General features: G+C 64.9%; 46 protein-coding genes, 2 tRNA genes and 1 pseudogene (1 of these 49 running past the window's edge). 28 read left to right on the top strand and 21 right to left on the bottom strand.

Annotation, left to right across the window (positions count from 1 at the left end; genetic code table 11):
- The 4 genes from nusA to truB form a co-directional block, all read left to right on the top strand.
- On the top strand, positions 1–1,103 hold the 3' portion of the coding sequence (gene nusA / locus WT24_RS01420) for a transcription termination factor NusA (RefSeq protein WP_059499058.1). The gene continues 373 nt to the left of window position 1, outside the view; 1,103 of the gene's 1,476 nt are visible here — the last part of the coding sequence; the start codon falls outside the window, past its left edge; its stop codon occupies positions 1,101–1,103.
- Between the two features lie 91 nt (positions 1,104–1,194).
- Positions 1,195–4,116, top strand: coding sequence for a translation initiation factor IF-2 (gene infB / locus WT24_RS01415; protein WP_059499057.1), 2,922 nt, complete (start codon positions 1,195–1,197; stop codon positions 4,114–4,116).
- Positions 4,117–4,230: 114 nt separating this feature from the next.
- Entirely contained in the window at positions 4,231–4,629 is a 399-nt protein-coding gene (rbfA, locus tag WT24_RS01410; protein ID WP_053525271.1) for a 30S ribosome-binding factor RbfA, read from the top strand.
- A gap of 13 nt (positions 4,630–4,642) precedes the next feature.
- A complete protein-coding gene (truB, locus tag WT24_RS01405) occupies positions 4,643–5,575 on the top strand; it encodes a tRNA pseudouridine(55) synthase TruB (RefSeq protein ID WP_059789764.1) in 933 nt (310 codons plus the stop codon).
- 108 nt (positions 5,576–5,683) lie between these two features.
- Here truB and WT24_RS01400 read toward each other — a convergent pair whose 3' ends face one another.
- The 4 genes from WT24_RS01400 to WT24_RS01385 form a co-directional block, all read right to left on the bottom strand.
- Positions 5,684–7,243, bottom strand: coding sequence for a DHA2 family efflux MFS transporter permease subunit (locus WT24_RS01400; protein WP_060030632.1), 1,560 nt, complete (start codon positions 7,241–7,243; stop codon positions 5,684–5,686).
- 28 nt (positions 7,244–7,271) lie between these two features.
- Entirely contained in the window at positions 7,272–8,486 is a 1,215-nt protein-coding gene (locus WT24_RS01395; protein WP_059789765.1) for an HlyD family secretion protein, read from the bottom strand.
- A gap of 52 nt (positions 8,487–8,538) precedes the next feature.
- Positions 8,539–10,035, bottom strand: coding sequence for an efflux transporter outer membrane subunit (locus WT24_RS01390; RefSeq protein ID WP_060030629.1), 1,497 nt, complete (start codon positions 10,033–10,035; stop codon positions 8,539–8,541).
- Positions 10,036–10,122: 87 nt separating this feature from the next.
- Positions 10,123–10,614 (bottom strand): MarR family winged helix-turn-helix transcriptional regulator, encoded by a 492-nt coding sequence (locus tag WT24_RS01385; RefSeq protein WP_059499052.1) that lies wholly within the window; start codon positions 10,612–10,614, stop codon positions 10,123–10,125.
- Between the two features lie 329 nt (positions 10,615–10,943).
- Between WT24_RS01385 and typA the strand changes: the two genes are divergently transcribed.
- The 6 genes from typA (at position 10,944) to WT24_RS01355 (ending at position 20,631) form a co-directional block, all read left to right on the top strand.
- A complete protein-coding gene (gene typA, locus WT24_RS01380) occupies positions 10,944–12,770 on the top strand; it encodes a translational GTPase TypA (RefSeq protein WP_059499051.1) in 1,827 nt (608 codons plus the stop codon).
- Between the two features lie 315 nt (positions 12,771–13,085).
- A complete protein-coding gene (locus WT24_RS01375; RefSeq protein ID WP_059499050.1) occupies positions 13,086–15,950 on the top strand; it encodes a 2-oxoglutarate dehydrogenase E1 component in 2,865 nt (954 codons plus the stop codon).
- A gap of 136 nt (positions 15,951–16,086) precedes the next feature.
- Positions 16,087–17,364: a 2-oxoglutarate dehydrogenase complex dihydrolipoyllysine-residue succinyltransferase gene (odhB, locus tag WT24_RS01370; protein ID WP_059785457.1), complete on the top strand. Its 1,278-nt coding sequence runs from the start codon at positions 16,087–16,089 to the stop codon at positions 17,362–17,364.
- A gap of 80 nt (positions 17,365–17,444) precedes the next feature.
- Positions 17,445–18,875, top strand: coding sequence for a dihydrolipoyl dehydrogenase (gene lpdA, locus WT24_RS01365; protein WP_059499048.1), 1,431 nt, complete (start codon positions 17,445–17,447; stop codon positions 18,873–18,875).
- 98 nt (positions 18,876–18,973) lie between these two features.
- Positions 18,974–20,071: a cell division protein ZapE gene (zapE, locus tag WT24_RS01360; protein WP_059499047.1), complete on the top strand. Its 1,098-nt coding sequence runs from the start codon at positions 18,974–18,976 to the stop codon at positions 20,069–20,071.
- A 149-nt stretch (positions 20,072–20,220) separates the two neighbouring features.
- Positions 20,221–20,631: a transposase gene (locus WT24_RS01355; RefSeq protein WP_034207126.1), complete on the top strand. Its 411-nt coding sequence runs from the start codon at positions 20,221–20,223 to the stop codon at positions 20,629–20,631.
- Positions 20,632–20,733: 102 nt separating this feature from the next.
- On the opposite strand, the gene WT24_RS01350 is transcribed toward WT24_RS01355, so the two are convergent.
- The 4 genes from WT24_RS01350 to WT24_RS01335 all read right to left on the bottom strand — a co-directional run bounded on the left by WT24_RS01350 (position 20,734) and on the right by WT24_RS01335 (position 26,193).
- Positions 20,734–21,195: a DUF2147 domain-containing protein gene (locus WT24_RS01350; protein WP_060030626.1), complete on the bottom strand. Its 462-nt coding sequence runs from the start codon at positions 21,193–21,195 to the stop codon at positions 20,734–20,736.
- Positions 21,196–21,368: 173 nt separating this feature from the next.
- Positions 21,369–23,054 carry a ShlB/FhaC/HecB family hemolysin secretion/activation protein gene (locus tag WT24_RS01345; RefSeq protein ID WP_059499044.1) on the bottom strand — a complete coding sequence of 562 codons (1,686 nt, stop codon included), beginning with the start codon at positions 23,052–23,054 and terminating at the stop codon, positions 21,369–21,371.
- 144 nt (positions 23,055–23,198) lie between these two features.
- A complete protein-coding gene (locus WT24_RS01340; RefSeq protein ID WP_059499043.1) occupies positions 23,199–24,548 on the bottom strand; it encodes a collagen-like triple helix repeat-containing protein in 1,350 nt (449 codons plus the stop codon).
- 40 nt (positions 24,549–24,588) lie between these two features.
- Positions 24,589–26,193 carry a collagen-like triple helix repeat-containing protein gene (locus WT24_RS01335; RefSeq protein ID WP_060030623.1) on the bottom strand — a complete coding sequence of 535 codons (1,605 nt, stop codon included), beginning with the start codon at positions 26,191–26,193 and terminating at the stop codon, positions 24,589–24,591.
- A 677-nt stretch (positions 26,194–26,870) separates the two neighbouring features.
- Here WT24_RS01335 and WT24_RS31865 point away from each other — a divergent pair.
- The 14 genes from WT24_RS31865 to WT24_RS01270 all read left to right on the top strand — a co-directional run bounded on the left by WT24_RS31865 (position 26,871) and on the right by WT24_RS01270 (position 40,757).
- Complete coding sequence (locus tag WT24_RS31865) at positions 26,871–27,089, top strand: Flp family type IVb pilin (protein WP_082742047.1); 219 nt, start codon at positions 26,871–26,873, stop codon at positions 27,087–27,089.
- A gap of 97 nt (positions 27,090–27,186) precedes the next feature.
- Positions 27,187–27,687, top strand: coding sequence for a prepilin peptidase (locus WT24_RS01330; protein ID WP_060030620.1), 501 nt, complete (start codon positions 27,187–27,189; stop codon positions 27,685–27,687).
- The gene (locus WT24_RS01325; protein ID WP_060030615.1) at positions 27,684–28,130 is read left to right on the top strand and encodes a TadE/TadG family type IV pilus assembly protein; all 447 of its coding nucleotides are present in this window, start codon (positions 27,684–27,686) and stop codon (positions 28,128–28,130) included. Before WT24_RS01330 ends, WT24_RS01325 begins: the two co-directional genes overlap by 4 nt.
- Before the next feature lie 94 nt (positions 28,131–28,224).
- A complete protein-coding gene (gene cpaB, locus WT24_RS01320) occupies positions 28,225–29,148 on the top strand; it encodes a Flp pilus assembly protein CpaB (RefSeq protein WP_060030614.1) in 924 nt (307 codons plus the stop codon).
- Positions 29,149–29,213: 65 nt separating this feature from the next.
- Entirely contained in the window at positions 29,214–30,545 is a 1,332-nt protein-coding gene (locus tag WT24_RS01315) for a type II and III secretion system protein family protein (RefSeq protein WP_060030681.1), read from the top strand.
- Between the two features lie 60 nt (positions 30,546–30,605).
- Complete coding sequence (locus WT24_RS01310; RefSeq protein WP_060030677.1) at positions 30,606–31,880, top strand: fimbrial protein; 1,275 nt, start codon at positions 30,606–30,608, stop codon at positions 31,878–31,880.
- Between the two features lie 3 nt (positions 31,881–31,883).
- The gene (locus tag WT24_RS01305) at positions 31,884–33,242 is read left to right on the top strand and encodes a CpaF family protein (protein ID WP_060030611.1); all 1,359 of its coding nucleotides are present in this window, start codon (positions 31,884–31,886) and stop codon (positions 33,240–33,242) included.
- Positions 33,235–34,227: a type II secretion system F family protein gene (locus WT24_RS01300; protein WP_060030608.1), complete on the top strand. Its 993-nt coding sequence runs from the start codon at positions 33,235–33,237 to the stop codon at positions 34,225–34,227. Before WT24_RS01305 ends, WT24_RS01300 begins: the two co-directional genes overlap by 8 nt.
- A gap of 4 nt (positions 34,228–34,231) precedes the next feature.
- Entirely contained in the window at positions 34,232–35,224 is a 993-nt protein-coding gene (locus tag WT24_RS01295; RefSeq protein ID WP_060030605.1) for a type II secretion system F family protein, read from the top strand.
- A gap of 18 nt (positions 35,225–35,242) precedes the next feature.
- Entirely contained in the window at positions 35,243–36,085 is an 843-nt protein-coding gene (locus tag WT24_RS01290) for a tetratricopeptide repeat protein (protein WP_060030670.1), read from the top strand.
- Between the two features lie 20 nt (positions 36,086–36,105).
- Positions 36,106–36,435 (top strand): DUF3613 domain-containing protein, encoded by a 330-nt coding sequence (locus WT24_RS01285; protein WP_060030674.1) that lies wholly within the window; start codon positions 36,106–36,108, stop codon positions 36,433–36,435.
- Between the two features lie 5 nt (positions 36,436–36,440).
- Positions 36,441–38,477 (top strand): pilus assembly protein TadG-related protein, encoded by a 2,037-nt coding sequence (locus tag WT24_RS31860; RefSeq protein WP_306453328.1) that lies wholly within the window; start codon positions 36,441–36,443, stop codon positions 38,475–38,477.
- A gap of 108 nt (positions 38,478–38,585) precedes the next feature.
- Positions 38,586–39,977 carry a sigma 54-interacting transcriptional regulator gene (locus WT24_RS01275; RefSeq protein ID WP_059499032.1) on the top strand — a complete coding sequence of 464 codons (1,392 nt, stop codon included), beginning with the start codon at positions 38,586–38,588 and terminating at the stop codon, positions 39,975–39,977.
- 54 nt (positions 39,978–40,031) lie between these two features.
- Positions 40,032–40,757 (top strand): DUF2968 domain-containing protein, encoded by a 726-nt coding sequence (locus WT24_RS01270; RefSeq protein WP_059499031.1) that lies wholly within the window; start codon positions 40,032–40,034, stop codon positions 40,755–40,757.
- Positions 40,758–40,838: 81 nt separating this feature from the next.
- On the opposite strand, the gene hfq is transcribed toward WT24_RS01270, so the two are convergent.
- Entirely contained in the window at positions 40,839–41,378 is a 540-nt protein-coding gene (gene hfq, locus WT24_RS01265; protein ID WP_060030596.1) for an RNA chaperone Hfq, read from the bottom strand.
- Between the two features lie 295 nt (positions 41,379–41,673).
- Here hfq and WT24_RS01260 point away from each other — a divergent pair, with 295 nt between their 5' ends.
- Positions 41,674–41,958 (top strand): PXPV repeat protein, encoded by a 285-nt coding sequence (locus WT24_RS01260; RefSeq protein WP_060030594.1) that lies wholly within the window; start codon positions 41,674–41,676, stop codon positions 41,956–41,958.
- A 26-nt stretch (positions 41,959–41,984) separates the two neighbouring features.
- Here the strand turns inward: WT24_RS01260 and WT24_RS01255 are convergent, their stop codons facing one another.
- The 4 genes from WT24_RS01255 to WT24_RS01240 all read right to left on the bottom strand — a co-directional run bounded on the left by WT24_RS01255 (position 41,985) and on the right by WT24_RS01240 (position 47,101).
- On the bottom strand, positions 41,985–42,902 hold the full coding sequence (locus WT24_RS01255; RefSeq protein WP_060030591.1) for a DUF1571 domain-containing protein: 918 nt from the start codon (positions 42,900–42,902) through the stop codon (positions 41,985–41,987).
- Positions 42,903–42,931: 29 nt separating this feature from the next.
- A complete protein-coding gene (locus WT24_RS01250) occupies positions 42,932–44,686 on the bottom strand; it encodes an AMP-binding protein (RefSeq protein WP_059789778.1) in 1,755 nt (584 codons plus the stop codon).
- A 157-nt stretch (positions 44,687–44,843) separates the two neighbouring features.
- On the bottom strand, positions 44,844–45,665 hold the full coding sequence (locus WT24_RS01245) for a TetR/AcrR family transcriptional regulator (protein WP_059499026.1): 822 nt from the start codon (positions 45,663–45,665) through the stop codon (positions 44,844–44,846).
- 215 nt (positions 45,666–45,880) lie between these two features.
- Positions 45,881–47,101, bottom strand: a complete 1,221-nt coding sequence (locus tag WT24_RS01240) for an MFS transporter (RefSeq protein WP_060030588.1) — start codon at positions 47,099–47,101, stop codon at positions 45,881–45,883.
- A gap of 281 nt (positions 47,102–47,382) precedes the next feature.
- On the opposite strand from WT24_RS01240, the gene WT24_RS01235 reads away from it, so the two are divergent.
- The 3 genes from WT24_RS01235 to WT24_RS01225 all read left to right on the top strand — a co-directional run bounded on the left by WT24_RS01235 (position 47,383) and on the right by WT24_RS01225 (position 50,437).
- On the top strand, positions 47,383–47,925 hold the full coding sequence (locus WT24_RS01235) for a GNAT family N-acetyltransferase (protein WP_060030664.1): 543 nt from the start codon (positions 47,383–47,385) through the stop codon (positions 47,923–47,925).
- A gap of 137 nt (positions 47,926–48,062) precedes the next feature.
- The gene (locus WT24_RS01230; RefSeq protein WP_059499023.1) at positions 48,063–48,689 is read left to right on the top strand and encodes a ParB-like protein; all 627 of its coding nucleotides are present in this window, start codon (positions 48,063–48,065) and stop codon (positions 48,687–48,689) included.
- A gap of 17 nt (positions 48,690–48,706) precedes the next feature.
- Positions 48,707–50,437 (top strand): SulP family inorganic anion transporter, encoded by a 1,731-nt coding sequence (locus tag WT24_RS01225; RefSeq protein WP_060030584.1) that lies wholly within the window; start codon positions 48,707–48,709, stop codon positions 50,435–50,437.
- Positions 50,438–50,459: 22 nt separating this feature from the next.
- Here WT24_RS01225 and WT24_RS01220 read toward each other — a convergent pair whose 3' ends face one another.
- The 8 genes and pseudogenes from WT24_RS01220 to WT24_RS01185 all read right to left on the bottom strand — a co-directional run.
- A complete protein-coding gene (locus WT24_RS01220; protein ID WP_060030581.1) occupies positions 50,460–51,398 on the bottom strand; it encodes a carbohydrate kinase in 939 nt (312 codons plus the stop codon).
- A 133-nt stretch (positions 51,399–51,531) separates the two neighbouring features.
- Complete coding sequence (locus WT24_RS01215) at positions 51,532–52,476, bottom strand: ABC transporter substrate-binding protein (protein ID WP_059499020.1); 945 nt, start codon at positions 52,474–52,476, stop codon at positions 51,532–51,534.
- 87 nt (positions 52,477–52,563) lie between these two features.
- The gene (locus WT24_RS01210; protein ID WP_034207155.1) at positions 52,564–53,601 is read right to left on the bottom strand and encodes a ribose ABC transporter permease; all 1,038 of its coding nucleotides are present in this window, start codon (positions 53,599–53,601) and stop codon (positions 52,564–52,566) included.
- Between the two features lie 40 nt (positions 53,602–53,641).
- On the bottom strand, positions 53,642–55,195 hold the full coding sequence (locus WT24_RS01205; protein WP_059499019.1) for a sugar ABC transporter ATP-binding protein: 1,554 nt from the start codon (positions 55,193–55,195) through the stop codon (positions 53,642–53,644).
- Positions 55,182–56,429, bottom strand: coding sequence for an ROK family protein (locus WT24_RS01200; RefSeq protein WP_034207157.1), 1,248 nt, complete (start codon positions 56,427–56,429; stop codon positions 55,182–55,184). The genes WT24_RS01205 and WT24_RS01200 overlap by 14 nt, the downstream gene beginning before the upstream one ends.
- Positions 56,430–56,666: 237 nt before the next feature.
- A tRNA-Leu gene (locus tag WT24_RS01195) sits at positions 56,667–56,753 on the bottom strand.
- 189 nt (positions 56,754–56,942) lie between these two features.
- Positions 56,943–57,029: transfer RNA gene (locus tag WT24_RS01190), tRNA-Leu, on the bottom strand.
- Between the two features lie 117 nt (positions 57,030–57,146).
- Positions 57,147–57,671 (bottom strand): annotated as a pseudogene (locus tag WT24_RS01185) (aliphatic sulfonate ABC transporter substrate-binding protein); the annotation flags it as partial.

Genomic DNA, 57,671 nt, shown 5'->3' with positions numbered 1-57,671 from the left:
AGCGCGAGCAGATCCTGAACGACTACCTCGAGCGTGGCGAAAAGATCATGACGGGTACGGTGAAACGCCTCGACAAGGGCAACTTCATCGTCGAATCGGGCCGTGTCGAGGCGCTGCTGCGCCGCGATCAACTGATCCCGAAGGAAAACCTGCGCGTGGGCGACCGCGTGCGCGCCTACATCGCGAAGGTCGACCGCACCGCGCGCGGCCCGCAGATCGAGCTGTCGCGCACGGCGCCCGAATTTCTGATGAAGCTGTTCGAGATGGAAGTGCCGGAAATCGAGCAGGGCCTGCTCGAGATCAAGGCGGCTGCCCGCGACCCGGGCGTGCGCGCGAAGATCGGCGTCATCGCATACGACAAGCGGATCGATCCGATCGGCACCTGCGTCGGCATCCGCGGCTCGCGCGTGCAGGCCGTGCGCAACGAGCTCGGTGGCGAAAACATCGACATCGTGCTATGGTCGGAAGATCCCGCCCAGTTCGTGATCGGCGCGCTCGCGCCGGCTGCCGTCCAGTCGATCGTCGTCGATGAAGAAAAGCATTCGATGGACGTCGTCGTCGACGAAAACGAACTGGCTGTCGCGATCGGCCGCAGCGGTCAGAACGTTCGCCTTGCCGGCGAGCTGACCGGCTGGCAGATCAACATCATGACGCCGGACGAATCCGCCCTGAAGCAGGGCGAAGAGCGCGACCGGCTGCGTGCACTGTTCATGGCGCGTCTCGACGTCGACGAGGAAGTTGCCGACATCCTGATCGACGAAGGCTTCACGAGCCTCGAAGAAATCGCGTACGTGCCGCTCAACGAAATGCTCGAAATCGAAGCGTTCGACGAGGACACCGTGCACGAACTGCGCAACCGCGCACGCGACGCGCTGTTGACGATGGCCATCGCGAACGAAGAAAAGGTCGAGAACGCAGCGCTGGATCTCAAGAGCCTCGACGGCATCACGCCGGAGCTGCTCGCGAAGCTGGCCGAACACGGCGTGCAGACGCGCGACGATCTCGCCGAGCTGGCTGTAGATGAACTGGTCGACATGACCGGGATGGAAGAGGATGCCGCTAAGGCGTTGATCATGAAAGCACGTGAACATTGGTTCCAGTGAGAAATGACCATGGCGCACTGATTTGATGGCGGCCGTATGGCCTGACCCGATGCTAACCGCAAGGAATCGGTCCTTGCACTAAGAGGAATGAATGGCGAGTAACAACGTAGCCCAATTTGCCGCGGAACTGAAAATGCCTGCTGGTGTGCTGCTCGAACAGCTGCAGGCAGCGGGCGTCCAGAAAGCGAGTGAAGACGATGCGCTGTCCGAAACGGACAAGGCGCGTCTGCTCGATCATTTGCGCAAGTCGCACGGCGCAACCGACGGCGACAAGCGCAAGATCACGCTGACCCGCAAGCATACGTCGGAGATCAAGCAATCTGACGCGACGGGCAAGGCTCGCACCATTCAGGTCGAGGTTCGCAAGAAGCGTACGTTCGTCAAGCGCGACGACGTGAGCGAAGGTGCGGAACAGGGTCAGGCGCAGGTCGCCGAAGCGGACGACGATGCGGAACTGAAGCGTCGCGAGGAAGAAGCGCGCCGCGAGGCCGAGTTGCTCGAGAAGCAGGCGCAGGAGCTGCGCGAGCGTCAGGAGCGCCTCGAGCGCGAGGAAGCCGAACGTCGCGCCCGCGAGGAAGCGGCGGAAGCCGAGCGCCGTCGCGCCGAGGAAGAAGCGGCGGCGAAGCGTGCCGCGGCGGAAGCCGCTGCGGCACGGCAGCAGGCGGCCGCGCAACAGGCCGCCGCAGCCGAGTCGGAAGCACCGAGTGCGCAGTCCGCGCAGGACGAAGCGCGCGCGGCCGCCGAACGTGCGGCGCAGCGCGAAGCGGCGAAGAAGGCCGAGGATGCTGCCCGCGAGGCGGCCGACAAGGCGCGCGCCGAGCAGGAAGAGATCAGCAAGCGTCGCGCGGCGGCGGAAGCCGAAGCACGCGCGATTCGCGAAATGATGAACACGCCGCGCAAGGCCGTGGTCAAGGCACCCGAACCGCCGAAGCCGGTCGAGGCGCCGAAGCCGGCCGAAGCGAAGGGCACGCTGCACAAGCCGGCGAAGCCGGAGGGTGCGCAGGCGCGTCCGGCCGTGAAGAAGCCGGTCGGTGCCGCGGCACCAGCCACGACGCAGGCGCCGGCAGGCGCGGGCGACCGCAACAAGAAGCCGGGCGCAGGCAAGGGCGGCTGGCAGGATGACGCATCGAAGCGTCGCGGCATCAAGACGCGCGGCGACTCGAGCGGCGGTGTCGACCGCGGCTGGCGCGGTGGCCCGAAGGGTCGCGGCCGTCACCAGGACAGCGCATCGTCGTTCCAGGCGCCGACCGAACCGATCGTCCGTGAAGTGCACGTGCCGGAAACCGTGTCGGTTGCGGATCTCGCGCACAAGATGTCGATCAAGGCCTCCGAAGTCATCAAGGTGATGATGAAGATGGGCCAGATGGTCACGATCAACCAGGTGCTGGACCAGGAAACGGCGATGATCATCGTCGAGGAGCTGGGCCACCGCGCGGTTGCCGCGAAGCTGGACGATCCGGAAGCGCTGCTCGTCGAAGGCGAAACCGGTACCGATGCGGAGCAACTGCCGCGTCCGCCGGTCGTCACGGTGATGGGTCACGTCGACCACGGCAAGACCTCGTTGCTCGACCACATCCGCCGCGCGAAGGTTGCCGCGGGCGAAGCGGGCGGCATTACGCAGCACATCGGCGCGTATCACGTCGACACGCCGCGTGGCGTCATCACGTTCCTCGACACGCCGGGTCACGAAGCGTTCACGGCAATGCGTGCGCGCGGCGCGAAGGCGACCGACATCGTCGTGCTGGTGGTGGCGGCCGACGACGGCGTGATGCCGCAGACGAAGGAAGCCATCGCCCACGCGAAGGCGGGTGGCGTGCCGATCGTCGTCGCGATCAACAAGATCGACAAGCCGGAAGCGAACCCCGATCGCGTGAAGCAGGAACTGGTCGCGGAAGGCGTCGTGCCGGAAGAATACGGTGGCGATTCGCCGTTCGTGCCGGTGTCGGCAAAGACGGGCGCAGGTATCGACGATCTGCTCGAGAACGTGCTGCTGCAGGCCGAAGTGCTGGAACTGAAGGCACCGGTCGAAGCGCCGGCCAAAGGCATCGTGATCGAAGCGAAGCTCGACAAGGGTAAAGGCCCGGTCGCGACGATCCTCGTGCAGTCCGGTACGCTGAACCGCGGTGACATCGTGCTGGCGGGTACGGCCTACGGCCGCGTCCGTGCGATGCTCGACGAGAACGGCAAGCCGACGAAGGAAGCCGGCCCGTCGATCCCGGTCGAAATCCAGGGTCTGTCGGAAGTGCCAGGTGCGGGCGAGGAAGTGATCGTGCTGCCGGACGAGCGCAAGGCGCGTGAAATCGCGCTGTTCCGTCAGGGCAAGTTCCGCGACGTGAAGCTCGCGAAGCAGCAGGCCGCGAAGCTCGAAAGCATGCTCGAGCAGATGGGCGAAGGCGAAGTGCAGAACCTGCCGCTCATCATCAAGGCAGACGTGCAGGGTTCGCAGGAAGCGCTCGTGCAGTCGCTGCTCAAGCTGTCGACCGACGAAGTGCGCGTGCAGATCGTGCACAGCGCGGTGGGCGGCATCAGCGAAAACGACGTCAACCTCGCGACGGCATCGAAGGCGGTCATCATCGGCTTCAACACGCGTGCGGATGCTCAGGCACGCAAGCTGGCCGAGGCGAACGGCATCGATATCCGCTACTACAACATCATCTACGACGCAGTGGACGAGGTGAAGGCGGCGATGTCGGGCATGCTGGCGCCGGAGAAGCGCGAAGTCGTCACCGGCATGGTCGAGGTGCGCCAGGTCTTCAAGGTACCGAAGGTCGGCACGGTCGCAGGCTGTATGGTCACGGACGGCATCGTCAAGCGCTCGTCGTCGGTGCGCGTGCTGCGCAACAACGTCGTGATCTTCACGGGCGAACTCGAATCGCTGAAGCGCTTCAAGGACGACGTGAAGGAAGTGAAGCAAGGCTTCGAGTGCGGTATGTCGGTGAAGAACTTCAACGACATCATCGAAGGCGACCAGTTCGAAGTCTTCGAAGTGACCGAAGTCGCACGTACGCTGTAATCGTCGCGTATCGGCTCATGGGCGGGGCAGGCTTGGGCTTGCCCCGCCCATTTTCATGGTGGCGTGCCGAAAATGGCCGCCGCTTCATCCTGATAAACGGATCACGGATCGATCATGTCCAGGAAACGTACTTCCCCCAATCGCAACGTTCAGATCGCCGATCAGATTCAGCGCGATCTGTCCGAACTCATCATGCGCGAGGTCAAAGATCCGCGCATCGGCATCGTGACCATCCAGAGCGTGGAACTCACGCCGGACTATGCGCACGCGAAGGTCTACTTCACGGCGCTCACCGGCGATCCGGAGAAGACGCAGGAGGCGCTGAACCATGCGTCGGGTCACCTGCACAACCTGCTGTTCAAGCGCCTGCACATTCATACGGTGCCGACGCTGCATTTCCATTACGACCAGACGATCGAGAAGGCCGTCGAAATGTCGCGCCTGATCAAGGAAGCGAACTCCACGCGCGCGAAGGACGACGACGAGGCCGACGTGCCTGCCAAGGACGACTGAGCTCGACCGGCCTATGACGAATGCTGCACCCCAACGTCCGCGCGTGCCCCGGCGCGTGCTGGACGGCGTTCTTCTGCTCGACAAGCCGGTCGGCCTGTCGAGCAACGATGCGCTGATTCGTGCGAAGCGCCTGCTGCTCGCGAAGAAGGCCGGTCACACCGGCACGCTCGATCCGTTGGCCTCGGGCCTGCTGCCGCTGTGTTTCGGCGAAGCGACCAAGTTCTCGCAGGACTTGCTCGACGCCGACAAGACCTACGAAGCGACGATGCGTCTCGGCCAGCGCACGGCCACCGGCGACGCCGAAGGTGACGTGATCGACACACGCCCCGTCGAATGCGATCGTGCGGCGGTGGAAGCCGCGCTCGTGCGTTTCACCGGCGATATCGTGCAGGTGCCGCCGATGTATTCGGCGCTCAAGCGCGATGGCAAGCCGCTGTACGAATATGCGCGGGCCGGCCAGACCGTCGAGCGGGAAGGCCGCAACGTGACGATCCACGCGCTGGAACTGCTAGCCTGCGAGCTGCCCGACGTGACGTTTCGCGTGACCTGCAGCAAGGGCACGTATGTACGCACGCTGGCGGAGGATATCGGCGAGGCGCTGGGTTGCGGCGCGCATCTGACGATGCTGCGTCGCACGGGCGTCGGTGCGCTGACGCTCGAGCACGCGGTGACGCTCGATGCACTGTCGGACGCTGCCGAATCGGCGCGCGATGCATGGCTTCAGCCGGTCGACGCGTTGCTGTCGACGTTTCCGGCCATTCGGCTCGACGACGCGTCCGCGAAGCGGTTCTTGCACGGCCAGCGCCTGCCGCTGTCGGCGCTCGAGCCGATCGACGCGGCCGACGGCGAGCGCGTGCGGGTGTACGACGCAACCCGATTGCTCGGCGTGGCACGCAAGGCGAATGGCGTGCTCGCACCGGAACGGCTCGTCGTGACGGCGCAATGACGCAGCGACGCACGCACGTGCACGCAGCGGAATGAAAAAGGCCCGGTCATTTTCGACCGGGCCTTTTGTTTGGCGTGATCGCGCCGTGATGCTGCTGCCGGGTGGCGCTCAGTGTGCCGCTGACGCCGCCGCACCGGCATCGCCGCCGCCCGCGCGTTCGGGCTTGGTGATCCAGATCAATCCGATCAGCAGCACGAAGATCGCGGCGGAAATGTAGAACAGATCGTTCACGCCGAGCTGCGCAGCCTGCTGCGTGGCCATGTTGTTGATCAGGCCGTGTGCCTGTTCCTGCGTGAGCCCGAGATTACCCATCTGAGTGACGGCCTGATTGAACGTCGGGTTGTACGGATTCGTCTGTTCGACCAGTTGCGCATGGTGGAAGTTGTTCCGATGGTCCCACGCGGTCTGGAAGATCGACGTACCGATGCCGCCGCACATGATCCGCACGAAGTTCGACAGGCCGGACGCCGCTGGAATGCGGTGGCCGGGCAGCCCGGACAACGTGATCGACACGAGCGGGATGAAGAAGCCCGCCATCGCGATACCCTGCACGAGCGTCGGCAGCGTCAGCGACCATTCGTCGACGCCGGTCGTGTAGCGCGAACGCATCCAGAAGCACAGCGCGAACGTGAGGAATGACGCCGTCGAGATGAAGCGCGGATCGGTGCGCGGCAGGTACTTCCCGGTGAGTGGCGACAACAGGATGGCGAACAACCCGACCGGCGCCATCACGAGGCCGGCGTCGGTCGCGGTGTAGCCGATTTGCGTCTGCAGCCACAGCGGTAACAGCACGAGATTGCCGAAGTACAGGCCGTAGCCGATCGACAGCGCGACCGTGCCGCCGGTGAAGTTTCGTATGCGGAACAGCGACAGGTCGACGACCGGGTGCTCGGCGGTCAGCTCCCAGATCACGAAGAACGCGAACGCGATGACGGCGGTCAGCGCGAGCACGACGATCGTCGTCGACGCGAACCAGTCCAGATCCTTGCCCTTGTCGAGCATGATCTGCAGCGAGCCGACCCAGACGACCAGCAGCGCGAGGCCCACGCCGTCGATCGGCGCACGGCGCACGGCCGACTCCCGATTCCGGTAGATCACCCACGTCGCGGCGGCGGCGGCGATGCCAACCGGGATGTTGACGTAGAAGATCCACGGCCACGAATAGTTGTCCGAGATCCAGCCGCCGAGAATCGGGCCCGCGACGGGGGCGATCAGCGTCGTCATCGCCCATAGTGCGAGCGCCATCGGCGCTTTCGCGCGTGGATAGCTCGACAGCAGGAGCGCTTGCGACAGCGGAATCATCGGGCCCGCGACGGCACCCTGGAGCACGCGTGACGCGAGCAGGAATGGCAGGCTCGGCGCCAGCCCGCACATCCACGACGAGATGACGAACAGGATGATCGACGCGAGGAACAGGCGGACTTGCCCGAAACGGTCGGTCAGCCAGCCGGTCAGCGGCACCGAGATTGCGTTCGCGACCGCGAACGACGTGATGACCCACGTGCCCTGATCGGACGACACGCCGAGGTCGCCCGAGATGGTCGGGATCGCGACGTTCGCGATGGACGTGTCGAGCACGTTCATGAACACCGCGAGCGATACCGCGATCGTCCCGAGCAGGAGTTGTCCGCCCTGCAGGGGCGGATGGGAGACAGGAGCCTGTGCCATGTCGGTTGTCTTTCCGGAGTCGGAACGGTTACATCATTTTCGCGGCGCTGCTCTGCTTCGCCGCGACCGGCGCCGACGCGTTGCCGCCTGCGTTTTCGGCGATGATGCGCGCGATTTCGGCATCGGCTTCGTCGCCGTATTTCGCGAACACGTTGGTTTCGTAGACGGTGTTCGGTGCGTTGACGAGCTGGTCGCCGCGTTCGTCCTTGATGTCCACGTCGACCTGCATCGACAGGCCGATGCGCAGCGGGTGCTTCTCGAGATCCTTCGGGTCGAGCTCGATCCGTACGGGCAGGCGCTGCACGACCTTGATCCAGTTGCCGGTCGCGTTCTGCGCGGGCAAGAGCGAGAACGCCGAGCCCGTGCCGGCCGAGAAGCCGACGACCTTGCCGTGGTACGTGACCGACGAGCCGTAGATGTCGGCCGTCATCTCGACCGGCTGGCCGATGCGCATGTGCTTCAACTGGACTTCCTTGAAGTTCGCGTCGACCCACACGGCATTGAGCGGCACCACCGACATCAGCGGGTTGCCGGGCGACACGCGCTGGCCGACCTGCACCGAGCGCTTCGCGACGTAGCCGGTGACCGGCGCCGGCAGCACGTTACGCGCGTTCGCGAGGTACGCGTCGCGCACCTTCGCGGCGGCGGCCATCACGTTCGGGTGCGACGCGATCGTCGTGTTCGCGGTCAATGCGCGATTCGATGCGAGCTGCTGTTGTGCTGCGTCGACCGATGCCTGCGCGGCCTTCACCGCGTCGCGGGCGTGCGAGATTTCTTCCTGCGATACGGCGCCCGTCTGCGCGACGGCCAGGCGGCGACGCAGGTCGTCCTGGGCTTTCGACAGGTCCGACTGGCGCAGCGCGACTTGCGCGCGGTACTGGTCGTCGTTGACGAACAGGCCGCGCACCTGGCGCACCGTCTGCGCGAGGTTGGCTTCCGCCTGCTGCAGCGCGACCTGCGAATCGGCCGGGTCGAGCACGACGAGCGGATCGCCGGCCTTGACCGTTTGCGTGTCGTCCGCCTTCACGGCGATCACGGTGCCGGTGACCTGCGGCGTGATCTGCACGACGTTGCCGTTTACGTATGCATCGTCGGTGTCTTCATGGAAGCGGGCGACGAGGAAGTAGTACAGGCCGTATGCGATGGCCGCGATCACGATGACCGCGACGAGCAGCGTCATCATTCGTTTGCGCTTGCCGTTGTTCTGCGGCTGCGCGCTGGCGGCGTTTTGTTGGTCGCTCATGGCGATTTTCTCCGTCCTTTATTTCGAGTGTCTGCGTAGTGGTGGCGCCGGATCAGTTGGCGGCCTGTTTGGTCGGCGTGGCCGCATCGGGCGCGGCGAGCGGCGTGCCGGTCGCGTCGAACCCGCCGCCGAGCGCCTTGATCAGGGCAAGCTGCATGTCGCGCCGGCGCATTTTCAGGTTGGTCACCGTCTGCTCCGATGCGAGGCGGTTGCTGTCCGCCGTCAGCACCTGCAGTTGCGGCGACAGGCCGGCCTTGTAGCGGATGACCGCGAGATCGTACGCACGCGTCGAGGCGTCGAGCGCACGCTGGGCGTCGCCCATCTGGCGATCGATCGCGCGGATCGACGCGACTTGCGTCGCGACGTCGTTCAGCGCGCTGATCAGCGTCTGGTTGTAGTTCGCGACCGACAGGTCGAAGTCGGCGTAGCGGCCCTTGAGCTGGGCGCGCAGCGCGCCGGCATCGAAGATCGGCAGGTGGATCGCGGGGCCGAATTGGGCCTGGCGACTCGCGAAGTTCAGGAATTTGCCCCAGCCGAACGCATCGAAGCCGAACCCGGCCGCGAGGTTCACGTCCGGGAAGAACTCGGCCTTCGCTTCCTTCACGTCGTGCATCGCGGCTTCGACCTGCCAGCGCGCGGCTACGATGTCGGGGCGGCGCGACACGAGATCGGCCGGCAGGTTGCCGGGCAGCGTGACGTTGCCGCTCGGGTTCATCACGGGCGCCGCGATCTGCAGCCCGCGATCCGGGCCCTTGCCGAGCAGCGCGGCGAGCTGGTAGCGCACCGTCGTGATCTGGCCGTCGAGGTCCGACAGAGAGGCCTGGGTGGTCGCGATGTTGCCGCGGGCCGTCTGGCGTTCGACGTTGGTATCGAGGCCGGCCGATACGCGGCCGTCGGTGATCTTGCCGACCGTCTCGCGGTTGGTGATCTCGCGTTGCGCGATGTCGCGCAGCGCATAGAGCTGTGCGAGCGAGTTGTAGGTGCGTGCGACCGACGACGCGAGCGTGATGCGCGCCTGTTGCATGTCGGCTTCGGCGGCTTTTTCCTGCGACACGGCCGTGTGCAGGCGCTCGCGGTTCTTGCCCCACAGGTCGAGTTCCCACGAGGCGCTCGCCAGCGCGTTGTTTTCGCTGTACCACTGGCCGCCGTACGGGGGCGGGAACAGGCCGTTCGACGAATACAGTTCACGTGTCCACGAATAGCTGGCTTCGGCCTTCGGCATCAGGTTCGAGCGCGACGATTCGATATACGACGACGCTTTCGCGATGCGCGCCTGCGCCTGCGCGATCGACGGGTTGCCCTGCAGCGCTTCGTCGATCAGCTTCGGCAATTGCGGATCGCCGAACTGGCTGGCCCAGTCGAGTGCCGGCCATTGGCCACCCTGGGCCGGCAGGCTCTGGGCGGATTCGAATTGCGACGCGGGGGCGATCTGCTTGTCGCTCTTGATGCCGATGTAATTCGCGCAGCCCGCCAGCGCCAGCGCGGCGATCGCGGCAGCGACGGCGGCGCGGCACGACCCGGCGCGCACGGACAACGGGGAGGATTTCATCGCGCTAACCCCTGACTCGGAATGAATGATGGACACTGCAAGGATTTCCTTACATTAATCTGTCAAAAGTAATTGTTATGGCAACTATTACGTGATGCTACCGCCGGCCGTCTCGCAATAGTTGCTGAGAATGCGGCGCAGCATGCTCTTCAGGAACCCGACTTCTTCCGGCGTAAACCCGTCCAGCACCTGGTCGAGCACGCTGCGAAAAATGGGCGGGAGCCGTTCGGCCAGCGCCCGGCCTTCGTCGGTGAGCTCGAGGCGCACGACGCGTCGGTCCTCGATGCTGCGCACGCGCGACAGCAGGCCGCGTTTCTCGACCCGGTCGAGCAAGCGCGTGACCGCGCTTGCGTCGATTCCGTATTCGCGCGCGAGTTCGGCGGCCGTCGAGCACTTGCCGACCGCGATCATGAACAGCATGCTCGCCTGTGTGCCCGTGATGCCGAGCTCTTCCTGCGTGCGCTGCGTGACGAGGTTGGTCATCACCGACTTCACGCGCGACATCAGATAACCGACGCTGTCGTTCATCTGATACGAAGACAACTGCGAAACGGGCGGAGGAGTAGGAGAATCCGACATAAAACCCTGAAGCTGCAATAGTTGACTAGGCAGCAGTATAGGCACAATTGCTTGCCGCGGCAAATGTTAATCGAACGGCAAAACCCGCGCTGTGTATCGCGAGAATCCCTTATCTCGATAAGGTTTTTGGGGCCGGCCGGCAAGGGTGAGGAAGCGGGTTCGTCTGTTCGGCAGAGGAGGGCGGAGCCGCCCGTTTTGCTGCATTGCAATGCGCGGGTCGGCTCTCGACACTCGTACGTGCTATAATTTGAGGCTTTCCAAGCTGCAACGCGCGCGCCCGTGAAAAACGAGCGCGCGCGTTTGCGCGTTCAAACGATTTCCAGGTTTCTATGACCCGCGCCCTTCGCAATATCGCCATCATCGCCCACGTCGACCACGGCAAAACCACGCTCGTCGACCAACTGCTCCGCCAGTCCGGCACCTTCCGCGAGAACCAGCAGATTGCGGAGCGGGTGATGGACTCGAACGACATCGAAAAAGAGCGCGGGATCACGATTCTCGCGAAGAACTGCGCGGTCGAATACGAAGGCACGCACATCAACATCGTCGACACGCCGGGGCACGCGGACTTCGGCGGCGAAGTCGAGCGCGTGCTGTCGATGGTCGACTCGGTGCTGCTGCTCGTCGATGCGGTCGAAGGCCCGATGCCGCAAACGCGCTTCGTCACGAAGAAGGCGCTCGCGCTCGGCCTGAAGCCGATCGTCGTCGTCAACAAGATCGATCGTCCGGGCGCGCGGATCGACTGGGTCATCAACCAGACCTTCGACCTGTTCGACAAGCTCGGCGCGACCGAAGAGCAGCTCGACTTCCCGATCGTGTACGCATCGGGCCTGAACGGCTACGCGTCGCTCGACCCGGCTGCTCGCGAAGGCGACATGCGCCCGCTGTTCGAGGCGATCCTCGCGCACGTGCCGGTTCGCCCGGCCGATCCGGAAGCGCCGCTGCAGCTCCAGATCACGTCGCTCGACTATTCGACGTACGTCGGCCGGATCGGCGTCGGTCGCATCACGCGCGGCCGCATCAAGCCGGGCCAGCCGGTCGCGATGCGTTTCGGCCCGGAAGGCGACGTGCTGAACCGCAAGATCAACCAGGTGCTGTCGTTCAAGGGGCTGGAGCGCGTGCAGGTCGAGTCGGCCGAGGCGGGCGACATCGTGCTGATCAACGGTATTGAAGACGTCGGCATCGGCGCGACGATCTGCGCGGTCGACACGCCGGAAGCGCTGCCGATGATCACCGTCGACGAGCCGACGCTGACGATGAACTTCCTCGTCAACTCGTCGCCGCTCGCCGGCCGCGAAGGCAAGTTCGTGACGAGCCGCCAGATCCGCGACCGCCTGATGAAGGAACTGAACCACAACGTCGCACTGCGCGTGAAGGATACCGGCGACGAAACGGTGTTCGAAGTGTCGGGTCGCGGCGAACTGCATCTGACGATTCTCGTCGAGAACATGCGCCGCGAAGGCTACGAACTGGCCGTGTCGCGTCCGCGCGTCGTGATGCAGGAGATCGACGGCGTGCGTCACGAGCCGTACGAGCTGTTGACGGTGGACGTCGAGGACGAACACCAGGGCGGCGTGATGGAAGAGCTGGGCCGCCGCAAGGGCGAGATGCTCGACATGGCGTCGGACGGCCGCGGCCGCACGCGTCTGGAGTACAGGATCTCGGCGCGTGGCCTGATCGGCTTCCAGAGCGAATTCCTGACGCTCACGCGCGGCACGGGCCTGATGAGCCACATCTTCGACTCGTACGCACCGGTCAAGGACGGTTCGGTCTTCGAGCGCCGCAACGGCGTGCTGATCTCGCAGGACGATGGCGCCGCGGTGGCGTACGCACTGTGGAAGCTGCAGGATCGCGGCCGCATGTTCGTGAAGCCGGGCGACGCGCTGTATGAGGGCATGATCATCGGCATCCATAGCCGCGACAACGACCTCGTCGTGAACCCGATCAAGGGCAAGCAGTTGACCAACGTGCGCGCGTCGGGTACCGACGAAGCCGTGCGTCTCGTGCCGCCGGTCCAGATGTCGCTGGAGTACGCGGTCGAATTCATCGACGACGACGAACTCGTCGAAGTGACGCCGCAGTCGATCCGCCTGCGCAAGCGCTTCCTGAAGGAGCACGAGCGTCGCCGCGCGAGCCGCGAAGGCGCGGTCGACTAAGCATCGATCGTTCCCGCATCACGGAAAAGGCCGCCTTCGGGCGGCCTTTTTTGCATTCGCGCGACCGGCAACCGGGCCGGTTGCAAAACACTGTTCCCGCAGGCCGCGGCAATCCGGCAAAACCCCGCCGCGCGGTGCTTTCGCGCGCATTGCGCCGTGAACTCCGGTATCGGTTCTGTGATATGCTGCGCGCACGCAAGTTTTAGGTCCTTCCAAGCAAGACTTGATTCGCAATCCGCTAAACGGTCAGGCCGTGTCGCGGAAGGTTGAGTAACCCGCTATTTCTCGAGAAGCTCGAAGAAAGGTGAGCGTAAAATGTCAGATGTAATGAAGCAGTTTCAGCTGAACTCCTATCTGTTCGGCGGCAATGCTTCGTACGTTGAAGAACTGTACGATGCATACCTCAACAATCCGGCATCGGTGCCGGAGAACTGGCGAGAGTATTTCGACGCGCTGCAGAACGTGCCTGCGACGGACGGCTCGAATGCCAATGACGTCGCTCACTTCCCGATCGTCGAATCGTTCGCCGAGCGTGCGAAGGCCAATGCCTTCATTCCGCGCGAAAGCACCAGCAATCTCGCGACCGCACGCAAGCAGGTGCACGTCCAGTCGCTCATCAGCGCCTATCGCTTCCTCGGCTCGCAATGGGCCAACCTCGATCCGCTGAAGCGTCGCGAGCGTCCGGCCATTCCCGAGCTCGAACCCGCGTTCTACGATTTCTCCGAAGGCGACCTCGACCAGACGTACAGCGCAAGCAACCTGTACTTCGGTTTCGACCAGGCTTCGCTGCGCGACATCGTCAAGGGCCTGCGCGACACGTACTGCGGCACGATCGGCGCCGAGTACATGTACATCAGCGATCCTGAGCAGAAGCGCTGGTGGCAGGAGCGCCTGGAATCGACCCGCGCGACGCCGGCCTTCTCGGCCGACAAGAAGAAACACATTCTGAATCGCCTGACGGCCGCCGAAGGCCTCGAGCGCTACCTGCACACCAAGTACGTCGGCCAGAAGCGCTTCTCGCTCGAAGGCGGCGAAAGCTTCATCGCGGCGATGGACGAAGTCGTCCAGCACGCGGGCAAGCGCGGCGTGCAGGAAATCATCATCGGCATGGCTCACCGCGGCCGCCTGAACGTGCTGGTCAACACGCTGGGCAAGATGCCGGCCGACCTGTTCGCCGAATTCGAAGGCAAGCACGTCGACGACCTGCCGGCCGGCGACGTGAAATACCACAAGGGCTTCTCGTCGGACGTGTCGACGGAAGGTGGCCCGGTCCACCTGTCGCTCGCGTTCAACCCGTCGCACCTCGAAATCGTGAACCCGGTGGTCGAAGGTTCCGCGAAGGCGCGGATGGACCGTCGCGGCGACGAAGACGGCCTGCAAGTGCTGCCGGTGCAGATCCACGGCGACGCGGCGTTCGCCGGCCAGGGCGTCGTGATGGAAACGCTGAACCTCGCGCAGACGCGCGGTTACGGCACGCACGGCACGCTGCACATCGTGATCAACAACCAGATCGGCTTCACGACGTCCGACCCGCGCGACGCGCGCTCGACGCTGTACTGTACCGACGTCGTCAAGATGATCGAAGCGCCGGTGCTGCACGTGAACGGCGACGATCCGGAAGCCGTCGTGCTCGCGATCCAGATCGCGATCGACTACCGGATGCAGTTCCACAAGGATGTCGTGATCGACATCGTCTGCTTCCGCAAGCTGGGTCACAACGAGCAGGACACGCCGGCCGTCACGCAGCCGCTGATGTACAAGAAGATCGCGCAGCACCCGGGCACCCGTGCGCTGTATGCCGAGAAGCTCGTGCAGCAGGGCGTGATCACCGCGGAAGACGCCGACAACTACGTGAAGGCGTACCGCAAGGCGATGGACGACGGCCACCACACCGTCGATCCGGTGCTGTCGAACTACAAGAGCAAGTACGCGGTCGACTGGGTGCCGTTCCTGAACCGCAAGTGGACGGACGCAGCCGACACGGCCGTGCCGCTCGCCGAACTGAAGCGCCTGGGCGAACGCATCACGACGGTTCCGGAAAACTTCAAGGTTCACCCGCTCGTCGAGCGCGTGATCAACGACCGCCGCAACATGGCGCGCGGCGACCAGCCGCTCGACTGGGGCATGGGCGAACACCTCGCATTCGCGTCGCTCGTCGCATCGGGCTACTCGGTGCGCCTGACGGGCCAGGACTCGGGTCGCGGCACGTTCACGCACCGTCACGCGGTGCTGCACGACCAGAACCGCGAGCGCTGGAACGACGGCACGTACGTGCCGCTGCAGAACATCGCCGAAGGTCAGGCGAAGTTCACGGTGATCGACTCGGTGCTGTCGGAAGAAGCGGTGCTGGGCTTCGAATACGGTTACTCGACTGCCGAGCCGAACACGCTCGTGCTGTGGGAAGCGCAGTTCGGCGACTTCGTCAACGGCGCGCAGGTCGTGATCGACCAGTTCATCTCGTCGGGCGAAGTGAAGTGGGGCCGCGTGTCGGGTCTCACGATGCTGCTGCCGCACGGCTACGAAGGCCAGGGTCCGGAACACTCGTCCACGCGTATCGAGCGTTTCCTGCAACTGTGTGCCGACCACAACATGCAGGTCGTCCAGCCGACGACGCCGGCGCAGATCTTCCACCTGCTGCGTCGCCAGATGATCCGCCTGTTCCGCAAGCCGCTGATCGTCGCCACGCCGAAGTCGCTGCTGCGCCACAAGGAAGCGGTGTCGGACCTGTCGGAACTCGCGAAGGGTTCGTTCCAGCCGGTACTGGGCGAAACCGACGGCGGCATCGACGCGAAGAAGGTCAAGCGCGTGCTGGTGTGCTCGGGCCGCGTGTATTACGACCTCGTCGCGCATCGCCGCGAAGCGAAGGCGAACGACGTCGCGATCATCCGTATCGAGCAGCTGTATCCGTTCGCGCACAAGCAGTTCGAAGCCGAAATGAAGAAGTACGAGAACGCGACTGAAGTGGTCTGGGTGCAGGACGAGCCGCAGAACCAGGGCCCCTGGTTCTACGTCGAGCACCACCTGAAGGAAGGCATGAAGGAAGGGCAGAAGCTGGCATACAGCGGCCGTCCGGCTTCGGCCTCGCCGGCGGTTGGCTACTACGCGAAGCACTACGAGCAGCAGAAGGCCCTGATCGAAGGTGCATTCGGCCGCCTGAAGAGCGCATCGATCGCGAAATAATCGACGTCAAGCGAAACGGGAAGGCGCGCGGCGCTTTCCCGTTCCTTTTGGCCTGCCGGGCGCGTCGCGCGCCGCACCGGCCGAAGGAATCGCACGAACCTCGTCATACCCCAGATTAAGCATCCAGGAAAATCACATGGCTATCGTAGAAGTCAAAGTCCCCCAGCTTTCGGAGTCGGTGTCGGAAGCCACCATGCTGCAGTGGAAGAAGAAGCCGGGCGAAGCAGTCGCGCAGGACGAAATCCTGATCGAACTCGAGACCGACAAGGTCGTCCTCGAAGTGCCGGCGCCGGCCGCGGGCGTGCTCGCGCAAGTGCTGCAGAACGACGGCGACACGGTGGTCGCCGATCAGGTGATCGCGACGATCGACACCGAAGCGAAGGCAGGTGCTGCCGAAGCAGCTGCAGGCGCCGCCGAAGTCAAGCCGGCGGCAGCGCCTGCTGCAGCCGCACCGGCCGCACAGCCGGCCGCCGCGACCGCATCGAGCTCGGCCGCCGCATCGCCGGCCGCAGCGAAGCTGCTGGCCGAGAAGGGCCTGTCGACGGGCGACGTCGCAGGTTCGGGCCGCGACGGCCGCGTCACGAAGGGCGACGCGCTGGCCGCAGGCAGCGCACCGAAGGCCGCTCCGGCCGCCGCGCCGGCGAAGACCGCCGCTGCGAAGCCGGCGCTGCCGGAAGTGAAGGTGCCGGCGTCGGCGGCGACGTGGCTGAACGACCGTCCGGAGCAGCGCGTGCCGATGTCGCGCCTGCGCGCGCGTATCGCCGAGCGCCTGCTCGAATCGCAGCAGACCAACGCGATCCTGACGACGTTCAACGAAGTGAACATGGCTCCGGTCATGGAACTGCGCAACAAGTACAAGGACAAGTTCGAGAAGGAACACGGCGTGAAGCTCGGCTTCATGTCGTTCTTCGTGAAGGCGGCCGTCCATGCGCTGAAGAAGTTCCCGCTCGTGAACGCGTCGATCGACGGTAACGACATCGTCTACCACGGCTACTTCGACATCGGTATCGCGGTCGGTTCGCCGCGCGGCCTGGTCGTGCCGATCCTGCGCAACGCGGATCAGCTGAGCCTCGCCGAAATCGAGAAGAAGATTGCCGAATTCGGCCAGAAGGCGAAGGACGGCAAGCTGTCGATCGAGGAAATGACGGGCGGTACGTTCTCGATCTCGAACGGCGGCGTGTTCGGTTCGATGCTGTCGACCCCGATCATCAACCCGCCGCAGTCGGCCATTCTCGGCGTGCACGCGACGAAGGAGCGCCCGGTCGTCGAAAACGGCCAGATCGTGATCCGCCCGATCAACTACCTGGCGCTGTCGTACGACCACCGCATCATCGACGGCCGCGAAGCCGTGCTGTCGCTCGTCGCGATGAAGGATGCGCTGGAAGATCCGGCACGCCTGCTGCTCGACCTGTAAGCCGAGTCTCACTGCATCGACCCGTTCGCAGGTTCGCGCGCACGCGTGAACCTGCGGGCGTACAAGTAGAAAGGATTGTCATGTCCAAGGAATTTGACGTCGTCGTGATCGGCGCCGGCCCCGGCGGCTACATTGCCGCGATTCGCGCTGCGCAGCTCGGCAAGACCGTTGCCTGTATCGAGAAGTGGAAGAACCCGGCCGGCGCGCTGAAGCTCGGCGGCACCTGCCTGAACGTCGGCTGCATCCCGTCGAAGGCGCTGCTCGCGTCGTCGGAAGAGTTCGAGAACACGTCGCATCACCTGGCCGACCACGGCATCACGGTCGACGGCGTGAAGATCGACGTCGCGAAGATGCTCGGCCGCAAAGACGCGATCGTCGAGAAGATGACGAGCGGGATCGAGTTCCTGTTCAAGAAGAACAAGATCACCTGGCTGAAGGGCCATGGCAAGTTCACCGGCAAGACCGATGCCGGCGTGCAGATCGAAGTGAGCGGCGAGGGTGAAACCGAAGTCGTCACCGCGAAGAACGTGATCATCGCGACGGGTTCGAAGGCGCGTCACTTGCCGAACATCCCGGTCGACAACAAGATCGTGTCGGACAACGAGGGTGCGCTGACGTTCGATTCGGTGCCGAAGAAGCTCGCCGTGATCGGCGCGGGCGTGATCGGCCTCGAGCTCGGCTCGGTGTGGCGCCGCCTCGGCGCCGACGTGACGGTGCTCGAAGCGCTGCCGGCATTCCTCGGCGCAGCCGACGAAGCGCTTGCGAAGGAAGCGGCGAAGCTGTTCAAGAAGCAGGGCCTCGACATCCATCTCGGCGTGAAGATCGGCGACGTGAAGACGACCGCGAACGGCGTGTCGATCGCTTACACGGACAAGGACGGCAACGCGCAGACGCTCGACGCCGACCGCCTGATCGTGTCGGTCGGCCGCGTGCCGAACACCGACAACCTCGGCCTCGAGGCCATCGGCCTGAAGGCGAACGAGCGCGGCTTCATCGACGTGGACGACCACTGCCGCACCGCAGTGCCGAACGTGTACGCGATCGGCGACGTGGTGCGCGGCCCGATGCTCGCGCACAAGGCGGAAGACGAAGGCGTGCTGGTTGCGGAAGTGATCGACGGGCAGAAGCCGCACATCGACTACAACTGCATTCCTTGGGTGATCTACACGTACCCGGAAATCGCATGGGTCGGCAAGACGGAGCAGCAGCTGAAGGCCGAAGGCCGCGAGATCAAGACGGGCAAGTTCCCGTTCTCGATCAACGGCCGCGCGCTCGGCATGAATGCGCCGGACGGTTTCGTGAAGATGATCGCGGACGCGAAGACCGACGAACTGCTCGGCGTGCACGTGATCGCCGCGAACGCGTCGGACCTGATCGCGGAGGCCGTGGTGGCGATGGAGTTCAAGGCGGCGTCGGAAGACATCGCCCGCATCTGCCATCCGCACCCGTCGATGTCGGAAGTGATGCGCGAAGCGGCGCTCGCGGTCGACAAGCGCTCGCTGAACAGCTGAGCACGGTGTAGCGCCTGCCGGCCGTCGGCCGGCGCAGCCGTCTCATGACGAAGGCGGGCGGGGTTTCCCGCTCGCCTTCGTTCTTTCCGGTTTGCCCGATGAACGTCACCGAATACTACACGCGCGAACTGACCACGCGCGGCTATCAGTCCGATCCCGCTCAGCGCGCGGCCGTCGATCGCCTGCAGCGCTGTTTCGACGAATGGGTCGACTACAAGGCGCGCCGCTCGAACGCTTTCAAGAAGCTCATCAATCACCCGGATCTCCCGCGCGGCGTCTACATGTGGGGCGGTGTCGGTCGCGGCAAGAGCTTCCTGATGGACAGCTTCTACGCAGTCGTACCCGTGCAGCGCAAGACGCGCCTGCATTTCCACGAATTCATGCGCGAAGTGCACCGCGAGCTCGAGGAACTGAAAGGGCAGGCCGATCCGCTCGACGAACTCGCGCGACGCATCGCGAAGCGTTACCGGCTGATCTGCTTCGACGAGTTCCACGTGTCGGACATCGCCGACGCGATGATCCTGTATCGCTTGCTCGATCGCCTGTTCAACAACGGCGTGCAGTTCGTGATGACGTCCAATTACGATCCCGACGACCTGTATCCGGACGGCCTGCATCGCGACCGCATGCTGCCGGCGATCGCGCTGATCAAGGAAAAGCTCGACGTGCTCAACGTCGACGCAGGGGTCGACTATCGCCAGCGCACGCTCGCGCAGGTGAAGATGTATCACACGCCGCTCGGCGCGGAAGCCGATCGCGAGCTGCGCCATGCATTCGGCAAGCTGGCGGCCGTGCCCGACGAGAGCCCGATCCTGCATATCGAGAAGCGCGAACTGAAGGCGCTGCGCAAGGCGGACGGCGTCGTGTGGTTCGATTTCGCGACGCTGTGCGGCGGCCCGCGTTCGCAGAACGACTACCTCGAACTGGCGAGCCGTTTTCATGCGATCGTGCTGTCCGAGGTGCCGCAGATGTCGCCGCGGATGGCGTCCGAAGCGCGCCGCTTCACATGGCTCATCGACGTGCTCTACGATCACAAGGTCAAGCTGCTGATGTCCGCGGCGGTGCCGGCCGAAGCGTTGTACGTCGAAGGCCCGATGGCCAACGAATTCGCGCGGACGGTCTCGCGCATCGTCGAGATGCAGTCGAAGGAGTATCTCGAAACGCCGCGTCGCATCGTCGATACGTCGTTGACCTGAGCGGATGGCGGGTGCTCGCAACCGGCGTAATTTAAACGTCAATTTCGGTTAGATTCAGGCAATCTTCGGGTATTTTCGGATTTGTCTTATATTCATCGTTGAGGTGAGCCGATATTGTGGTGTCATGGTTATTAAGGCTGGAGATGTCCATGACACCGTATCGCGATTTGACCGACCACGAATGGCGCTGCGTCGCGCCGCTTCTGCCCGAAATGCAGCCGCGCACCGAATTGCGCGGCCGGCCGTTAGCCAATACGCGGGCCGTGCTGAACGGTGTGCTTTGGGTGATCTACAGTGGCGCAACATGGTCGGCCATGCCGCGCCGTTACCCGTCGTATCAGACATGCCATCGCCGCTTCAAGGTGTGGCACGAAACGGGCACGCTGATGAACGTGATGCGTGAGCTTTACGGCGACGCCGGCATGAATCTGTGCAACGAACTGTCCGCGCGGATGCGCAAGCATACGCAATCGAAGGCGGCAGAGGCGCGTAGCAACGCGGCGCCCGCGTATCGTGCACCGGGTAGCTATGCATCGGATGCGATGAAGCACGCGGCGTGAAGTCCCTCGGTTTTCGTTGCGCACGCCCCAAAGGAAATCGGCCTGACGACGTCGTCGCAGGCCGATTTTTTTATTGAGCCGCCCGTTTCGGCGCGTGCTGCGTTATTGCTGGCGCACCCACGTCTGCGACCGGCCCAGCAGCGACACGCCGATGTACCCGCGCACCACGAGCTTCTGGCCGCCGTCTTCAAGCGTCATCTTGCACTTGTAGACCTTGCCGTTCTCCGGGTCGAGAATGTTGCCGCCGTCCCAGTGGTCGCCGTCCTTCTTCATCGCCTTGATGATCGTCATGCCCTTGATGAACTGGTCTTTGCGCTCGTCCGTGCACGCGGTGCAGCGGCGATCGGGCGTATCGTTCGCACCGAGGCCCTTGACGACCTTGCCCGTCAGCGAGCCGTCGCCGTCCTCGGCGATCTGCACGAGTGCCTTCGGTTGATGGGTGTTGTCGTCGATCGTCTGCCACATGCCGACGGGGCTGTCGGCTTGCGCGAACGTGGGAGCTGCACACGCGAGCAGGGCGCCGGCAATGGCGATCGCACGCAACGGGCGGGTCAGTTGAATCATTGTCATCCTCCTTGTTTTGCATGTCTGTTCGATTTGCCGCACGACCGTCTACATGGGGCGGGCCTGTTGCGAGCCTCGCCAGAATACGTGAAACCGTGCGCCACGTTTGATAGAGGGGACTCTAATCGAAACAGCCCGCGTGACGCGGGCTGTGAGGCGGCTTTGGTGACCGATCAGTTGAGCTGATACGAGAACGCGGCGTTGATGCGCGGGCTGCGTGACGCGCTTTCGACCGGTGCGTCGCCCACCGGTTTGGCGACGTTCAGGTCGAGACTGTAGTAGCGGCTGTCCGTGAGCCGCACGCCGATGCCGACCGACGACATGCGGTTCGGCGATGGCGTGCCCGAGTGCAGATACACGCGCGCCATGTCGTACGCGATGTACGGCGTGATCGATTTCAGATACGTCCAGCCCGGTGTGAAACCGCGGTTGACTTCGAGCGACATCCCCCAGCCCGAGTCGCCCGACGTTTCGCCCGGCTGGTAGCCGAGCGCGTAACGGGTCGAGCCGAACGAGATCTGTTCGGATGTCGGCAGCGAGTCGGGACTGTATTGCCCGGTCAGCGAAACCGACGTGCCGATCCGGAACGGCCATTCGTTCGTCTGCGTGAACGTTGCGCCGGTGCGGACGAAGGTCAGCGAGATCGGGCTGTCTATCGAGGTCGTCGCCGTGCCGACGGTGATGTCTTGCGCTTTCGACGCGCCGAGGATGTTGAAGCCCTTTGCAACGTTGACGCTCAGCTTCTGTACCTGTTTCGGCTGGACACTCGTGTAGTCGAGCTGCATTTGCAGCACGCGGACCTGCGAGCGCGTGTCGATACTGTTGCCGTTGAGCTTGCTCTGATAGCGGTCTTCGTTGTGCGACGCATAGCCCGACACGGTACCGAGCAGGCTGCGCTGGTTGTTCAACAGTATCGGATAGGATGCCGAAAGACCGAGTTTCTCGTTCTTGACGGTGCGCTCGACGGTCGATGGCAACCCCGGGTTATCGGTCGGTTTGCCGCGATACGTGCTGGCATCGAGGCGCGTGATCAGGCCGCTGCTGCCGACGGGCACCGCGCCGCTGAACGCGAAGTAGGTCTGCTTGTCGCGTCCCGGCGGCGCGAGCGCCGAGATGCTCAGTTGCTCGCCGAACCGCGTCAGGCCGTTTTCGGTTGCGGTGATGAGGCCCTGGACGCCCGGGTGGTTGAAGTCGATACCCGTGCTGACGTTGAACGGCTTGCGATCCACCGCAAGTTCGAGCGTCGTCGCGCCGTCGGTGGTTTGCGGCGGCGGGACATTCGCTTTCACCGTAAGGCCGGGCAGCAGGCCGAACGTGTTCACGTAGCGCTCGAACGTCGCGCGGCGCAGCGGTCGGTCTGCCGTGATGTGCGCGGCGATCGCGCGAATCTTCGGTTCCATCGCGCCGGGTTTGCCGGTGACCTTGACGTCCGCCACGTAGCCTTCGACCACCGTGATGCGCACGACACCGTTCTCGAACGTCTGAGCGGGAACGAACGCGAACGACAGCGCGTAGCCGCGTTCCTGGTACAGCTTCGTCACGCCGTTGGCGGTTTCGATCAGCTCGCCGATCGTGATGTCCTTGCCGACCAGCGGTGTGAAGCGGCGCGTGATTTCCTCGAACGGCACCGACTTCACGCCTTCGACCTGGAACGTCGTCGGCGTCAGGTGTCGCGACAGCAACTCCTGCAATTGCGGCGCCTGCGGTGCGACCTGAACGGTGACGTTCGGGCCCGTCTTCGGTGCGTTGATCTGGGGAAGGGAGTCGAGCGGATTGCCGCCGACGCGCGTTTGTGCCTGTGCCGTGCCTGCTGCCGCGATGGCGAGCAGCATCATCCATCTGTCGAGTCTGGATTTCATTGTTCTTCCTCGTAGGCCTTGCTTTTCGTCTTCTTGGTAATGCCGGCGCACGACACCAGGGTGTCGCGCGCCGCGTGCCGCAATGCCGGTTGTGTTTGTACGGCCGCGTCATTCGCTCCGGCTGCGATGACGCGACCGTCCTCCTTACTTGCCAACGCTACCCAACGTACCCAGCAACCCCGTGACCGGTGCCAGCAGGCCCGTCGAACCGCTGCCCGACGACGCCGTACCCGACACGCTGCCGACCAGCGACGTGACCGGCGCGAGCGGGCTCGAGCCCCCGGACCCTGCTGCACCGCCAACCGCTCCGGTGACAGTATTCAGCAAACCGGTGACGGGCGCGAGAGGGTTTGCACCGCCTGCGCCACCCGTTGCGCCGCCGAGCGTGCCGGTGACCGTCGACACGAGATTCGTGACGGGCGCGAGCGGGCCGCTGCCCGAGCCGCCCGTTGCACCGCCGAGCGCACCCGTGAGCGAGCCGAGCGGCGTCGAGCCGAGACCCGACAGCAGGCCGCCGAGCGGGTTCGTCGAACCGGAACCCGACGACGAGCCGTTCTGGACGGTTGCCGTCGAGCCGCCGACGAGGCTCGTGATCAGGCCGGGGATCGGTGCTGCGCCGTTCGGGCCGTTCGGATTGACGAGGCCGCCCGCGTTGGTCACGGTATTGCCGACCGCGGTCACGAGCTGGCCGACGTCGCCGACGAGCGGCTGGCTCGACGTGCCGCCGACCTGTTTGCCGGCCGAGCTGATTGCGCCGCCGATCTGGCCGAGCAGGCCCGAGACGGGTTGGCCGAGGCCGGTCGTCGTGCCGACCTGCTGCGTGACCTGGCCGGCGGTGATCACGAGCGGCGTGATCGCCGAGCTGATCGGTTGCGTGACCTGCTGGACGGCGCCCGACGACAGCGTCGAGCCGATCGTCGTGCCGGCGGCCGTCAGGCCGTTGGCAACCGTATCGAGCACGGTGCCGACCGGCGTCGTGACCGGCGCGAGCGGTGCCAGCGGGCCGGTGCCCAGCGCCTTGACCGTCGAGCTCAGGCCGGACACCGTGTTGCTGGTCGCGCCGACGACGTTGCCGAGACCGGCAACCGTGGTGCCGACCGGGTCCTTCGTCGAGCCGATCTGCCCCAGCCCGTTGCTCACCGCATCGGCGGCCGCGCCGACGATCGTGCCGGTGCTGGACAGCGTGCTGCCGACGCCCTTCGTCACACCGTCGCCGAGGCCCGGCAGGCTGATGTTGCCGACCGTGCTGCCGAGGTCGGTAGCCGTCTGGCCGACCGTGCTGATGACGCCCTTGGTGCCGGTCGGCGAGCCGCTGGTGCCGCTCGTGCCGGGCGTGCCGCTCGTGCTCGGGTTGTTGTTGTCGTTGCTGCTGGTCGGCGGCGAGCTGACGCCGCCACCGCCGCAGGCGGCCAGCAGGCACGCTGCGGCGAAGGCGGTGAGGGGCACGCGCCAGTGGCGCAGGGCGACCGTCGTGATGGAACGTTGCTGGGACATGATGGACTCCTCGCTGTCTTTTCGATGAATGGGTGTCGGATTACTTGCCGTGCGTGCCGCCGAGCAGGCCGCCGATCAGCGACGTGACGGGTGCAAGCAGATTCGACGACGAGCCCGAGTTCGTGACGGCACCCGTGCCGCCGCTCAGTGCCGGTACGCCGACCGTGCTCGTGACCGTGGAGACGGCATTCGTCACCGGGGCGAGCGGGCTGCTGCCGCCTGCGCCACCCGTCGCGCCGCCGAGTGCGCCCGTGACTGCGCCGAGCAGACCGGTGACCGGTGCGAGCGGGCCGCCGCTGGTACCGCCCGTTGCGCCACCGAGCGCGCCGGTGACCGTCGAGACGAGGCCCGTGACCGGTGCGAGCGGGCCGCCGCTGGCGCCTGCTGCGCCGCCGAGCGCGCCGGTGACCGTCGAGACGAGGCCGGTGACCGGTGCGAGCGGGCCGCCGCTGCCGCCCGCTGCGCCGCCGAGTGCGCCGGTGACCGTCGAGACGAGGCCGGTGACCGGTGCGAGCGGGCCGCTGCCGCCACCCGTTGCGCCGCCGAGTGTGCCGGTGACCGTCGAGACGAGACCGGTGAGCGGTGCGAGCGGGTTGGTCACGCCGCCGGTGCCGCCCGTGAGCAGGCCGCCGACGGCCTTCACGGTGTTGCCCGTCGACGAGACGGTGTTGCCGAGGCCGGTGGTGACCGGGTTGCCGCCCGTCGATGCGAGCAGGGCGCCGGCCTGGTTCAGCCCGTTGCCGACCGTGCCGAGCAGCGTGTTGACCGGCGCGCCGAGGCCGGTTGCCGTGCCGATCGTCTGGGTCGTCTGGCCGACCATCGTCGTGATCGGCGTGATGGCTGAGCTGACCGTTTGCGTGACCTGCTGAATCGGACCCGTCGACAGTGCGTTGGTGAGCGTGGTGCCGCCGTTCGATACGGCGCCGCCGAGCGTCGATACAAGGCCGCCGACCGCGCCCGTGACCGGCGCGAGCGGCGACAGCGGGCCGCTGCCGAGGCTCGTGACGAGGTTGCCCGTTTGCGTGACTGCGCCGCCGAGCTGATTGACCACGCCGCCCGTGCTGGCGACCGTGGTGCCGACCGGATCCTTCGTCGCGCCGAGTTGGCCGAGCCCGCTGCCGAGGCCGTTGCCCAGCGCGGTGACCGCGCCGCCTACGCTTTGCACGATGCCGCCCGCGGCTTGCGTGGTGGCCGGATTGACGCCCGGCAGCGTCTGGCTGCCGATGACGGAGCCGAGACCGGAGACGGTGCTGCCGGCATTCGTGATGATGTTGCTGCCGCTTGCGAGGACATTTCCCACCGGGTTCGCCGACACACCGGAGGTGCCGGACGTACCGCTCGTGCCCGAGGTTCCGCTGGTACCGGAGGTGCCGCTCGTGCCCGAGGTTCCGCTGGTGCCGGAGGTGCCGCTCGTGCCCGAGGACCCGCTCGTGCCGGAGGTGCCGCTCGTACCCGAGGTGCCGCTCGAGCCGTTGCCGCCCGACGTGGAGATCGTGTCACCGCCGCCCGAGCTGGAGCCGCCGCCGCCGAGACCCTGGCTGATGGAGCCGGAGCCGCCGCACGCGGAGAGGGAAAGCATGGCTGCAACGGTGGCCGCGATCAGAGTCGTCCGGAACACGCCATGAGGGATAACCTTAATGTCCATTTCTTCCTCGCATTAAAAATGTGTTGTGAGCTGCATTGTGTTGAGTGGTGCGAGGACTACTCTGCAACTGTCGTGCCATTTCGATACCCGATGGGGCGGCAGCGGGTTTTAAACGAGGCAATTCCTTGTCGGAGAAGGAAATTAGGGGAATCGAAAGATTGTTGAATCTGTTTAAGTGCGGGTGAATGAGAACGGTTTCGGCCGTTTCGTAACGTAACGTCACAACATTGGCGTTACGCGTGCGGCGTAACGTGGGGCTCACCCGGGCTTGGTGGACGAGGCAACGGTTTTACTGGTGGATTAGGTGTGCACATCTAACCTATCGTAAATCCTATGTGTAAGTCGTACCGAAACGCCGTACAAATATGTTGCGCTTCGGTCATTTTTTCGATCCAGGTTGGTAAAAAAGGAGTTGGAAGTTAAATCGGATCAGATATAGAATCCGGAGCAGATGTAAGCAAATGTACGGTTCGGTACACTACGTTCGAGGAGGGCCACTATCGCGAATGTTAACTTGCATCAAATCGTGAGCAATGCCCTTCGGGGCGACCTATAAAGAAAGCGCACCCGGTTGTCGTTGCAGCAGATGTGGCGAACGGCTGGGGCAAACGGCCAGATATGCGGGGACGTATACGTATAAAAGGCCAGAAAACGTAAATACAGGCACGAGGAATAAAATGAAAGCAATCATCAAGCGTTTCCTTAAGGAAAACGACGGGGTTACCGCGATCGAGTATGGACTGATCGCGGGTCTGATCGCTGTCGCGATCGTCGCAGGGGTGACGAACATCGGCAGTAGTCTCGGTAACATGTTTACCAATCTCGGCACTTGCGTGTCATCTCCTTCGTCTACGAACTGTTCTGCCACCGCCATTCGGGCAACCCCGGCGGGTTAAGTCGACCTCTTCTTTTTCGGAAGTCGTCGTAGCGCAGTAGCGGGCGGACTACTTCGGTAATCCGCCCGCCCTTGTATCTGCTGCGGGTCGTGGTGCGATGGGACATCTCATTTTTTGCGGAGTATTTCTGGCCTGGGCGGGTTTAGTCGTGGTCAGTGATATTCGTTTCCGCCGTATTTCGAATGCGCTTGTCCTGGCCGGATTAATCGGTGGGCTCGGTGCCGCATGCGTGGCCGCGAGTCCATTTGGTATTTCGGTGCATGGAGCAGTGGTCGGCATGCTGGTCGGCCTGCTCGGGCTGCTACCGTTCTTCCTTCTGCGCGTCATGGGCGCTGCCGACGTAAAGATTTTCGCCGTGCTCGGCATCTGGTGCGGTGCGCATGCGCTGCTTTGGCTCTGGATAGCGGCCAGTCTGGCTGCAGGGTTGCACGCGCTCGCCGTGATGCTGCTGTCGCGCACGTCGCTCGGGACCTTGTGGCGGCGGCGCGAGCCGGCGCTGGTACTTGGCAGATATCGAGCGACGCCCTATGCCGCATGTCTCGCGGTACCGGCTGCTGCATGGTTGCTCTATCTGATAGCAACAGGGGGCGTGCGATGAAACGACAGGACGCGTGTCAGGGACGGCGACGAGAGCGTGGCGCGACAGCGGTCGAGTTTGCGATCGTGTTCCCGCTGTTCTTCGTGATTTTTTACGCGATCCTGAGTTTCGGAATGGTTTTCGTCATTCAGCAAAGCTTGACATTGGCTGCCAGCGAGGGGGCACGAGCAGGGTTGAGCTACGCACCGGATCTCACGACACGCGTCGCGAACGCAAAGACGACTACACAGAACGTCCTTGGTTGGCTGAACAGCAGTCCGCCTAACGTGGTGGCGCAGCAATGCAACTACAACGGAACGCCCACGCCGCTGTTGTATTGCCTGACAGTCACCGTGAGCTATACGCCCGATAGCTGGATGACCATCATGCCGTTCCTCGGGACAATCATGACCCAACCGCTGACCGGTACGGCAGTGGTGCAAATCCCGCAGTCCATGCTGTGAGTTCGACATCATGAAGCGATAGGCATGTCACACGCAAATCGCACGGCAAGAAGAGAAACTAACTGGATTTTTATTCCGGCATCCATACGACAACATGGCCAATAACTTAACGAAGATCATTGCGGGGCTGCTGATTGCGATAGCCGTTCTGCTCGGAATCTATGCATGGGTGCTCGGACGCAGTGCTTCAAGTCCCTCGCCGTCCCAGCCTGTGACGGTGGCAACTGCAGTGCCGGTCGTGATTGCAACGCGTATTTTGCCTGGGGGGCAGCCGATTTCGGCCGACGCGCTGAAGATTCAATCGACTGTGTCGGCGCCGGCAGGCGCGTTCAACGACCCGGCTGCGCTTGTCGGCCGCGTGCCGACTCGGGACATTCCGGCCTCGACGCCGGTCGTTGCAGATGCACTGGTGTCGGGGCTTGCCGAGGACGTGCAGCCTGGCGAACGCGCGGTTGCGGTTCGTGTCGACGAAACGAACGCGGTCGGTAACCGGCTGCGGCCCGGGAATTTCGTCGACGTGTTCCTCAACCTGAAACGCGAAGCTGGCAGCACGATGCTTGACAGCGAGGTTTCGCAGACACAGGCGCGGCTTCTGTTGTCGAAGGTTCGGGTGCTGTCGTTCGGTGATGCGACTGCCCAGCGCGACAGCGGCAATAACAGCGGTGGTAACGGGCAGCCGAGCGGTGCCCGCATCGCGGTGCTCGCAGTACCAACAGCGCAGGTCGATGCGCTGACGCTTGGCGAGGCGAGCGGCCGGCTGACCTTTGCATTGCGTAATCCGCGTGACGACGAGCTTGCGCTACAGACGGTTGCGGTACGTACGGACAACAAGTTGTCGCCGTCGGCGCTGGCCGCGGCAGGCGTCTCGCTGCAACAATTGTCCGGTACATCGAGAACGTCGGTAACCAGCGCGAATGTGCCGCCGTTGCCATCACATCTGCCGCCTGCGCGGCCGAGCGGGGGCGGAGGCAGTATCGAAGTGATTCGCGGCGGCCGGTCGGAAACGGTTGCCTATTGAACCAGGTCGACGGCCATCGATATCAGCGACGACGAGCAAAAGGCCGCGCGACGGTCTACCAAACGATGAAAAACACACTGATTGCATTCGCGATTGCCATCTGCACCATGACTTTCACCTCGTTCGCGAGCGCGAGCGCTACGATCGAACTTGCGGTCGGCGCACAACGGCAGATTTCGGCGGGCCGTACCCTGCAGCGCGTCGCGGTTGGCGACCCGGCAATTGCCGACGTGCTGATCATGAAGAGCAGCCGCTCCGGTTCCGTGCTGCTCACTGCGAAGGCTCCCGGTGCAACCAACGTGATGCTGTGGGAGCGCGGCCGCGATGAACCAACGATCTGGAACGTCGAGGTGGTCGATGCGGCCGCACAAGCCGTGCTCGACAGTGCTACGCCGCGCGTGAATGCATACGGCGGCACGGCTGTGCTGCAAGGCTCGGCCGCGTCGCTCGAAGCGCATGCGCGTGCGGCCGCGGTCGGTAAGAACATGAGTGGAAAAGGCGCAGTGATCGACCGTTCGACGGTCCCCGGCAAGAGTGTCGTGCAAGTCGACGTGCGGGTCGTCGAATTCAGCCGTTCGGTACTCAAGCAGGTCGGATTCAATTTCTTCAAGCAAAGCAACGGTTTTTCGTTCGGATCGTTTTCTCCGGGAGGCGTGCAATCTTATAGCGGCGGTTCAGGCCCGGGGACCGGGGGGTACGTTCCGACGCTCGGATCGCCAGTGGCGTCCGCATTCAACCTGGTCGTGAACGCGGCCGGACGCGGCATCTTTGCCGACCTGTCTCTGCTGGAGGCGAACAACCTGGCACGCGTGCTGGCCGAGCCGACACTGGTCGCGCTGTCCGGGCAGAGCGCAAGTTTCCTCGCGGGCGGTGAGATTCCGGTGCCGTCGCCGCAGGGGCTCGGTTCGACGGCGATCCAGTGGAAGCAATACGGTGTCGGACTCTCGTTGACGCCGACGGTCCTGAGTCCGAGCCGGATTGCGCTAAAGGTCGCACCGGAATCGAGTCAGCTTGACTTCGTGAACAGTGTGACGATCAGCGGCGTTGCAGTACCCGGCATTACGACGCGCCGGGCGGACACGACTGTCGAGCTGGGTGATGGGGAGAGCTTCGTTATTGGCGGCCTGATCGATCGCCAGACGATGTCGAACGTGAGCAAGGTACCGTTGCTCGGCGATCTGCCGATCATTGGGACGTTCTTCAAGAATCTGAGCTATCAGCAAAACGACAAGGAACTGCTGATCATCGTGACGCCGCATCTCGTCGCGCCGATCGCGAAGGGCGCAGTGTTGCCCGCGACACCCGGTGAGTTGTCCGAGCAGCGCGACGGGCCGGTCTGGAAATCGTATCTGGGCGGAGCCGCATCGCCGGACGCTGCTCCCGGATTTTCGAAATGAGTGCAATGTCTCGCGGCTTGCGATGCATCGCCACGCCTTGTGTAATCGGGGGTGTTCGACATGAATGCGCGAATTCAATCATTGTGTGAACCTGCCGTGACTGACTATTTCGTGTGTGCGTCGCAGCATGAGGCGCATGTCCGCTGGCTGGCCGATACGCTCGTATCGGCCGGCGCGGTCGAGGTCGCGTCGCTTGAGCCGGGTATGCTGGCGCAGCGTATTACGGGCCTCAATCCGGCGCTCGTCTTCATCGATTTCACCGACGGCAGCGCGGCGGCGAGCATTGCCGCGGCTGCTATTCGCGCCACGCATCCGGGGCTGCCGATTGTCGCGTTGGGTTCGCTCGCAAAGCCTGAGAGCACGCTCGCCGCATTGCGTGCTGGCGTTCGCGATTTCATCGACGTGTCGGCACCGCCGGAGGATGCATTGCGGACGACGCGCGGGCTGCTCGCGAATGTCGGCGAACCAGCGAGCCGACACGGCAAGCTTCTCGCATTGCTGGGCGCACGTGCCGGCATGGGGGTAAGCACGCTCGCGGCGAATCTCGCCGTATGGCTACAGAAGCGCGCGGCGGCCTCGGGAGTGGATGGTGTGCCGAATGGCGGTACGCCGGCCGGCCGCCAGACCGCGCTCGTCGACTTAGGGCTACCGGCAGGCGATGGCGCCCTGTTCCTGAATACTCGCTGCGAATTCCATTTCATCGATGCGGTGCACAACCTGCGCCGCATCGATAGGACTTTTGTGAATACCGCGCTGAGTCGACACGAGAGCGGCGTGGCGTTGACGACGCTGCCAGCCGATCTCGGTGCGCTGCGCGATGTCTCGTACGCGTCGTGTGCCGGTTTGCTGAACCGTTTTCGCGCATTCTTCGATCAGCAGATCATCGATCTTGGCGGTTTCTCGAATCGCGAATTTGTGGCGCAGATCACGAACTCGGCTGACGAGGCGTGGCTTGTTTGCGATCAAGGTGTCGCGTCGATTGTATCGGCGGCCGATTTGCTCACCGGCCTGCGCGACGCGGGTGTCAATACCGATCGCGTACGGCTCGTCGTCAACCAGTACGACCCAGCGCTCGACCTGTCACCCGCGCAGATCGCGGAGCGCCTCGGCTTGTCGCTGGTCGGTACCTTGCCGTCGCGCCGTGTTGCGATCGGTCACGCGGCGAACCGGGGGCGACTCATCGTCGATACGGCGGAGCGCGACCCGTACGTGCGCGCGCTCGAGTTGCTTGCCGCGCGGCTGCCTGGTGTGTCGGTCAAATCGGCCGGTCCTCGTTCGGCGGCCGGTCTGTCCGCGCTGAAGCGCTTCATTCAACCCTCGTCCAAGCGGTCGTAAGCGATGGCACACGACATTCAATTTGCCGACGGCGCAGCGCCGTTCTCCCAGACGCAGCAATTCCATGACATCAAGAATGCCGCGCATGAACATTTGCTGACGCGCATCGAAGAGCTGGGTGCCGAGTTCGGTCGATGGTCCAGACAGGCGATCAATCAGTTCGTCGACCTCGAGATCGACAGCTTCGTGCGCCTTCGTCGCATTCCGCTCAACGAGAACGAGGTGCGGACGATCGCCGAGGCCCTGACGAAGGAACTTGCGGGCTTCGGGCCGATCGAGGACCTGCTTGCGGATCCGGCCGTCGAAGACATCCTGATAAACGGCTACAACGACGTGTACGTGTCCCGTCACGGGATCCTCGCAAAGCTGCCCGTGCGCTTCACCGACAACGCGCACCTGCTGCGGATCGTGCGCCGAATTCTCGCGCCCATCGGCCGCCGTCTCGACGAGTCGAACCCGATGGTCGACGCGCGATTGCCCGACGGCGGCCGCGTGAACGTTGTGATTGAACCGCTGTCGATCGACGGCCCAGTCGTATCGATCCGGAAGTTCCGTAAGGATCCGCTGAAACCGTCCGACTTGCTTGGCAACGGAACGTTCAACGAAGAGATCAACACGTTGCTTCAGGCGGCAGTCGAAGCGCGTTGCAACATTCTCGTATCGGGCGGTACGAGTTCCGGCAAGACATCGCTGCTCAATGCGCTCGCGTTCCATATTCCGGAGATCGAGCGTGTCGTGACGATCGAGGATACGGCCGAGTTGTCGCTGAACCACCCGCATGTCGTGCGGCTCGAGAGCCGACCTGGCGGGTTCGACGGTACCGGCGTCGTGTCGATCCGCGACTTGCTGCGCAATACGTTGCGGATGCGTCCGGACCGGATCATCGTCGGCGAAGTGCGCGGCGGCGAGGTGCTTGAAATGCTGCAGGCCATGAACACGGGGCACGACGGCTCGATGGGTACCGTGCATGCGAGTTCGCCGCGCGAGTGTTTGTACCGTCTCGAGATGCTGGCGGGTTTTGCCGGCTTCCAGGGTACCGAATCGAGCCTGCGCCGGCAGATCGCGAATGCGATCGACTTCATCGTGCAGATCGGGCGCCTGTCGAACGGGCGGCGTCGGATCCTGTCGATCACCGAAGTGACCGGGCTGTCCGACAACATCATCGCGATGCAGGAGCTTTACCGCTACGAAGCGCGCGTGACGCCGGAGGGCGAGGAAGTCGACCACTGGGAGACGCTCGGCATTCATCCGCATTCGCCGAAGCTCGCGCGCTTCCGTCAGACGTTGACGAGCGGCGGGTTCGGCGATGGCGGCTTTGGCGGTGGCGGGTTCGGCCGAGGCGGCGGGGGCTTCAATGTATAGCGCGATGGTATGGGTGCTGGCGATCGCGATGCTATGCGTCGCGGCTGCGATGATGTTGTGGCGTCACGCAGAGACCCGGCGCGTACGGACCGACGCGAAACGCTTCATCGACAGCCGGCTCGAACCGGGTGCACGCGTCGCAGCACAGACGGCACGTGCGCCGGCGGCTGGTGCCGTGCGAGCCGCGCAACAACCGGGTGCGGCACGGAAGGCGTCGTCTGACGCCTTCGGGGCGCACTGGTATGCGATCGCATCCGAATATCTGTCCAACCTTGCGAGTCGTGCGGGGATAGACGATGCGCGCGGCAAGGCGCTCGTCGCGCTTGCGGTGCTCATCGCGGCTGCATTCATCGCGGGCAGTCACGGCGGCGTGCTGGCGTGTTTTGCGGCGATCATTTGTGGCAGCGCGATACTTGGCGTCTGGCTCGCGTCACGAATTCAGCGGCGACGGTTGAAGATCGTCCGCCAGATCCCGTCGTTCCTCGACGGGATCGTGCGTCTCGTGACGCTGGGCAACAGCGTGCCGGCTGCTTTCCAGTCTGCCCTGTTGACGACCGAGGAGCCGCTGCGTGGCTGTCTCGACGTCGTGTCGCGGATGCTGCGCGGCGGTATCGAGATCGACCGCGCCATGATGCACATCGCGAAGATCTACCGGACGGAAGAGTTTGAGCTGGTCGGCTCGGTACTGCGCTTATCGGTCAAATACGGTGGTCGCGCGGATGTGATGCTTGAGCGGATGGCCGTATTCATGCGCGATCTCGAGCAAGCCGAGCGTGAATTGACCGCGATGTCGTCGGAGACGCGGCTGTCCGCGTTCGTCCTCGTCATGCTGCCGATTGCAATCGGCAGCTTCGTCGTGATGACCAATCCGAAGTATCTGTACGGGATGTGGGGCGATCCGAGCGGGCGGTCGCTGCTCATGATCGCGTTTCTGGCCCAAGTGGTCGGCAGCATATGGCTGTATCGAATGGCTCGGCTCAGGTGAGGCTATGACGGCAACTCAAATCGGAGCGATTGCGTTGGCCATGGGCGCGCTTGGGGTACTGCTGCTCGGTATGGTTGCGATGTTGCGGGCGAATGCTGCGGCGCGTGCCGAACGAGCGTTGGTCGATGCGCTGGATCGACGCATGGCTGCACGTGAGGCAGCAAAAGCGCAGCCTGCGCAGGAGGGCGATGCGCCGGCGAAAGCCAACGTGCGCGGCGGGCAACGTATCGAACGTTGGCTAGATCGCCTGTCGGCGGCAGGCATGCGCTGGCTGGATACCGGATTCGGCAAATACGCGGTCGCGGAAGAGGACCGTCGCCTGCTGGAGCAATGCGGATATGTCGATGCACGCACGCGCGGGCTATTTCTGAGTGCGCGGGTCGCGTGCGGGATTGCGTTGCCGCTGCTGTTCGCTATCTTCGCGAGCGGGCGCACGAAAGGCGGTATCTGGATGGTCGGCATGTGCGTCGCCTTCGCGCTCGGCTTCATGCTGCCGAAACTCTATGTACAGCGCCGCGCAGCATCGCGGCGACAGAGCGTCGTCGACGAACTACCGCTACTCGTAGACATGTTGCGTTTACTGCAAGGCGTCGGTCTGTCGCTCGATCAAAGCCTCCAAGTCGTGACGAACGATTTTCGCGGGATGCTGCCGGTCCTGTCGTCGGAGGTGGGAATCGCGCAGCGTCAGTTCGCTGCGGGCCGTACCCGCGAGCAGTCGCTGCAACGGCTGTCTAGTGGATTCGACAACGAGGACTTGCGCGCGATCGTACGATTGATGATTCAGGTCGACAAGCATGGCGGTGCGGTGCAGGAACCGCTCAAGCAGTTCGGCGACCGTTTGCGCGAGACGCGTCGAGCGATGCTGCGTGAACGGATCGGTAGGTTGACGGTAAAGATGACGGGCGTAATGGTGCTGACGCTGTTACCCGCCCTGCTTATCGTAACGGCAGGGCCAGGCATGCTGGCGGTGATGCGCGCGTTGTCGTCGCAGCATTGAAGGATGGAAGGACAGACGATGAAGCGAATCGGCAAAGGGGTAACCCGGGCGAGCATGCTGGCGGTGGCGCTGCTGCTCAGCGCATGCGCAACCAAGGAAAGTGGGTATGGCGTGGGCGCGCAGACCGAGCGCGCCGCACTGATGCAAGCAGCAGATCAAAAGCAGTCCGTGCCGGATACGCCGGGGATGTATCTAGGTCTGATTCAGCGAATGCAAGCGCAGGGCCTCTATTACGCTTCGCTCGCGCACATCGATGCATATGACAAGACATACGGTGTCATGCCGGAATCGATCCTGTTGCGTGCGGATGCGCTACGGATGACCGACCAGCCGGCCGCCAGCGCGGCCGCGTACGCACAGTTGCTGAAGACGCCGCTTGCCGCGCGCGGTTATCGCGGGTTGGGCTTGCTAGCCGGCGCCGCGGGCGATTTCGACCGTGCCGTCCAGGCGCTGACGCAGGCGTCGGAGCTCGCGCCGACGGATCCGTCGTTGCTGTCCGATCTTGCTTACGCGAAGTTGCGCAGTGGCGACGTCGTCGGTGCGCGAGTGCCGCTGATGAAAGCAGCCGAACTCGATCAGCGCAATCCGAAAATTGTCAGCAACCTTGCTCTGTATCTGTTTGCGGCAGGACGTGCGCAGGATGCGCAACGGTTGATGAACCAGCAGCATCTGTCGACGGAGATTCGCAAGGACATCAACGGTGACGCCGCGAAGATTGCTGCAGCAGTGCGTGCGCAGCAGCGCGCAATCGCGACGCCGCCGGTTGTGTCGCGGCGCGGTGCGACGACGTCGATCACGCCGATGGCGAACAACTTTGGTTACGACCAGACTGTGCCGCTGCTGCAACGGTTTGCACAATGAACAGATATCCGGGGAACGACATGAACGACAACACACTCAATCGAAGTGCATGCGCGGGCCGGGTTGCGACGCTGATCGCGATCATCTGCCTCGTAACGGGTTCCGGCGCCGCATACTGTCAAGACGCCGTGACACTGGGTGCGTCCGACGTCGGTCGCTCGACCAAAGATTGGCTCGCGATGCAGCGCGACAATCGCGCGGCGGCGCCGACGCAACCCATGTTCGGCGAGGTCGCGTCGCTTGCGTACCAGCGCTATCTCGATTCGTTCAAGAACAAGATTCCCGATTCGATGAGTTCGCAGCTCGGCGCAGTGGGTGGCATGTCGGGCGGCGGGCAGGGCGCGCAATAAGCTGGATGACCATGCGCGTAGATCAATCGCACGCGGCGCGGCGGGGAAACGCCGGCGGTCCCGGGAGAAGTCGCCAGCGCGGTAGCGTCGCGATCATGGCGACGATCTGGGCGCTGGTTGCGATCATTATCCTAGGCGCGATCGACGTCGGCCATTTCTATGCCGAAAGACGTCGGATGCAAGCGGCGGCCGATTTGGCCGCGCTCTCGGCGGTCTCTCAGGTTACGGCTGATTCGACTTGCCAGGCCGCGAGGACCGCAGCCAGTCAAATCGCGAACCCGGCGACGAATGCATTGCCGCAGGGTTCGAAAGTTTCCGTGTCGTGCGGTATCTGGACCGCACCTCAAGGCAGCGGCAGCGCGCAGTTCACATGGGTGTCGGGCGACCCGATCAGCGGCAACCAGTGTGCGGGTCTGTCGGTCGGAGCGATCAATGGGCAGCCGACCAACGCCGTTTGCGTCACGGTGGCCGAGCCGGTCGACGGGATTTTTCGCGGTGGCGTCACGATCAGCGGATCTGCCATTGCCAAGAGCTTACCCACCGACACTTTTACGCTGACAACGTCGGTTGCGGCGTTGAATGGAGGCTTGGCCAACCAGTTACTCAAGGCGCTGACTGGATCAAACGACAACGCGCTGAATCTCCAACTGGTTGACTATCAGGGACTCGCACAAGTCAATTTGAAGCTAGCCGGCATTCTCGCCAATCTCCCTGTCGGCACCGGTACGGGCGTGCTGAATGGCACCGTGACGCTCGGTCAACTGGCCAATGCCGCGGTACAGGCCGCGACGCAGCAAAGTGTGGCCGCGGCGAACCTGACGGTGCTGAACGCACTGGTTATCGCCCTTTGTCCGGGCGGAGTCTGTGGTGGGCCGCAGATCGCGCTCGGTCAATTGGTTTCCGCCGCGACCGCGACGGGAAGCTCTGCCGTCAATGCCAGCGTCAATGCGCTCGGCTTGCTGTCGACGGCATTGCAGATCGCGAACGGCACGAATTCGGTCGACATTCCAAGCGTCACGGTTCAGACGCCCACGGTGCTTTCACCGCTACTGAATGTGACCGTATCGGGTTCAGTCAAGTTGGGAGCCAATCCGCCGTCTATTGCGAGCGGTTCGCCCGGGCCGTCGAATTGCGGGACATCCGATTGCACAACCAACACGTCCACCGCGCAGGGCAACGTGTTCCTCAATACGTCGATCTCGCTGCTGTCGACATGCTCTAACGGCTCGCTGGTCTTTCCGGGAGGCAGTTGTCCGTCCGGCACTGCGACGCCGCTGGCAGCGGTGCAATTGCCCATCACTGCATATGTGGCGCCAGCGAGAGCAGGTCTGATGTCTGTCACCTGCACGTCGGACGGCGCGAAAAGCGCGCAGGTCAACGTGCAGACTGGGGTGGTGGCCGTCTATATCGGCGGCACGGCGAATACGCCGATCAACCTCAGTGCGCCCAGCGGTTATGTGCCCAACAGCAGCGCCACGCCGATTACGCTGGTGTCCGTCAACCTCCAGAGCCTGCTCAATTTGTTGAACCTTGGCGGCTTGGTTTCCGGGCTGACGACGTTGGTCAAAACCCTGACGCTGGGGATCGTCGACCTGACCGACGTTTCGCTCAACATCAACTTGTTGCCAGGACAGTTGACGGTTCCTGTTGCCAATCAAAGTCCGACACCGCTGGTGTTCACGTATCCCGGGCCTGGATCGTCTGCTTCGCCGAACCCGGCATCGCCGTACATGCTTGGCACGGGAACGGATCAGTTCCTGTCGCCAGCTGTTCAAGGTATCTTGAACAGCGGCTTGTCGTTGGAAGTGAAGGCCAACAGTGGCGTGCTTCAGTGGCTGAGCGTCATCGCGAATCCCATATTAAACGTTGTGACGGGGCCAATCCTGAACGCGCTGGCAACCACGCTCGTTCCGCTCCTTCTGCAACCGATCGATTCGCTCCTGACTTCCGTCACGGGCCTGCTAGGCCTGAGCTTGGGGAACGCCTATGTCACCAACACACCGGATTCGATCAAATGTGGCGATCCCATGCTGGTTCAATAAATGCCTGAACGGTCCGTTATCGAAGCGGGCAGCATCGCCGTCGTCCGCATCCAGCCACCGATCCGCAACGCCAAGCAACCCGTCAATTACTGAAGCCGCATCCGAAACATGAGAACCACGCCCGCAATCGAAGAGCTCGACCTGTACGTCTGGGAAGGCAAGGCGGACATCGTCGACCGCGTCGCCCGATGCATGGCGAGCTTCGACGTCGAAGTGATCCGCGCCGACAACGCGGCGGTCTCGCCCGAGCGCGCCGCGATGCGGCGGTCGCTGGCGATCATCAGCGTGACGATGATCGAAGGCGGCGCGGCATTCCTGCGCGACTGGCAGGCCAACATCGGCATGCCGGTGGTGTGGGTCGGCGCGGCGCGCGACCACGACGCGTCGCAGTACCCGCCCGAGTATTCGCACATCCTGCCGCTCGATTTCACGTGTGCGGAATTGCGCGGCATGATCGGCAAGCTCGTCACGCAACTGCGTGCGCACGCAGCCGAAACGTTGCAGCCATCCGAACTCGTCGCGCACTCCGAATCGATGCAGGCGCTGCTGCACGAAGTCGATACGTTCGCCGACTGCGACACCAACGTGCTGCTGCACGGCGAAACCGGCGTCGGCAAGGAGCGCATCGCGCAACTGCTGCACGAAAAGCATTCGCGCTACCGGCACGGTGAATTCGTGCCGGTGAACTGCGGCGCGATTCCGGACGGCCTGTTCGAATCGCTGTTCTTCGGCCATGCGAAAGGATCGTTCACGGGCGCGGTTGTTGCGCATAAAGGCTATTTCGAGCAGGCGGCCGGCGGCACGCTGTTCCTCGACGAAGTCGGCGATCTGCCGCTGTATCAGCAGGTCAAGCTGCTGCGGGTGCTCGAGGACGGCGCGGTGCTGCGGGTCGGCGCGACGGCGCCGGTGAAGGTGGATTTCCGTCTGGTCGCGGCGAGCAACAAGAAGCTGCCGCAGCTCGTGAAGGACGGGCTGTTCCGGGCCGATCTCTACTACCGGCTCGCGGTGATCGAGCTGAACATCCCGTCGCTGGAGGAGCGCGGCGCGGTGGACAAGATCGCGCTGTTCAAGTCGTTCGTCGCCGAGGTGGTCGGCGAGGAGCGGCTCGCCGAGCTCTCCGATCTGCCGTACTGGCTCACGGATTCGGTCGCGGACAGCTATTTCCCCGGCAACGTGCGCGAACTGCGCAACCTCGCCGAGCGCGTCGGCGTGACGGTGCGGCAGACGGGCGGCTGGGATGCCGCGCGGCTGCAGCGGCTGATCGCGCATGCACGCAGCTCGGCCCAGCCGGTGCCGGCGGAGAGCGCGGCCGAGGTGTTCGTCGATCGCAGCAAGTGGGACATGAACGAGCGCAGCCGCGTGATCGCGGCGCTCGACGCAAACGGTTGGCGTCGTCAGGACACGGCCCAGCAGCTCGGTATCAGCCGCAAGGTATTGTGGGAAAAAATGCGCAAATATCAGATCTTCGACGAAGAGCCCGAGACCCGCGAAAGCGAGTAATTAATGAGATAAAATCGCGGTGAATTACAACGACTCGGGCGGGAATAAAATTTCATGAGCCATATGACGGGGTTGGGGCGGGTGAGCGTGTTGCTCGCCATGATGGGAGGTATGCAAGGCGCGTTCGCGCAGGGGCTGGCAGGCAGCGATTCGTCGACGGTGCAGCAGGCGCCGGCGGTGCAGCAGGCGTCGGCGCCGGTGGCCGCGATTCCGGTGATCGATTCGCAGGCGCAGACGCCGGTGCAGCCGCAGGCCGGCGAGACGACGGGGCCGAGCACGGTCGACGATTTGCAGCGTCAGATCCAGGCGCATTCGCTGACGGAAATGCGCACGAGCTACAACGGCAGCTACGGCGCCAGCCTGCTGTTCAACGTCAAGGACGGTGCGTACTTCATCGCGTTGTTCCAGCAGAAGGCGTTCTGGCGCGTGATCAAGACTTACGACGAAACGCGAGCGGAAGCGATCTATCGCGATTTCTCGCATCAGGCGGAGCGGCTGGCCGTCAACGAACTGCGGGCGGCGAAGCTGGAATCGCAGAAGGCGCAGATGGACAAGCAGATCGAAGTTACGCAGGACCGCGCGCGGCGTTTGCAGGCGGATATCTCGATCGCCCGCCAGCAGCAGGCGGCGGTGGCGGATCGGCAGAAGAGCGTGCGGAGCGAAACGGCGGCGCTGCAGGCGCAACAGGCTCAGCTGCAGTCGCAACTGCGGGCGTTGCAGCAGCAGGTGCGTTCGCTGCAGCGCGAGGCCGACGCGGGCCTGCCGACGACGGCCCGCTGAACCCGGTGACGGCGGCGCGGCGACGCGCCGCATCGGTCGTACCAGTGAAAAGGGCAAGCCGGATGGCTTGCCCTTTTTGTTTTACTGGCCGTCCGGCACGATTCGCCGGCGGCGCGTCACGATGACTGGCCCATTGCCGCCGCGGGAATCCGACGGCGCGGCGTTGCCGGAGGCATCGCCGGTGTCGCGCGGCGCGCCGTAGCTTTCACGCGGCTCGCGCGGTGCGCCGTAGCCTTCGCGCGGCTCACGCGAACCGTAGCCTTCACGCGGCTCGCGGGAGCCGTAGCCGCTGTCGCCGCGCGATTCGCGCGGGCCGCCATGCGAGCCGTACGGGCTGTGACCGCCGCCTTCGCGGCCGCCGGGGCGACCACCGGTGCGCGGGCCGCGGGGGCCGCCGCCGGGGCGCGAGCCGCCGGTGTCGAGCTGGATCGTGGAAATCGCACGCTTGTAGATGCCTTGCAGACCCACGGGGGTGCGCAGCATCACCAGATACTGGTCGAACGACTCGATACACCCCGTCAGACGAATGCCGTTGACGAGATAGATTTCAACACGCTTACGTTCCTTGCGTGCCGAATTGATGAAGTCGTTTTGCGGATGGGATTCTGCGGGATTGGCCATTGAGGTGCGGCAGGAGCCTGCGTCAGAGAATATGTTGTGCGTGTGTGTGGCGTGTTCGTCCACAAGGCGTTTGGCGGAATTCTACCTTGTTCGATAGGGAAGCGCGCAGTCGTGATTGTGTCGAACCGTAACCCACTATAGACGTTCCGGCGCATTTTCGCGATTAGGCCGAACGGCCAAAGTCGTTTCGTTACGTCGCGTTACGACTCTCGCAGCCCCGTATCACCTCGGTGCAGGCGCCGCGCTTACATTAATCGCGTGAGCCGGGCGGGCCGGCTTATCAGGGATCCGGAGCATGAACAAGAGGCAAGTGGCAGGAATGATCGGGAGCATGGCGTTGCTCGCTTCCGGTAGTGCAATGGCGGGGCACGTGGATCTGTCGGTCGGCATCGGCGTACCGGTCGCGCCGGTCTATGTCGAGCCGGCGCCGGTCTATGTGGCGCCGCAGCCCGCCGTCGTCGCCTATCCGGGCTACGGATACGGCTATTACGGCGATGACGACGACGATCGCTACCGCAAGTGGCGCAAACACTATTACAAGCACTGGCATCGGCACCACGGCGACGACAATGACGATTGAGCCCGTGCTGGCCCCGCCGGCGCGTATCAGAACGCGTAGTCGGGGTTTTTCGGGTCGAATGCGGTGTCGTCGAGCGGCGTCGGTGCGATTTTCTCGATGACGATCCGCTCGAAGATCTTGCCGTCGTTGTCATAGGATTCGACGGTCCGAAAATAGGGCGCGTGCAGGTCGAGCCCCAGTACCTCCTTTTTCGCATAGAACTGCGGCCGGCCGGTCGGCGTTTCGTAGGTCAGCGCGACGACGCGCACGCCGCCGATCGTTCTGGCTTCCACGTCGGTCGGCCGCTGCACGCCGGCTTCCAGGTATTTCTTCCCTTCGGTCAGGTACAGGTTCGCAATGAACTCGGTGCCGAGATCCTTCACCTGGTGATTCGACTGGGCGCGCGCGAGCGCGCCGTCGATCGCCGTCCATAACGGAATCTTGCCGAGCAGGCCGCCGAGATGGCCGTACATTTCGTCCTTGCGCTGCGTCGTGTCGTAGATCGTCTCCTGTCCGGCATGCGCGCCGCCCGGCAGCCATTTCGCATACACGCGCAGTGGCTCGCGGGTCGTCTTCACGAGCATGCGGTCGGGCGTGTCGGACCATTTCCCGTTGATGCGCTCCTGGCGCACCATCGTGAACTGGTAAGACGGATAACCGTTGGGGCCGTTACGGATATAGAGCGGCACGGCCAGCGGATCGAGCGCCTTGAAGAGCGCCGTGAGCGTCGCATCGTCGAGTTGCGCGAGCGTGCCGCGCTGGGCCGCCGTGCGCAGCCAGCGCGCCTGCTGCGCGAGCGGCTCGCGCGTGACCTTCGCGAGATCCGCGGGGAGCGCGGCGGCCGGTGCCGCGCTCGCGGCGTCGGCCTGTTCCTGTGCATGCAAGCCCGCCTGCGCGAGCGACAGCACGCATGCGACGGCTGCCGCGGCGGCATGCCGCGCGCGGCGCTTCGTTCCTTCTTTCATCGATGGCGTCTCCCGGAGCGAGGGGGCGTTCAGTCTTGCTTCGCCGCCTGGATTTTGGCGAGTTCCTCGTCGCGCAGCGCGCGGCGCAGGATCTTGCCGACGTTCGTCTGCGGCAGTGCGTCGCGGAACTCGACGAATTTCGGCATCTTGTAGCCGGTCAGGTTCTTGCGGCAGTGCGCGAGTACATCCTCGGCCGTCAACGACGGGTCGCGACGCACGACGAACACCTTGATCCGTTCGCCCTGGACCTCGTCCGGAATGCCGATCGCCGCGGCTTCGCTGATGCCGGGATGCATCACGAGCACTTCCTCGATCTCGTTCGGATATACGTTGAAGCCCGACACGAGGATCATGTCCTTCTTGCGATCGATGAGGCGGATGAAGCCGCGCTCGTCCATCACGCCGATGTCGCCGGTGGCGAGCCAGCCGTCGGCGTCGATCACCTTGGCCGTCTCGTCGGGGCGCTGCCAGTAGCCGCGCATCACCTGCGGGCCGCGCACGCACAGCTCGCCGGGCTCGCCGATCGCGGCCCAGGTGCCGTCCTCGCGACGAAAGCGCACGACGGTCGACGGCGCGGGCAGGCCGATCGAACCGCTGAACGCGGCCATGTCGTTCAGGTCCACGGGATTCATCGTGACGATCGGCGAACACTCGGTGAGGCCGTAGCCTTCGACCACCGGGCGGCCCGTCACCTGCTGGAAGCGCTCGGCGACCGCGCGCTGCATCGCCATCCCGCCCGCCATCGCGAGCTTGAGCTTCGAGAAGTCGCGCTTGCGGAATTCGTCGTTGTCGAGGAATGCGTTGTACAGCGTGTTGATGCCGGTGATCCCCGTGAACGTCTCGTGGCGGATGATCTTCATCACCATCTTCATGTCGCGCGGGTTCGCGATCAGGATGTTGCGTCCGCCGAGCCCCATGAAGATGAACGCGTTCACCGTCAGCGAATAGATGTGATAGAGCGGCAGCGGCGTGAGCACGGTTTCGACGTCGCCCGACACCTGATCGGCGATCCAGGCCTTCGCCTGCAGCAGGTTCGCGATCAGGTTGCCGTGCGTGAGCATCGCGCCTTTCGCGACGCCGGTCGTGCCGCCCGTGTACTGCAGGAATGCGAGATCGTCGCGCGTGGTCTGCACCGGTTGCGGCTTGCCGCGCGCGCCGAGCGCGAGGGCGGAGCGCAGCCGGATCGCCTGCGGCAGGTGATAGGCCGGCACGAGCTTCTTCACGTGCTTCAGCACGAAATTGATCAGGCGTCCTTTCGCGTTGAAACCGTCGGAGAGCAAATCGCCGAGCGCGGTGACGACGATGTGTTTCACCTGCGTTTCCGGCAGCGCGTCCTGCAGCGTGCGCGCGAAGTTCTCGAACACGACGATCGTCTGCGCGCCGCTGTCCTTCAACTGGTGCGCGAGTTCGCGCACGGTGTAGAGCGGATTCACGTTGACGACGATCGCGCCGGCCTTCAGCGTGCCGAACAGCGCGACCGGATACTGGAACGTGTTCGGCAGCATGATCGCGACGCGGTCGCCGGGCTTCACGCCGAGGCTTTGCAGATACGACGCGAACGCGTCGACTTTGCGCGCGAGCGTGCGGTAGGTCATCGATGCGCCGGCGCTCACGTAGGCGACGCGGTCGGCGAAGCGGGTCGTGCATTCGTCGAAGAACTGCACGAGCGACGCGTATTGCGTGACGTCGATCTCGTGCGGGACGCCGGGCGGGTACGACGCGTACCAGATGGCATCGGTGTTCGGCGGAATGTGGGCCGAGGTGGGTGCTGCGGAAGATGACATGACGTGTCTCCGGTCTTGGCGCTCGGCGAGGGTCGGCGCGCCAGCGCCAGCCCATGCTCCGTGCTTCGCGGCCGGTTGACGCGGGCGCCTCGACGCCGCGCACGACCGCGCGTATCAATCAAATCGTGAACAGGAAGCCGCGCGTGGCCTCGCGCGCTCAGTTCGTGGAATGCAGCGGCGCCGTCTCGGCGGCGGTCGGGCCCGACTGCGGCAGTCCGAATGCTTCGCTTGCGCCGGCGTCGTCGAGCACCGCCGCGAAGATCGACAGTTGCGCGCTGTCGGGCATCGGCGCCTTCAGCGCGGCGACGATCAGCGACGACAGCCGCGCGATCATCTGCACGTCGTTCATCGTGCGGCCTTGCGAGAATTCGTCGATCAGGCTTTCCGTTTCGGCGCCCGCGAGCGCGCCGGACAGCGCGCCGATCGCGAAGTGCAGCCGCCAGCCGAGCTCGGTGCGCGGCAGATGCGGCAGCGCGCGCTGGAAGGCGTCGAAGAAGCGGCCCGCGACGCTCGCGTAGTGCGCGGTCAGGAAGTTACGCACGAACGGCGAAGGATCGGTGTAGGCGCGGCCGATCAGCCGCAGAAACCCCGGCCCGCCGCGTTCGGGATCGCGCGATGCTTTGAGCGCCGGAATGAACATCGCGCCGAGCACGTGCTCGCAGGTAATGTGCGTGCCGAGCTGCGCATCGAAGCGGTCGAGGATGCCGAGGCGCTCCTGGTTCAACTGGTCGAGCCGGCGCGACAGCATCGCGTGGATGAGCGCTTCCTTGCTGCCGAAGTGGTAGTTGACCGCGGCGAGATTGACCGCCGCGCGCGAGGTGATCTGCCGCATCGACATCGCTTCGAAGCCATGTTCGATGAACAGATCCTCGGCCGCATCGAGAATGCGCGCCTTCGTCCCGCCGGTCTGCCGCGTGCCGGATGACCGCGCCCCGGACGACCGTCCCGCAGATGGCCGCCCCTCCTGACTTACTGCCATGTTCCGCCTCCCATGCCGGTTGCCCGGCCGCGAACAGGTGATTTGATTATCTGATTCAAACAGTCGTTTTCATTAAGATAAAAAAACGCGGGCGGACCGGGCAAGCGCGGAATCTGGACCAATTCCTCTAGTTCGATGTGCAGGTGCGGAAAGCGCTGCACCCGCTCCCGGCAGGGCGGGGCGCGCGCGATGATGCGATGCCGCAACGTGCGGGTTCACACGGCGGTGGTACGCGTATTGACCGATTGCGTCATGTCGATACCGCGCCGCTCACGGCTGAACAGGATCAGCACGGCGATCGCGACGGCGACGATGCCGGCCACGAGCGCGAGCGCGAAGCCGTAATCGTTGTGGTTCGACACGGCGAGCGACGCCTGCATCGTCGCGTTGCCCGACGCGAGCAGGTTGCCGAGCTGGTAGACGACGCCGGGGAAGGTCGCGCGGATCTCGTCGGGCGAGATCTCGTTCAGGTGAACCGGTATCACGCCCCACGCGCCCTGTACCGAGATCTGCATCAGGAACGCGCCGGCGGCGAGCGCGATCGCGCCGCTCGAGAACGCCCACAGCGGCAGCACGGGCAGCGCGATCAGCGCGGCGATGAAGATCGCGCGGCGTCGGCCAATCCGCTCCGAGATCGCGCCGAACGACAGGCCGCCGACGATCGCGCCGATGTTCAGCACGATCGTGATCCACGATACGGTATGCGGATCGAAGCGATGCTGCTCGCGCAGGAACGTCGGATAGAGATCCTGCGTGCCGTGCGAGAAGAAGTTGAACGCGGTCATCAGCACGATCGCGTAGATCGTGAGCTTCCAGTTCTGCTTCAGCGTGGCGCCGAGGCTCGGGCGCGGGCGCTTCTCCATCTGTTTCCATGCCGGCGATTCGGGCACGTGCGCCCGCACGTACAGCACGAGCAGCGCGGGCAGCACGCCGACCATGAACATCCCGCGCCAGCCGATGTATTGGTAGAACAGGCCGAACACGACGGATGCGAGCAGATAGCCGCTCGGATAGCCGGCCTGCAGCAGCCCCGACACGAAGCCGCGCGCGTGGGTCGGCACGGTTTCCATCGTCAGCGCTGAGCCGACGCCCCATTCGCCGCCCATCGCGATGCCGAACAGCGCGCGCAGCAGGAGCAGCGCGGTCAGGCTCGGCGCGAAACCCGACGCCAGTTCGAGCAGCGAATAGCACGCGATGTTGACCATCAGCGTCGGGCGGCGACCGAAGCGGTCGGCAAGTCGGCCGAAGATCAATGCGCCGAGCGGGCGCATCGCGAGCGTCAGCGTGAGCGCGAACGCGACGGCGGGAATCGTCGACGAGAATTCCGCGGCGATGTCCTTCAGCACGAAAACCATCAGGAAAAAATCGAATGCATCGAGCGTCCAGCCCAGGTAGGCGGCGATCGTGACGTTGCGTTGCTCGCGGGTCCAGCTCATGTCCGGGGTCTCCTCGTTGGCTTGCGCGCTCGCGATTTGCATGCGGATGCCGGCCCGGCTCGCGCGCGGCGCGGGGGCACTGATCGAGTGTAGGCTTGCGCGCTGCGCGATGTGGAGCGCGATAACCGCGAATCGGGAATAATCCCTACGAAATGCACTGTTTCGGAAACGGAAACGGAAACGCGCGACGCACGCCACAGGTATCTGTATCCTTTCGGAAGGATTTTTGTATCAGTTCTGTAATGCGCTCGATGCGCAACGCCACCGCATCAGGAGTCCCGATGAATGACCGTTCTGCCGACACGTTGCCCGTGCTCGAAACCGCGAGGCTGTGGCTGCGGCCGCGTGTGCTGGCCGATCTCGATGCATGCATCGAGATGGATCGCGATCCCGAGGTCACGCGCCACATCGCGGGCCCGTGGCATGACCCCGACGAGCATCGGCGCTTCGTCACGCACCGGATCACGCGCGACTATCCGCCGGGCCTCGGCTACTGGTCGATCTTCGAGAAGGCCGTGCCCGAGGCGTTCATCGGCTGGATCCTGCTGATTCCCGACTATCAGGACGGGGCGCGCGACGTCGAAATCGGCTGGCGGCTCGTGCGGGCGACGTGGGGCCGCGGCCTCGCGAGCGAGGCCGCGGCGGCCGTCGTGCGGCATGCGTTCGACACCGTGCGCCTGCCGCGCGTGATCGCCGATATCGCGCAGGCCAATCATGGCTCGCTGAACGTGGCGCGCAAGCTCGGCATGCGGCGTGTCAGCGTCGTGCACGACGGCATTCCTTACATTCGTCATCGTCTCGAACGCAACGATTTGCGCGCGTAGTGCGACGTCGTGCGGCGTCGTGCGCGCGGGCAGGTGTCGGAGATCGTCAACCGGACGCACGTCGCGTGCCATGAGGGATTAACGGCTTGCGCGATCAGGAGTATCGTTGCCGGAAATTCGCAACATGGGGTACGACCATGGCACTCGGCAACGACGTTCATCTCATTCCCGTCAGGCTCGACGCGCTGCGTCCGACGCAGATGACGGTCGGCTATCGCGAAGTCAAGGCAAAGCGCAAACACTGGAAGGCGCTGAACAAGCGCGCGCGCAAGGCCGCGATCGAATCGCACTGGTTCCCGGCCGTCCTCGGCCCGGACGGGCTGCACTACATCACCGATCACCACCATCTCGGCCTCGCGCTGATCGAGGAGGGCGAGGCGCGCGTGAACGCGATGCTGCTGAAGGATCTGTCGTGGCTCGACGACACGATCTTCTGGCGGATGATGGAACACAACCAGTGGGTGCATCCGTTCGGCCCGGACGGTTCGCGGCGCGGCTATGCGCATTTGCCGAAGGCGCTGACGGGGCTCGAGGACGATCCGTACCGCAGCCTCGCCGGCGAGCTGCGCACGGCGGGCGGCTATGCGAAGGACGCGACGCCGTTCAGCGAATTCCTGTGGGCCGACTATCTGCGCCAGCACGTATCGCTCGACCAGATCCGCAAGAACTTCGCGAAGGCGCTCGATATCGCGCTGCAGCGTGCGCACGACCAGGACGCGCGCTATCTGCCCGGCTGGTCGGGCGTGATCGCCGTCAAACCCTGACCGGCGCCGACCGCCTCATGACGACCGCCCCGATCCGCCCTGACGCCGGCCCGCAGCGTCCGGACCATTTCGCGGCGCTCGACGCGCCGCCCGCACCGCGCATGCGGCGCGTCGGCCTCGATGCGCTGGCCGGCCTGTCGATTGCCGGCCTGCTGATTCCCGAGGCGGTCGCGTATGCTGGGCTCGCCAACCTGCCGCCGCAGGCGGGCCTCATCGCGCTGCTATCGGGGCTCGTCGTCTATGCGCTGACGGGCAGCAGCCGCTTTGCGATCGTGTCGTCGACGTCGTCGTCGGCCGCGGTGCTCGCCGCGACCGTGCTCGCCGAATCGGGAATGGCGCTGGATGCGCAGCTTGCGCTCGCGGCGGCGCTCGTCGCGATGACGGGCGTGCTGTTCGTCCTGGCCGGCGTCGCGCGGCTCGGCGGCATGTCGGATTTCGTCGCGCGGCCCGTGCTGCGCGGCTTCACGTTCGGTCTCGCGCTGACGATCGTCATCAAGCAGCTCCCGAAGATTCTCGCGATTGCCGTGCAGCACGGCGATGCGCCGCACGTCGCGCTCGACCTGCTCGCCGGCGCGCCGCACGCGAATCTCGCGAGCGCGGTGCTCGGCGCGACGGCGCTCGCGTTGCTGTTCGTACTCGGCCGCGGCTCGCGCGTGCCTGCGACGCTCGTCGTGATCGTGCTGTCGATCGCGGCGGGTTACGCGATCGACTGGCAGCGGTACGGAATCGCGGTCGTCGGCCATATCGATTTCCGGCACCTCGAATTCGGCTTGCCGTATCTCGACCGCAACGCATGGATGCAGACGGTCGAGCTCGCATTCGCGCTGATGCTGATCCTGTATGCGGAGTCGTACGGATCGATCCGCAATTTCGCGCTGAAGCACGGCGATACCGTGTCGCCGAACCGCGACCTCGTCGCGCTCGGCTGTGCGAACCTCGTGTCGGGCCTGCTGCACGGGATGCCGGTCGGCGCAGGCTATTCGGCGACCTCGGCGAACGAGGCGGCCGGTGCGCGGTCGCGCGTGGCCGGCCTGTGCGCGGCTGCCGTGGTCGCGCTGATCGTCTGGCTGCTGCTGCCGCAGCTCGCGCGTACGCCCGAGCCCGTGCTCGCGGCGATCGTGATCTTCGCGGTCAGCCACTCGCTGCATCCGTCCGTGTTCCGGCCGTACTGGGCCTGGCATCGCGACCGGCTCGTCGTGATCGCGTCGCTGCTCGCGGTGCTCGCGCTCGGCGTGCTGCACGGGCTGCTCGCGGCCATCGGCGTGAGCCTGCTGCTGACGCTGCGCAAGTTGTCCGAACCGAACGTCAGCGTGCTCGGCCGGCTGCGCGACAGCCACGATTTCGTCGACGTCGCGAGCCATGCCGACGCGAAGCCGGTGCCGGGCGTGCTGATCGTGCGGCCCGAGGCGCAGTTGTTCTTCGCGAATGCGGACCGGATGCTCAATCGCGTGCGTGCGCTGATGAAGGCCGCGCCGGACACACGGACCGTGATGTTGAGTCTCGAGGAAACACCGGATGTCGACGGCACGACGATCGAATCGTTGCGCACGTTCGCGGCCGAATGCGTAGCGCGCGGGCTGCGGCTCGCGCTCGTGCGGCTCAAGGTGCACGCGCTGCATGCGCTGCGCCGCGCGGCGGACGACACGCTGCACGACGTTGCGATGTCGGAACTGAGCGTCGACGAGAGCCTGCAACTGTTGCAGGCCGGCAGTCCGCCGAACGGCAGCGACGGCACGCCTGCCGCGTGACGGCGCGGCGCGTCGGCGCCGTCTATCGCGAAAGCGCGGCGCCGGCGGCGGTGCGCTCGATCATGTCGGTCACTTCCGCGGCCGTCGGCGCATAGGCGCCCGCATGCGCACAGGCGACGGCCGCGCACGCGGCCGCGTAGCGCAGATGCTCGGCGGCCGACGCTTCGGGCCGTGCAAGCTGGCTCGCGAGCCAGCCGCCGATGCTCGCGTCGCCGCAGCCGACCGTGTCGGCAACTTCGGTCGGGAACGCGGGCTGGAACAGCACGGTATCGCGATGCAGCAGTTGCATGCCGGCTGCGCCGCGCGTGACGAGCATCGTCGCGTCGGGCGCCCACGCGCGCAGCTGCGCGAGCGCGGCCGCTTCGTCGAGTTCCGGAAACAGCCCGCGCAGATCCTCGTCGGATACCTTGATCCAGTCGGCGAGCACGGTCAGCCGGCGTAGCGTGTCGCGATACGACGGCGCGGCCATCGGCGCGCGGAAGTTCGGGTCGAACGAGATTCGCTTGCCGGCCGCGCGCGCGGCCTGCGCGAGCGCGACCAGGCGCGACGCGAGCGGCTCGCGCACGACACCGAGCGAGCCGACGTGCACGATGTCGGCGGCGTCGAAGGCGCCGGCGGGCAAGTCGGCCGGATCGAACGCGAGATCGGCGCTGTTTTCGCCGATGAAGAAATAGTGGGGCGGCTGCTTCGATACGACCATCGCGAGCAGCGGTGCGCGGTCGACCTGCCGGATGAAACGCATGTCGAGCCCGGCGTCGGCGCTCTTGCGCATCAGTTCGTCGCCGAAGATGTCGCGACTCACCGTGCCGGCGAAGGCCGTCGGCGCGCCGAGTCGCGCCGCGACGCGCGCGACGTTCCAGCACGAGCCGCCTGCGATGCTGTGCCAGTGCCGTGCGTCGTCGCGGATGAAATCGGTCAGCGCTTCGCCGAAAACGATCAGGCGGGGAAACGTCGTCGTCATGTTGAAACCTCGTGCCGCGGCGTCGCGTGCGGCCGTACGGCAGTTGATCTGAATCCGAACAGGCGGGCAGTGCCGGCGCGTCGCGCGGCGACGCGGCCCGGCACCGCCCGGCCTCGCGGGCGGGTCGCCGCGATCAGCGCGGGGAACTCCAGCCCTTGTAGGTCTTCACGTTGTCGCGCGTGATGAGCGTCGGCTCGATCAGGATCATCGGGTTGGCCGGTTTCTGGCCGTTCATGATTCCGTAGCCGACGTTGACGGCCTGCTGCGCCATCGCCCACGGATCCTGGCTCGACGACGCCTGCACGAGCGTGTTCGACTTCAGTGCCGCCTCGATGTCGGGCGCGCCGTCGACCGACGTGATCACGATGTTCGGGCGGTTCAGCTGTTTCGCCGCGAGATCGCTGCCGATCGCCTGCGGGTCGTTGATCGTGAACACGCCGTCGAGCTTCGGAAAGCGCGTCAGGTAGCCCTGCATCGCGTTCATCCCGCCTTCGCGCGAGCCCTTGCCGTCCTGGTCGCTCGACAGCAGCTTGATGCCGGGATTCTTCGCGAGCACGGCCTTGCAGCCGTTCACGCGATCGATCACGGCCGACACCTGCGGGCCATTCTCGATGATCACGTTGCCCTTGCCGTTCAGCTTCTTCGCGAGGTAGTCGCACGCGAGTTCGCCGGCCTTCACGTTGTTGGTCTGCACGGTCGCGTTCGCGCCGGCCGCCGCGACGTCCACCGCGACGACCGTGATGCCGGCTGCCTGCGCCTTCTTCACCGCCGGCTCGATCGCCTTCGGATCGGTCGCGTTGAGCAGGATCATGTCGACGTGCGCGGAGATGAAGTTGTCGATCTGCGTGAACTGCTTGTTCAGGTCGTAGTCGGCCGATACGGCCGTGATCTTCGCATTGGGGTTGAGCTGCTTCGCGCGCGCTTCGGCGCCCTTCACGATCGTGACGAAGTACGGGTTGCCGAGCGACCCGACCGTGACGCCGATCGATTTCAGCGGCTTGTCGGCTGCATGGGCGGCGCCGGCGCCGAAGGCGAGTGCGCAGGCGGCGGCGGTCAGGGCGGCGGTGTGCTTGAACATGTCGTTGTGTCTCCGTGAGGTCTGTTGGCGAACGGGCGCAGGAGCACCTGCCTGCGCGCCGATGGTTGAGCGATGAGGAAAGGGTTGTCAGGTCCGGGCCGAGTCGCGCTGGCGATAGCGGTCGAGCGCGACCGCACCGATGATCACGAGCCCCTTGATGATGTACTGCCAGATGTCGGACACGCCGAGCAGCACGAGGCCGTTGGTCAGCACCGCGATGATCAGCGCGCCGATCAGCGTGCCGACGATCGAACCGACGCCGCCGACGAAGCTCGTGCCGCCGAGGATCACCGCGGCGATCGCGTCGAGCTCGTACGACTGGCCGAGCTGCAGGCCGTTGGCCGCATACAGGCGCGCGGCCGACATCACCGCGCCGAGGCCCGCGAGCAGGCCCGACGCCGCATACACGAACATCTGGATCGCCCGCACGTTGATGCCGGACAGGCGCGCGGCTTCCGGGTTGCCGCCGACCGAATAGATCCGCATCCCGAGCACCGTGCGGCGCAGGATGAACCACGAGATCGCGATCACCGCGCATGCGATCACGACGAGCCACGGCACGCCGAGGATCGAGCCGTTGCCGATGAACGCGAACGGCAGTTGCGGATTGAACACCGTCGTGTCGTTGCCGATCAGGCGCGCGACGCCGCGCACGGCCGTCATCGCGCCGAGCGTGACGATGAACGGCGGCAGGCGCAGGAACGAGATCAGCCCGCCGTTGATCGCGCCGAACACGAGGCCGACGGCGAGCGCGAACGGCACGCCGAGCCAGCCCCAGCCGGGAATGGTCGACGCGAGCAGCGCCGCGACGGCCGCGGCGGCGAGCACCGAGCCGACCGACAGATCGATGCCGCCCGTCAGGATCACGAAGGTCATGCCGGCGGCGAGCACGATGTTGATCGACGCCTGCTGCGTGACGATCGACAGGTTCTGCAGCGTGAAGAAGCCGTCGGTCAGGAAGCCGAAGCCGACGCACAGGACCAGCAGCACCGGCAGCATGCCGGCCGTGCGAATCAGCGATTGCATGCGGGCGCGATGATCGGCGCCGCGCATCAGGGGCGTGCGGTTGGCGACCGGATGGGCGGTCGCGGAAGCGAGGTTCCGCTGCTTGGTCGGGTTGATCATTTCGGTACCTTGAAAGAAGAGGGAAATGAAGGGGCCGTGGTCAATGCGCGTCGGCCAGTTCGGCCTGCGAGCCGGTGGCGAGCGCGATGATCGCTTCCTGCGTGATCGGCGTCTGCGTGTGGCCGCCGAGTTCGCCCGCGATCTCGCCTTCGCGCATCACGAGCACGCGGTCGGCGACGCCGATGATTTCCGGCAGCTCGCTCGAAATCACGATCACGCCCACACCGGCACGGGCCAGTTCGTTGATGATCCGGTAGATCTCGGATTTCGCGCCGATGTCGACGCCGCGCGTCGGTTCGTCGAGGATCAGCACGCGCGGCTTCGTTTCGAGCAGGCGCGACAGCAGCACTTTCTGCTGGTTGCCGCCCGACAGCGCGCCGACGTTGACGTTCGCGTGCGGTACGCGGATCGACAGCGATGCGATCGCGTCGCGCGCGCGTTCGGCGCCGCGGGCGAGATCGAGCGCGCCCAGCCGGGCATCGCGGTTGCACACCGAGATGTTGATGTTGTCGCGCACGCTCATGTCGAGGAACAGGCCTTGGCGTTTGCGGTCCTCGGTCAGGTAGACGAGGCCCGCGTCGATCGCGTCGCGCGGCGAGTGCGCGCCGAACGTGCGCTCGCCCAGCTTCACGTCGCCGCGCACGCGCGGCTCGGCGCCGAAGATCAGCCGCGCGAGCTCGGTGCGGCCCGCGCCGACGAGGCCCGCAATGCCGAGCACCTCGCCCGCATGCAGGTCGAGGCTGCAGCCGCGCACGCGCGTGCCGTCGGCGATGTCGCGGACCGACAGCAGCAGGTGGCCGGGGTCGTAGGGCGCATGTTCCTTCTTGTAGAAGCCGGAGATGTCGCGACCGACCATCATCGCGACGAGCCGCTCGGCCGACAGCGCCGCGCGCTCCAGCGTGCCGACGTACGCGCCGTCGCGCAGCACCGACACGCGGTCGGACAGTTCGTAGATCTCGGCCATCCGGTGGCTGATGTAGATGATCGCAAGGCCTTCCTCACGCAACTGGCGGATCAGGCGGAACAGGTGTTCGGTTTCGCGCGACGACAACGGCGTGGTCGGCTCGTCCATCACGAGGATGCGGGCGCGGGTGTGCACGGCGCGTGCGATTTCGACGAGTTGCTGTTCGGCGATCGACAGCGTGTCGACGAGCGTGTCGGGCCCGAACGGGGCGCCCAGGCGCGCGAGCACGTCCTGGCAGCCGCGCGCCATCGCCGCGCGGTCGATGGTGCCCCAGCGCCGGTTGCCGCGGCGCAGTTCGCGGCCGACGTAGATGTTTTCCGCGACGGTCAGGTTCGGCGACAGGCACAGCTCCTGGTAGATCACCGCGACGCCGGCATCGCGCGCGGCGAGCGGGCCGTCGATGTCGATGCGTTGGCCGTCGATCAGGATTTCGCCGCCGGCGTCGGCGCGATAGGCGCCCGACAGGATCTTCATCAGCGTCGATTTGCCCGCGCCGTTCTCGCCCATCAGTGAATGGATCTCGCCCGGATAGACGGTCAGGCTGACGTTGTCGAGCGCGCGCACGGCCGGGAACGTCTTGCTGATTCCGCGCATCTCGAGCAACGGACGGGGCGACTCAGATCGCGACATGGTTGACCTCCTGCGAGTCGGTGCGGGCGCCCTTGAGGATGCCGGCCCGCGGGGAGAAGTTGAAAAACATCGGCAGCGTGGCGGCGCCGATCGCGCCGGCGTCGGCGCCGAACGTGCCGCGCACGAGCACGGGTGTACCGCGTGCCTCGGGCGCGGTGGCCACGAGTGCCGCGCGCAGGCGGGTCGTGACTGCGTCGAGCAGGCCCGCGTCGGTGTCGGCGTCGATCACGACCACCGGCGCGTCGATCACGCACAGCACCGCGCGCAACGCCGGCGCGAGCGCGTCGACGCAATCGTCGATCCATTCGTCGACGGCCGGCAGGCCACGGGCGATGCATGCTTCGAGATCGGCGCGGTTCTCGACCGTCTCGCCGCGATGGCGCAGGTGGCGCACGAGCGCATGCAGCGAGGCGCGCGCGAGCAGGATGTCCCATTGGCCGCGCGGCGGCGGCGCGGACGCCAGCCGGCTCGGCGGCACCGGAATCACCGCGATGTCCCCCGCGTTGCCGGTCACGCCGCGCAGGCAGTCGCCGTCGATCGCGATCCCGCCGCCGATCGCCGGCCCGATGAACAGGTAGACGAAGTCGTCGCACTGCCGGCCGTACCCGTAGAACAGTTCGGCGATCGCCGCTGCGTTGCCGTCGTTTTCGCCGAAGACGGGCAGCGACAGCGTGCGACCGAGGTCGGCCGCGAAATCGACGTCTTCCCACGCGCGGAACGTGTCGGGCGCGAGGCCGAGCTCGCGCATCCACGCGCCGAGGTTGTACGGTTGCGCGACGCCGATGCCTGTCAGGCGGGCGCGTTCATGGTCCGGGAGCAGGGCCTGCATCGCATCGATGTCGTGACGCACGATCTCGAGCACGTCGGCGGGCGGGGGAAGCAGCGTGTCGTGCGAGCGGCGGCCGAGCACGTCGCCCGCGAAATTGACGAGCGCCGTCTCGATGCGCATCCGGTCGAGATGGACGCCGATGCCGAACGCGCCGCGCGGATCGAGCCGGATCAGCGAAGCCGGCTGGCCGCGCTGGCCTTCGGTGCGGCCGGCGAATTCGATCAGCTTCGCGTCGGCGAGCGACGCGATGATGCTGCCGACCGCCGTACCCGTCATGCTCGCGAGACGGGCGAGATCGGCCTTCGATGCGCTGCCCGCGCGGCGCAGCGTCTTCAGCAACAGGCGCTCGTTGTAACGGCGCACGTTGGCCGAATTGCTTCCCTGGCCGAAGTGCGGGCTTCTCATGGCGTCTCCTTCCATGTCGCACCGCTCGGCGGTGCATTAAATAAATCACGTTGATTTATTTAACCGCGTGAGCGAAGACCTGTCAGCCTAGGGAAATCCCGGTTCTGTTTCGTGAAGGGCGAGGGAAAGGGGCGGGCGCGGACACCCGAAATCGGGGAGGGATTGCAGATGGCCTGCGATGATTCCGGGCCGGAAATGAAAAAAGGCCGGCTAAAAGCCGACCTTTTCAAAAACAGATGGTGCCCAGGAGAGGACTCGAACCTCCACGGTGTTGCCACCGCTAGGACCTGAACCTAGTGCGTCTACCAATTCCGCCACCTGGGCACGTTTCGCTTGCTGCGATGCGAAGACCGCTATTGTAGCGTGTCTTCACGGGCTGTCAACATAATTTTAGGACGCGAACCAAAATAACGGGCACCTTGGTGGAGCCGAAGCCCGTGCCGAACATGCGCATCGATTCGGAGGCTCGAAATGAAAAAAGGTCGGCTGAAAGCCGACCTTTTCAAAAACAGATGGTGCCCAGGAGAGGACTCGAACCTCCACGGTGTTGCCACCGCTAGGACCTGAACCTAGTGCGTCTACCAATTCCGCCACCTGGGCACGTTCGCTTGCTGCGATGCGAAGACCGCTATTGTAGCGTGCCGGGAAAGTCTGTCAATACAATTTCATCCGGCCACATAAAAATATTTTGCCGCCCTGGCGGGGCGGCCCGGCCTCTCACACGCCGACCGGCTCCGCGCGATTCGCCGTGAAATTCCAGCGCTGCGCTTCTTTCGTGTCGACCCGGGTCGGCAATACCCCGGCCGCGAAGAACGTGTCGGCGATCTGCTGCTGTTCGCCGAAGTTTTGCACGATCACCGGCCGCACGAGGTAGCTGCGTCGCGCATTCGCACGTGCGATCGTCGCGGCGTCGAGGCCCCAGATCGGCGCAAGCGTGTTCGCGGCTTCCTGCTGGTGATCGCGCAGCCACGTGCCCGTCTGCGACAACCGGTCGAACAGGATCCGCACGGCGTCCGGGTGGGCGGCAGCGAAGCCGCTCGATGCGAGGTAGTAGCGCTGATACGATGCGAGTCCGCTGCCGTCGGTGAGAATCCGCACATCGGGATGCTGGTCGACCGACGCGATATAGGGATCCCACGTGATCCAGGCGTCCACGCTGTCGCGCTCGAACGCCGCGCGGCCGTCCGCGGGCGTCAGGTAATGGATCGCCGTATCGGCGGGCGCGAGCCGCGCGCGTGCGAG

Origin of the sequence: Burkholderia sp. MSMB1078WGS, from assembly GCF_001528895.1 — a bacterium.
In the GTDB taxonomy this organism is placed as follows: Bacteria; Pseudomonadota; Gammaproteobacteria; order Burkholderiales; family Burkholderiaceae; genus Burkholderia.
This window is presented reverse-complemented; position numbering and strand designations above follow the sequence as displayed.

Coding starts and splice junctions, on each gene's coding strand:
- infB (WP_059499057.1), top strand. CDS start 1,195: ATGGCGAGTAACAACGTAGCCCAATTTGCCGCGGAACTGAAAATGCCT.
- rbfA (WP_053525271.1), top strand. CDS start 4,231: ATGTCCAGGAAACGTACTTCCCCCAATCGCAACGTTCAGATCGCCGAT.
- truB (WP_059789764.1), top strand. CDS start 4,643: ATGACGAATGCTGCACCCCAACGTCCGCGCGTGCCCCGGCGCGTGCTG.
- WT24_RS01400 (WP_060030632.1), bottom strand. CDS start 7,243: ATGGCACAGGCTCCTGTCTCCCATCCGCCCCTGCAGGGCGGACAACTC.
- WT24_RS01395 (WP_059789765.1), bottom strand. CDS start 8,486: ATGAGCGACCAACAAAACGCCGCCAGCGCGCAGCCGCAGAACAACGGC.
- WT24_RS01390 (WP_060030629.1), bottom strand. CDS start 10,035: ATGAAATCCTCCCCGTTGTCCGTGCGCGCCGGGTCGTGCCGCGCCGCC.
- WT24_RS01385 (WP_059499052.1), bottom strand. CDS start 10,614: ATGTCGGATTCTCCTACTCCTCCGCCCGTTTCGCAGTTGTCTTCGTAT.
- typA (WP_059499051.1), top strand. CDS start 10,944: ATGACCCGCGCCCTTCGCAATATCGCCATCATCGCCCACGTCGACCAC.
- WT24_RS01375 (WP_059499050.1), top strand. CDS start 13,086: ATGTCAGATGTAATGAAGCAGTTTCAGCTGAACTCCTATCTGTTCGGC.
- odhB (WP_059785457.1), top strand. CDS start 16,087: ATGGCTATCGTAGAAGTCAAAGTCCCCCAGCTTTCGGAGTCGGTGTCG.
- lpdA (WP_059499048.1), top strand. CDS start 17,445: ATGTCCAAGGAATTTGACGTCGTCGTGATCGGCGCCGGCCCCGGCGGC.
- zapE (WP_059499047.1), top strand. CDS start 18,974: ATGAACGTCACCGAATACTACACGCGCGAACTGACCACGCGCGGCTAT.
- WT24_RS01355 (WP_034207126.1), top strand. CDS start 20,221: ATGACACCGTATCGCGATTTGACCGACCACGAATGGCGCTGCGTCGCG.
- WT24_RS01350 (WP_060030626.1), bottom strand. CDS start 21,195: ATGATTCAACTGACCCGCCCGTTGCGTGCGATCGCCATTGCCGGCGCC.
- WT24_RS01345 (WP_059499044.1), bottom strand. CDS start 23,054: ATGAAATCCAGACTCGACAGATGGATGATGCTGCTCGCCATCGCGGCA.
- WT24_RS01340 (WP_059499043.1), bottom strand. CDS start 24,548: ATGTCCCAGCAACGTTCCATCACGACGGTCGCCCTGCGCCACTGGCGC.
- WT24_RS01335 (WP_060030623.1), bottom strand. CDS start 26,193: ATGGACATTAAGGTTATCCCTCATGGCGTGTTCCGGACGACTCTGATC.
- WT24_RS31865 (WP_082742047.1), top strand. CDS start 26,871: ATGAAAGCAATCATCAAGCGTTTCCTTAAGGAAAACGACGGGGTTACC.
- WT24_RS01330 (WP_060030620.1), top strand. CDS start 27,187: ATGGGACATCTCATTTTTTGCGGAGTATTTCTGGCCTGGGCGGGTTTA.
- WT24_RS01325 (WP_060030615.1), top strand. CDS start 27,684: ATGAAACGACAGGACGCGTGTCAGGGACGGCGACGAGAGCGTGGCGCG.
- cpaB (WP_060030614.1), top strand. CDS start 28,225: ATGGCCAATAACTTAACGAAGATCATTGCGGGGCTGCTGATTGCGATA.
- WT24_RS01315 (WP_060030681.1), top strand. CDS start 29,214: ATGAAAAACACACTGATTGCATTCGCGATTGCCATCTGCACCATGACT.
- WT24_RS01310 (WP_060030677.1), top strand. CDS start 30,606: ATGAATGCGCGAATTCAATCATTGTGTGAACCTGCCGTGACTGACTAT.
- WT24_RS01305 (WP_060030611.1), top strand. CDS start 31,884: ATGGCACACGACATTCAATTTGCCGACGGCGCAGCGCCGTTCTCCCAG.
- WT24_RS01300 (WP_060030608.1), top strand. CDS start 33,235: ATGTATAGCGCGATGGTATGGGTGCTGGCGATCGCGATGCTATGCGTC.
- WT24_RS01295 (WP_060030605.1), top strand. CDS start 34,232: ATGACGGCAACTCAAATCGGAGCGATTGCGTTGGCCATGGGCGCGCTT.
- WT24_RS01290 (WP_060030670.1), top strand. CDS start 35,243: ATGAAGCGAATCGGCAAAGGGGTAACCCGGGCGAGCATGCTGGCGGTG.
- WT24_RS01285 (WP_060030674.1), top strand. CDS start 36,106: ATGAACGACAACACACTCAATCGAAGTGCATGCGCGGGCCGGGTTGCG.
- WT24_RS31860 (WP_306453328.1), top strand. CDS start 36,441: ATGACCATGCGCGTAGATCAATCGCACGCGGCGCGGCGGGGAAACGCC.
- WT24_RS01275 (WP_059499032.1), top strand. CDS start 38,586: ATGAGAACCACGCCCGCAATCGAAGAGCTCGACCTGTACGTCTGGGAA.
- WT24_RS01270 (WP_059499031.1), top strand. CDS start 40,032: ATGAGCCATATGACGGGGTTGGGGCGGGTGAGCGTGTTGCTCGCCATG.
- hfq (WP_060030596.1), bottom strand. CDS start 41,378: ATGGCCAATCCCGCAGAATCCCATCCGCAAAACGACTTCATCAATTCG.
- WT24_RS01260 (WP_060030594.1), top strand. CDS start 41,674: ATGAACAAGAGGCAAGTGGCAGGAATGATCGGGAGCATGGCGTTGCTC.
- WT24_RS01255 (WP_060030591.1), bottom strand. CDS start 42,902: ATGAAAGAAGGAACGAAGCGCCGCGCGCGGCATGCCGCCGCGGCAGCC.
- WT24_RS01250 (WP_059789778.1), bottom strand. CDS start 44,686: ATGTCATCTTCCGCAGCACCCACCTCGGCCCACATTCCGCCGAACACC.
- WT24_RS01245 (WP_059499026.1), bottom strand. CDS start 45,665: ATGGCAGTAAGTCAGGAGGGGCGGCCATCTGCGGGACGGTCGTCCGGG.
- WT24_RS01240 (WP_060030588.1), bottom strand. CDS start 47,101: ATGAGCTGGACCCGCGAGCAACGCAACGTCACGATCGCCGCCTACCTG.
- WT24_RS01235 (WP_060030664.1), top strand. CDS start 47,383: ATGAATGACCGTTCTGCCGACACGTTGCCCGTGCTCGAAACCGCGAGG.
- WT24_RS01230 (WP_059499023.1), top strand. CDS start 48,063: ATGGCACTCGGCAACGACGTTCATCTCATTCCCGTCAGGCTCGACGCG.
- WT24_RS01225 (WP_060030584.1), top strand. CDS start 48,707: ATGACGACCGCCCCGATCCGCCCTGACGCCGGCCCGCAGCGTCCGGAC.
- WT24_RS01220 (WP_060030581.1), bottom strand. CDS start 51,398: ATGACGACGACGTTTCCCCGCCTGATCGTTTTCGGCGAAGCGCTGACC.
- WT24_RS01215 (WP_059499020.1), bottom strand. CDS start 52,476: ATGTTCAAGCACACCGCCGCCCTGACCGCCGCCGCCTGCGCACTCGCC.
- WT24_RS01210 (WP_034207155.1), bottom strand. CDS start 53,601: ATGATCAACCCGACCAAGCAGCGGAACCTCGCTTCCGCGACCGCCCAT.
- WT24_RS01205 (WP_059499019.1), bottom strand. CDS start 55,195: ATGTCGCGATCTGAGTCGCCCCGTCCGTTGCTCGAGATGCGCGGAATC.
- WT24_RS01200 (WP_034207157.1), bottom strand. CDS start 56,429: ATGAGAAGCCCGCACTTCGGCCAGGGAAGCAATTCGGCCAACGTGCGC.